Here is a 55,498-nt window from a genome sequence, read left to right on the forward strand (position 1 = left end):
AGAAAGCCCAGCATGGTCGCCATGTTGGGGCGAATCATGCCTGCACCCTTGCTGATGCCGGTAATGCTCACGCGCTTGCCGCCAATGTCCACGGCGCGGCTGAAGGCCTTGGGCAGGGTGTCGGTGGTCATGATGCCTTCGGCGGCCGTGCCCCAGTTGTCGGCCTTGGCTGCTGTGATGGCAGCTGGCAGGCCGGCGGCGATGCGATCCACGGGCAGCTCTTCCATGATCACGCCAGTGGAGAACGGCAGGATCTGCTCGGGCTTGAGCTGCAGCAGCGCAGCCAGATCCGCACAGGTGCGGCGCGCGCGCGCCAGTCCGTCAGCGCCGGTGCCGGCATTGGCATTGCCTGTGTTGATGACCATGGCACGGATGGCGCCGGACGTCTGGGCCAAGTGCTCGCGGCTGACCTGCACGGGCGCTGCGCAGAAACGGTTCTGCGTGAACACACCCGCCACCGAAGCGCCCTCGTCGAGCAGGAACACGGACAGGTCCTTGCGGTTGGCCTTGCGCACACCGGCTTCGGTGACGCCGATGCGAACGCCGTTGATCGCCAACAGGTCGGCGTGCACGGGAGCGGAGAGATTCACAGGCATTGAGGGGCTTCCTACAGTGAAAGAAAAACGCGCTCCATTATCGGAACAAACCGGGGCGGCACGTATTTCATCGACCTTAAAAAAGAAAACGGCACGGAGTGCATCCGTGCCGTTTTCCGTGTCTTGCGGCGTCTTACGACGCCGGCCGCATCACGACAGCTTGCCGTGGCACTGCTTGTACTTCTTGCCGCTGCCGCAGGGGCAGGGATCATTGCGGCCTACGCGAGCGCCTTCGGGCAACTCCAGCGGCTCGTCTTCGACGGAGCCACCGATGTCGCCATCCGAGGGAGCGCCATAGGTCATGTGCTCCAGGCTGTGGGCGCTGCGCTGCTCCATGGCCTCGGTGGCCTGCTCCACCTGTTCGCGCGACTGCACCTGCACGGTCATCAGCACGCGCGTGACTTCGGTCTTGACCTGGTCGATGAGCTGGCGGAACAGCTCGAAAGCCTCGCGCTTGTATTCCTGCTTGGGCTGCTTCTGGGCATAGCCACGCAGGTGGATGCCCTGGCGCAGATAGTCCAGCGCGGACAGGTGGTCACGCCAGTTGGTATCAAAGCTTTGCAGCAGCACGGCGCGCTGGAATTGAGTGAAGTTCTCGCGTCCGATCAGCTCGACCTTGGCCTCGAACACTTCACGGGCAGCCTGCAGCACCTTCTCGAGGATCTCCTCGTCAGTGATGGCATGCGCGGACTGCACTTGCGATTGCAGCGGCAGCTGGATGCGCCATTCGCTTTCCAGCGCCTTTTCCAGGCCGGCCAGATCCCATTGCTCTTCCATGGACTCGGCGGGCACGTACTGGCGCACCAGGTCGGACACCACGTCATCGCGCATCACCGTGATCATCTCGTGCAGGTCCGAGGCGTCGAGGATCTCGTTGCGCTGCTGGTAGATCACCTTGCGCTGGTCGTTGGACACGTCGTCGTATTCGAGCAGCTGCTTGCGGATGTCGAAGTTGCGGGCCTCGACCTTGCGCTGAGCGCCTTCGATGGAGCGGGTCACGATGCCGGCTTCGATGGCTTCGCCATCGGGCATCTTCAGGCGGTCCATGATGGCGCGCACACGGTCGCCCGCGAAGATGCGCATCAGCGCATCGTCCAGGCTCAGGTAAAAGCGCGAGGAGCCGGGGTCGCCCTGGCGGCCCGAACGGCCACGCAGCTGGTTGTCGATACGGCGAGATTCATGGCGCTCGGTGGCGATGATGCGCAGGCCACCCAGGGCCGAGACCTTGTCGTGCTCGATCTTCCAGTCAGCGCGCATCTGTTCGATGCGCTGCTGGCGTTCGGCTTCGGACAGGGATTCATCGGCCTCGACAGCCGCAACCTGCTTTTCGATGTTGCCGCCCAGCACGATGTCGGTACCACGACCGGCCATGTTGGTGGCGATGGTGATCATGCCGGGACGGCCGGCCTGGGCCACGATGTCGGCCTCGCGCTCGTGCTGCTTGGCGTTGAGCACCTGGTGGGGCAGGTTTTCCTTGTTGAGCAGCTCGTCGATGATTTCCGAGTTCTCGATCGAGGTCGTCCCCACCAGCACGGGCTGGCCGCGCTCATGGCATTCGCGGATGTCGCGGATCGCCGCCTCGTACTTCTCGCGCGTGGTCTTGTAGACGCGGTCGAGCTGGTCGTCGCGCTTGCTGGGACGGTTGGGCGGAATCACCACGGTTTCGAGGCCGTAGATTTCCTGGAATTCGTAGGCTTCGGTATCGGCCGTACCCGTCATGCCCGCCAGCTTGCCGTAGAGACGGAAGTAGTTCTGGAAGGTGATCGAGGCCATGGTCTGGTTCTCGGCCTGGATGGTCACGCCTTCCTTGGCCTCGACAGCCTGGTGCAGGCCATCGCTCCAGCGCCGGCCCGCCATCAGGCGGCCCGTGAACTCGTCGACGATGACGATCTCGCCGTTCTGCACCACGTAGTGCTGGTCACGGTGGTAGAGATTGTTGGCGCGCAGCGCCGCATACAGATGGTGGACCAGGGTAATGTTGGCCGGGTCGTAGAGCGAGGCGCCCTCGGCAATCATGCCGGCATGGCCCAGCAGGCGCTCGGCGGCTTCGTAGCCCTGGTCGGTCAGGAATACCTGGTGGCTCTTTTCGTCCACCGTGAAGTCGCCGGGCTTGGTCACGCCTTCGCCCGTGCGGGGATCGGCCTCGCCTTCCTGGCGCACCAGGTTGGGCACGATCTTGTTCATGGCCACGTACATGGCCGTGTGGTCCTCGGCCTGACCGCTGATGATCAGCGGTGTGCGGGCCTCATCGATCAGGATGGAGTCCACCTCGTCGACGATGGCGTAGTTGAGCACGCGCTGCACGCGGTCGCCCGACTCGTAGACCATGTTGTCGCGCAGGTAGTCGAAGCCGTATTCGTTGTTTGTGCCGTAGGTGATGTCGCTGTTGTAGGCGGCCTGCTTTTCCTCGCGCGGCATGTTGGGCAGGTTGATGCCCACCGACAGGCCGAGGAAGTTGTACAGCTTGGCCATCCAGGTGGCATCGCGGTTGGCCAGATAGTCGTTCACCGTCACCACGTGAACGCCATTGCCCGACAGTGCGTTCAGGTAGACCGGCAGCGTGGCGGTCAGCGTCTTGCCTTCGCCGGTGCGCATTTCCGCGATCTTGCCGTAGTGCAGTGCCATGCCGCCCAGCAACTGGACGTCGAAGTGGCGCATCTTCATGACACGCTTGGACCCTTCGCGCACCACGGCGAAGGCTTCGGGCAGCAGGTCGTCCAGCGACTCTCCCTTGGCCACACGCTCCTTGAATTCCTGCGTCTTTGCGCGCAGATCCTCGTCGCTGAGCTTCTCGTAGTCGGGCTCCATCGCATTGATGCGAACGACCGTCTTGCGGTATTGCTTGAGAAGCCGATCGTTTCGGCTGCCGAATAGTTTGGTGAGGAAGTTGGTGGCCATGCGAAAAAGACACACCGCCACCCGCTGAAGCGGACTGCGGTGTGCCTGGAATCCCTAGATTGTTGGATTTCAGATGGGGCCGCTCCACCTGCCTGCAAGTACCCTGCTGGAGAACACATGCGGCCGGGCTGAAGCGAGAACCGAACAATTGATTCTAACTGTCTCTGTCCAACCCTCTTCCAGGCAGGCCGACGCATGCGACCGCAGAGCCCTGAACCCGAATTCCCGGACCCGCGCCGCCCTGCAGATGCTGCTATAACGAGGGTCCCGGCTGGCGCATGCCTACGCTGCCTGACCAGCCTTCAAGCCCATGACCTTCACACGCCGCAACCACGCCGTCACCGCCCTGCACGCTGTCGAGAACTCGCCGACACTGGCCCGGCTCGCCCAGCTCACACGCGACTCCAGCAATCGCCTGACGGCCATCCTGCCCCTGGTGCCGCCGCTGCTGCGCGACAGCCTGCAGGCAGGCCCCATCGAGGGAAGCACCTGGTGCCTGCTGGTGCGCAACAACGCGGCAGCGGCCAAGATACGCCAGCTGCTGCCGGCCATGGCCGCCCACTTGCGCACCAAGGGCTGGGATGTGGCCGAGATCCGCCTCAAGGTCCAGGCCTGACCGGCCACTGAAGAGCGGCTGCTGAAATCGGGGCACGGAAATGAAAAAAGGCCTCCTGAGGAGACCTTTTGGTGCGGTTGTCGGATTCTAAAAATCATGCAAGTCATTGATTTTTAAAAACAAATAACACATCCAAAAATCAGGGATACACCAGGGGATACAAATTCCCCAGCGACTTTGCAACGGCCAACCTGCAGGCCCCGCGCTGGCCACCTCCGCCAACGCAAGAGCCCGCCACAGTGGGCGGGCCAACTCCAAGTTCCTCCCCTGCCTGCCCGTCCATCGCCGCCGGACGGCTCATCACCTGGCCTTTGTTAGTTCACGGTGTTCCAGGTGTTCCCGGTGTTCCATCCTTAAAAATCAATAGGTTATGGCGGAACACTAGGAACACCCAGCGTGTTCCGGTGTTCCACAAACCCAGCAATCAGAATATCAATCCAGCTTTTCATACTGTATTTGATAAATGCGCTCTTTACGGGCGTGAATTCTCTTGCTCTTAGATGACTTGCCATCCTTTCCAGGTAATGGCATTGTTCCTGCACCTTGCAATACACGAATGGCCGAGCCGAAATCAAAGCCTTTGAGCGCCTCGCGCAGACCATCGGCAGTAAACCAATACTCCATTCCCTGCCCGTCATGCGCCCACCAACCCGCACGGTTCTGCACGCGCTGCTCCTTCTCGTCGTAGGCGCCGTTGGCATCCGAAAAGCGACTATCCCCATGGCGTTCGATGAAACTTCGCACCGCCTGCAGCACCTGCCCCTGCTCGGCGTTGCCTGAAGTTTCACCGCGCTGCGCAAGCCAAGCGGCAAAGCCGACTTGCGCCGCGCTGGTGGCTTCGCCTTCTTTCCACCCGGTGATGCCGTAGGCAGTGGCCAGCTCCCCGGCCAACGCCAGCACAGCCAGGCGGGCAGCAGCTCGGGCGGGCTGGCCATCGCCTGCACTGGCGCTGGTGCTGGTCATCAGCTCGGCCTTGATGGCCTCCAAACTTGCGGCCATGTCCTGCGTGTCGCGCGTGAGCTTCTCCAGGAAGGCCCGGCCCGCTGTACCGTGATGCTGGCGGCTGGCGCGCTTGATGGCATCGGAGAACGCCGGGCCGCTGGCGTGGCCGTGCAGCAAGTCCCATGCGCCATGCCGGCGTTGCACTGGTATATCCAGCAGGCGCACGGCTTGGCCAGCCTTGATGCGCTGGCCCGCGTCCTGCATGCTGGTGGCGATACTGCGCTCACCTGTGGACAGCACTGAGCTGCGCCAGCGGGTGACGGTGCGGGCGGCTCCGCTGCGGCTGGCACGGGCTTTCCCTCGGCCATTGCCCAGCATGTAGACCACCTCGCCTACATCACGGGGGTCACATTCACTAATTTCATCCAGTGCCAGCAGGCCATCGCCGAATAGGGCGGCGGTTCCCTCCAGGCCGTTGGCCGTGGCCCGCCAACTGCGGCGGTAGCTCTCGCCACCCCAGACGCTGCACGCGGCCTGCAGAGCCGTGGTCTTGCCGGTCGAGCTGTCGCCCACCAGGTGCAACCCTCCAGACTCCATGCCCACCAGCGCCAGCAAAGGGCCAGCGAAGGCACTGCACAGCGGCAGCACCAACATGGGATTGCCCACGGCAGAGGCTGCGATAGACGCCTGCCAGCCGGGCAGTGTGCCGCGCTGGGTGTACTCATCAACGTGCAGCCCCTGGGCCTGAAAGGTCACGCGCGCGGCCCTGGGACCAATGACGCCATCGGGCAGGGCAAACGCCTTGAAGTCGCCACCTGCCCAGCCCGTTTGCGTAGCAGCCTCCATCTGCCGCACTGGTGTCTGGTTTTGCAGGTACACGGCCAGCGATTGGCGGCCGGCCTGGCTGGGGTCGATGTATACGCCCATGGACAGCAGCACGCCGCGCAGGTCTGCCCCGTCGCCCTTGAGCATCTCCATCGGCATGGCCCACTGTCGCCAGTGGCCGCGCGTATCTCGAAAGCGCAGCAGGCGCCCGAAGTTGTTGCCCGCACTGTCGAAGGTGACGGCCTCGATGTGCAAAGGGCCGCTGATGCGCTGCTGCGTCAGCGTAGGCGGCGCATTGCCTCGACCCGGCTTTGCCCCGAAGTGCCACACGCCCGGACGGTAGCGCGTGCCGTCTGCGGCCTGGTACTCATCGTCCAGCACAACGAAGCGCGGGCGCTCGGTCTCGCCGGGGATGGGGTTGTTGACGCTGGCCCTGATGCCTGGCGCTGCTGGTGGGAGCGGCCGCACCTTCACATGACACCCGACACGCTCCCACAAATCGGCCAGGCTCTGCACAGCCGCGGCCTGCGGCTTCCTGCTGTTCATCAGCATGTAGTCACCTCAGTGGCACGCACGTCCAGCACCAGCGCACCAGCCTTGACAAGCAGTGGGCCAGCGTCGATGGTTATGGGGGCAGGGTCTGTCCTGGCGCACGCCTTGCGCAGCGCGGCCAGCGCCTGGGCATCGGGCTTCCGGGCCTGCTTGAGCGCGGGCTCTGCCTGAAAGTGGAGCGGGTGCGGCCAGCACGGAGTGCGCCTGGTCAGTGCAATACGCACCAGCCGCGCACGGTTACAAGCCAGCGCTACGGCTGCGGTGCTGTGGTCAGTGGTTTTCATGGGGCAAGCCCTCCAGAACCTCGGCAAAGCACGCGCGCACCGCGCCAGTGCCAGCCAGGGAAAACAGGTCGTTGAAGTCGGTCGCCTTGCGCGGGCGGTGAGCAGGGAACTGCGGAGCCACCACCAGGCGGCCCACAGCCAGCGCGGCGGCGCGCGCTGCTGCCATGCCGGGGTTGCCCTCGGTGGTGTGGTCATCGTCAGCCGCCAGGATGATGGGCATAGTCGGGAACTTGCGGCGCAGGGCCTGGGCGACGGGGGCCAGGTTGCCGGCGCTGAATGCGGCGGCCACGGCCAGGCCAGTCGCGGCGCGAATGCTGTGCATCGTTGCCATGCCCTCGCCCAGCACCAGTGCCATGCCGGGTCGGCCTACCGCGTGATAACAGCCATGAACACGGCCACCGGACATGAACCGCTTGCGGCCATCAGGCGCAATGGTCTGCAGGCTGTGCAGGATGCCCGATGTGTCCCGCATGGGCACCAGCAGCGCGGCACCCTCGGCACGCAGGCCAAACGGTTGGATGCCCTTGGCGGTCAGGTAGGGGTGCTGCATCACCGGCAAAGCTGTTTCCCACCTTGCGCATGCCTCTGAGTGGGCCTGCTGCTGGCGCTGCAGGGTCGCGGCATCACGCTGAACCTTCGCGTCACGCACGCGCTGGCGCATGGTGTCGCGCTCGGCCTGGGACATGGCGATGTCTGCTTTGCTGCACCAGACCTGGGTCAGCCCGCTGCGCCAGCAACCGAACACGCCAGCCGGCAGGCCGTCTGCATGCAGCACATACCAGCCCGCACTGTCGCTGCGCTTTCCGGTAGTGCTAAACCTATGCAGTTGGCCATCGGCGTGGATGGTGTCAGGCGGCAGGACACCAGCGGCCTCCATGGCTTGGGAAAATTGCCCGGCAATCATTGCCCCATCTCCAGCACGCGGCGCAGTTCTTCCGTAGCGCGGTCATCCTCACCACTCAGCACAGACATTGCCACGCTGTTCAGTTCAATGATGCGCAACACCATGGAGCGGAGGAAAAGGTATTCAGGTTCGGTGGGCAGATGGCTTCTCAGATGAACGCTGATGGACTCAATTTCCTCGACGCAGGACAGCGCCAGTTCATCGCGCTCCGCCCTCTGCCACGGGGCAATGGCCACAGCGCTCATAAAGCACCGCCCTTCTTGATAGCAGCCAGCATGTCTTCATAGCTGCTCTCCGTCAGGTTCGCCACGTCCATTGCCACAAATGCCGCCATGTTTGCCAGGCGTCGGATACGTGTATTGCTCGCGGCCTCGGCTTCAATAGTTTTGGAAATCTCGACAACCCATTCAAGGGCTTCTGCCGCAGTGCGAAGGGGGTCAATTACGTCCTCGGGATGCAGTCCGCCAAACATCCGCCTGCAGGCCGAAAGGTCCTGCTGACAGGTATCAGACAACGGTGGCGGCAGTGCCGATAACGGCCGTCCAAGTGCAATGCAGTCGATGGCATCGCGCGGCTGCACGTCAGGCTGTTTTTGGCAAGGCTGCGCCCCCACTGCCTCGCTGGCAGCGTTTTTCTTGGTCGTCATGGTTCAACCCTCCAGGGTGGCGGACAGGTTGCGCAGGGCGGACAGGGCTTGAATGGCCTTGCGGCGGGCGCCGGGCAGATTGGCCTGGGGCTGGCGCAGATAGAACACAGCCATGTTCAGCGCGTTGTGCGCCTCGGCATGCAGTTGTATGGGATCAGTGGTGCCTCGGACAGGCATGGGAGGCGCAGCGCGGCGGCTGGCAAGGGAAGTGGTAGGCATGGTCTTGGCTCCTTCTGGAGTGTCAAGGACCACCCTTTGCGGTTTCAAACGCAGCGGGTGGACGGGATGTTGAAACCACGTCAGAAGCCGTGTGGGCGCCCTTACGGGTAGCCCCATCCCGCCCGTAACCATGCGGTTGGCGCACGCGCACCAACCCTCAGAATTCTGGCGTGACAAAGCCCCGCTTAAAGGTGGGGGCTGCAACCGCTCCTGTGTGGTGGTTTCAAACACCGGGCCTTTCGGCTTACAGCCACTGTAGCACGGCAGGCTGCGGCAATGGAAGGGACGGCGCATCACCTCACCCCCTTCTCTGCCAGGGATTGGCGACCCATGTCAGTTAGGCGGTAGCGGCCCGGCTGAGTAAGCAGGCCGTCGCCGTCCACCACGGTGATGCGCTCCATCTCGATGGCGTCATGACCGAAGCGCCGGCGCAGTTGGCGGATGATTTCCGGGCCGTTGGCTGCACCGGCAATCCGGTCAATGGCCTCGCGGGCAATCCAGTTTCCCGAATCAACCAGGGCACGAACCACACGGGTCTGACGTGGCGTCAGGCTGCGGGAGCTGATACGATGAGTGCCGTTACTAGGGGCGCTCAGTTCTGCATTGCGGGGCTGGGCGTTTTCTTTTGGGCTCATGCCTGAACCCTCCATGCATGGCGGATGCGCGCGGCGACGTAGAAGATGGCGAGCAGCATCATTCATGCCCCCCAGCAAAAGCCCGTAGCTTGGCGTCGGCCAGGTGCTCGGCAGTCTGGGCGGCGCGCGCAGCCTGTGCATCGAGCGCGGCGCGCATGACCCGGGAGGCCTGGGCGGCGCGCACTGCCTGGGCGTCGAGAGCGGCGCGTGCGTAATCGTTGCCAAGCTCACGGCCTGCCATCGGTGTGGTGCTGCGGGAGACTCCTGGCTCTGCGGAGTCAATGATGGCGAAGGCGCTCATGCGGCCACCTGCAGGCGAGGCGTGCGCTTGGCCTTCTGGGCTTCAATCCAGATGTTCAGCTCACCATCGTCGAAGAACACGGCGCTTTGGCGATGGTCACCCATCTTGATGGGGCGGGGAAAGCTGGGGTCGAGCTTCACCAGGCGCTCGATGCTGGAACGGCTTTGACCGATGAGAGTGGCGGCAGTAGATTTCTTGATAAGAGGCATGTTCTTGCGTCCTTGCGCTTTGTGAGACATGCCGCGAATGTCTGCGGAGGGGGCCGCGTCTACCACCTCGCGCGCGTTCGCGCCTGCTATCGCGCGTTGGAGCCTGCCCGCGCCCTCCTTACTCGGTCGCGCAGGCTGTCCCTTGAAAGCTCCTGGGGCTTGTCGTTCGCATCTCGCCACTGGATACGGCCATCCTCCGTCACGCCCACAAGTGGCGGCCGCGGCGTTGGCCCTACAGCCCACGCCCGCATCAACACGAAAACCTGCGCTGCATCGCCGGCACAGACCTGCATGGCCTTCTCCACCAGCGGGGCCAGCAAGTCCCGCCGCTGGCGCTTCATTGGCAGCACGTCCACCTCAGCAGTGGGCAAGCCCTCCATGGCGTCCGCATCTTCTGGCCCCAGTCCTCTCGCCACCCCTGGCAGCGGCTCCCACTCCATCACATACCGCGCCAGCTCGGCAGCGTTGTGTCTCGCCTTGGCCTCGTCCTTTTGCCCTGTCGCCTGCGCCAGCTCGGCCACCCATTCCTCCGTGAAGGCGCCGCGCTCGCAGCGTTCGTACACCACACCCCCAGCGGACTCATCAAACTCCAGGAGCTGCCGGGCTGTGAACGGAAAAGGTAAAAGCGGGCGCTGCCCCGGCAGGCCATACACGCCAGGCTCGCCCTGCTTCGGCTCAGGGTCGCTCAGTCCGGTGCAGGCCGCCAACTCCTGCGGCAACGCCAGCCGCACCGCTTCTTCATCCAGCGCCAGCCAAAGCCCATCACGCCGGAACACATAGCGCACTGCGCCGCCTTCGCCCAAGCTCTCCCCGCTCTGCATGCTCATGCCCAGCAGGGCTCGCAGGTCTTCCCGCTGATAAGTCTTTGTCACCACACTGCCTCAGTGCAACACCTGTAGAGAATGCCCCGGCAGGCGGGCAGGCTCCCCGCTTTTCATCTGGCCGGACTATCCGGGGCAAAAACATCGCGCACCTACACCTGGGCGTTGGGGGCTGACTGACTGCGCTGCTGTTGAAAGATGCCAAGGTACGCAGGCGGTACGCACGGAATCTAGGCTTCGCCCGCGTACCAAGCAGAGGGCGCGTGCTGCGAACCGACAACGCTGCCGTACGACCATGAGTGCACTCCAGTCATGCAACCTGCGGGAAAAATACCGAGCATGCGGCGCACAGCCGAGATGGGGCGCTGGCTCATCGCCGCCAGGCAAGCCGTGCAACATAGCACTTTAGAAAGCCTCGCCACTGTACTTTCGATGGTACAGAAAACGCGCCCCTGGACCTTCGTATGTTCTCCGACAGTTCAATCGGAAGCCTGAGCCTTGCGCTGCCTAGCCGAAGGAAAAGTGGCCTCGGCCGTGACCCCTTCGGGTGCCTACCAAGGGCTCGCAAGCGCCTGAGATGAGCTGCCGCCGCTAGTTAAGTTCAAGGGATTGCCGGATTCGCAGCGCTTTGCAAAAACACGCGGAGTCAAGCGCGGCATCCCTCACATTCAGGCAGTAAGACGGGGGAACCAAGCTCGAATAACTCGAGTAACGACGGCGAGCATCGTCGACTAACTGTCGTTGCTGCAAATGGCTTGACCTTAATGTGCCTCGAGCTGCAGCCTCTTCACCCAAAGGTTGGTAGTCAAGTTGGGCATGACATACCACTGGCCTTCGACCGCGCTACGCACCATAGGCTCGAAAGAAGGGTCCGCGTACATCATTCTTAGATGTCCCGAGAACTCGTCTCGCCGTCCGGCAACTTCAACCTGGACATCCACACTGACCGTGGTAATGCTAGCAGTTACGTCACGGATACCGCTGATAGACCAATGCAGCACGCGTATCCCCTTTAGTTCCTGGCGAAGTTGCCCCGCGCGGTGGGCCCTTGAGCGCTGAGGATAGTCAACGTGAAGCGCAGCCAGCGCTCCGTAGTTGGCCTTTTCCAGAAACTGCAAGTACTTTGCGGCGACCGTTTCAGGCAGCGTATCGTCGGCCAGTTCCGCGCATGATTTGTCGATAGCCAAGCTGGTGCGCTCAGGTCTGGGCTGCCATGCATCCAACGCCGCCTTGAGGTCTGCTGTTTGGCGCATGGATTTTGCAATCTCTTGGAAGCTGGCCGGCCGCTGCTCCTCTTCTGCGCGGGCAAGCCGCTTTGCTTCGTCTTTGATGCTGACAAAGTAGTCAGTGGTGGCCTGGAGCAGGTTGAGTGCCTTGGCTGCGACGATGGGATAGCCGTAGTTCGGGTTTAGCCCATGGACGACGCCATGTCTAAAGGGGGCGTCAATGGGATCCTCGCTCAGCTTGCGCCGAGTGGCTCCAAGCACCTTCAACGCTTCCGCCAACCCGCCTGTGCCGCTAGTCTGAGTATCGAAGACGTCCGCGTCCGCGCCGCCAGAAAACGGATGCTTGCCAGAACTTGTTGTGCAGATTCCGTCGATGATGACGAGAATGAGAGGAACGGCACTGAGCCAATCTTCCGTCTTACACCGCTCGATGGCGCGCTCGTAGATTGCGACCCAAGGCTGAAACTGGGGCAGATGAAATCTGTAGCCTAACACCTGTAGAGTCTGCTCATCGAGGTGGTGCTGCGTGAGGATCTGCTCTCCCTGCTCCACGCTGCAATTCTCCAATTCTATGAGGACCTTCGATGACATGCGGTCGTAATTCGCCCAACCGAGCGGCACGTAACGCTCGGAGAATAGCGCGATGCTCATCTTTATCTTCTCCACGGCCGCCAATTGGGACTCCACTTGGCGCCAGCTTTCTCGCACTTGGGGGCTGAAGAAGCCGAAGGCCTTGGCTACTAGGCGCATGGCCGACAGTTGATCAGATATGTGTTCGTAGGGGGTCTTTGGTGACATATTTTTAACCGATTGTCAACGAGCGGCGCTGTCAAGGCAACAGCCGCGCCGTTCGGTGCAGTGACTGTTAGCGCCGCAAGCGCTGGTCGCCATTCGTTCTCGAGTCAAAATTACCCTCAATACTTCCGCGAACCTACGAAAAACAAGCCAAGGGCGCGGCAAGTGGCGTCCACGAGAAAATGCAGCAGCTCACGCTGCATCAATCTTCACTCAGCAATGTCTACAAGACACCTATTTCCAGCCAACGAACGCTCGTAACATGTTGATCTAATTGGTTTGAAAATTCAAAAAACCAGTTTCTACGGAGGGTCCCTAGCATCAATGTACTGGATGAATTCTGTGCAAAGCGCTTTCGATAACTCGAACGCACAGTAGCTTGCCGGCAAGCAGTCACACGCGATTGCTTTGGGTGTGCCCCCTCACCATTTTGACGGTCTCCGTTCACAGACTGAAGGCGTCGCACAGGCGACACAAAGCGTTCCCTCATGCAAGACCCAGTGAAGCCAGCATCATGTGATGTGCTAGGCCAGTAGGATGCTCCAACTCCGTGCGCAAGCTATAGTGCGGGAAGAATGCGCTCGCCAGGCTGATCCAGTTGCAGCGTTGCAAGCAACTTATGTAAATGGCGGATTTCCGTTTTAATTTAATAGTCTATTTTCATACTAAAACACGCCAAGACGCTAAGCTGTGATTTATCTTAAGGAGAGGCTACTACTCAGAACAATCCACAATATGTGATTTTCCTACAGTTTTCTTTGCAATTAATCCCGATAAAATGGGGAGATGATATGAAGGTTTTTTTAAGTTGGTCTGGTCAGCGCAGCAAAGAGATTGCAAATCTACTTAGTGATTGGCTATGTTGTGTTATTCAGGCATCTCGCCCATGGATTTCGACACGCGATCTAGATAGAGGAACGCTTTGGTTTGGAGAAATTAACGATCAATTAAAAGATACAACCGTCGGAATTATATGCTTAACTCAAGAGAATAAAGGCCGTCCCTGGATACTTTTTGAGGCTGGGGCACTGGCAAAAGGTCTTTCCACATCCAGAGTATGCACTCTTCTGATTGATTTGGAACCAAAAGACATTGAAGATCCACTAGCTCAATTCAATCATACCTTTCCTACACGTGAAAGCGTGCTGGGTCTTGTAAAGACTTTAAATAGTGCACTCGCATCAGGCGGGCTAGACACACGAATTCTTGAACAAGTATTTGATACATACTGGCCACAATTTGAAGACAGATTTTCAAAGATTCTTAAAAGCACAGAGACGCAGGCTCCGTCAAAACCACGCGCCAAAGAAGATGTTTGGAGTGAGATTCTTGAAAATACAAGAGTACTGAACTCCAGAATTAGAAGGCTCGAATATGAAAGCGAACGATACAACATAAGAAACCCGGATATACAAACAAGCATGGCACAAGAGGAAGCCATATTAATGCTCAAGTCTGGCGCCCCCATAAATTTAGTCATGGACCGCTTCAGAGGCCGCCTGCCATTCAGTATGCTCAAAGAACTGATTTCAAACCACGAGGCTGGAAATTCAGCAAAAGAATCTAGCCCAAAATAGAACCAAATGATATTAAGTCAGTAATTTAATTTCCCATCCTATGACACCATCTGCGAAATTCAATGCATTGCTTGCAAGTATAACCGTGGCACTAATGTTCGTTCTTATTGCATATGTAGCGCCTGAAGCAACGAAATATAGCGGATTCTTTCCATTTGCGCTTCCAATTGCAGCACTGATTGGCTCTGCCGGACTATATCGTCTATTGTCAATTGGCATTAGGTGGTTGATGGAACGGTGGGATTGGCTTTACGGAGTAATTCTTGGCGAGCACTACATTCACGGCACGTGGATCGGTTGGTTCTATGGACATTCCAATGAGCGCCGCTACATGATCGAGCACTTCGTTCAAGATTTGGACGGGTTCGTAGTGACAGGGCGATCCTTCACTGGAACGATGAAGGAGCATGGCTACTGGGAGAGCGAGTCAACAATGCTCGACGTAAAAAAGGGCAGGTTGGTTTTCACATATAGGTTCGATGTACTCACCCAAGAAAATTCTTTGGTTGGTATTCATTCTTCTCTATTCGAGCGCTTGTCAGCGCGTCATGCACCAACTGGATACTCTGGTTTAGCCCACGATCTGAACGACCATGTTCGAATTGCGGTGCATTCCCAGAAATTATCCAGCAAACTGATTCCCTGGGCGGAGGCGCTTGCTGTAGCAGAAAAGCGTTTCGGGGACGATATAGCTTAACCAGATGCTCGAAACGGTATTCCTTGGCAAGCTGCAGCTCTCAACATAATCACCAACCATCGGCATTTCGCCCCGAGGACATCTACGCAATTTGACGACGCCGCCTTTCAAGCACGGGGCGGCGGCACGTCGATGCACCCATCACCTGGTCAGATGGCACTCCGTGATGACCTCCACGCCAGGTGGATGCCGAGGTGGCTACAGCTGCCTTAGGGTTTAGCTCAAAGTAGCATAGGGCTAGGGCTTTCGCCACGATTCCCGTGGAAAAACCAGTGTGAAGTGTCGTTTCACGCGGCTAGCACGCCAAGACCGCTACATATTCATTAGCAATAAGCACAGCATGCACTAGGCGGAACACTTGGAACACCATGACTTCTTATGGTGTTCCAAAAAAGGAAGGAAAAAATAATAATCAAATCAACAACTTACCTTATATGGAACACCGGAACACTCGGAACACCACAAAAATACAAATCGCGCGCGACAAAAGAAACAAAATGTTTCAGTATTGATCTTCTTCCAGCTGCTTCACGCAGCACGCACACCAGCAAGGTCTGCCGCCATGGCGTCCAGCCTGTCGGCCCACCACTGCATCAGTTCACGGCGCTGGGACAGGTACTGCGCTTTGTTGTAGACGCCCTCAGTGCCTCTGACCTTGTGGGCCAAGGCGCTATCCACGATGCGCCACTCCTTGCCAGCCTCGTTGGCCGCCGTACTGAAGAGGTGGCGCATGCCGTGGGGTGTCTGCCGCCCCTTGTAGCCCATGCGGGAAAGGGCCTGATTGAACGTCATGTTGCTGATGGGCGTGTCCATGCTGGCGCGGCCCGGGAACAGGAGCGGGCTCTTTCCGGCGTACTGCTTCAGTTCATGCAACAGCTTGACGGCCTGGCCTGGCAGCGGGAACACGAACTCGCGGCGCTCCTTCTTCCGGCTGGCCGCCACAGTCCATAGCCCCGCCTCAAGGTCGAACTCATCCCATGGAGCTTCACGCAGCTCGGACGGGCGCACGGCCAGCAGCGCCAGCAACTGCAACCCGATGGACAGAGAGCGCGAAGGATGGGCGCGCATCGCACGAATCAGGCCGGGAACCTCTGCTTGGGATACATGGGCAAAGTTCTCATTGCGGCTGGGCGCGATGAACTTGTGCAGGTTGTCGATGGGGTTGAACTGTGAGCGGTCGGTCACCTGGGCCAGGGCGTAGATGTCGCGGCAGTAGGCCCGTGCCTTTGCGATGGTTTCGAGAATGCCCTTTTCCTCCATCCGCTTGAACAGGGCAAACCATTCGCTGGCGGGGATGGCTGTGTAGTCCCGTGCTCCCATGCTGGGCAGAACGTGGTTTTCAATCATGGCCTTGGCGCGGTCGTAGGTGTCACCTGTCCAGCTCTTGGCGTCCTTCTTGACCTTAAGCCACTCCGCTGCCAGTTGGGCGAATGTCTCGCGTGGCTCCACACCTTCCAGCGCAGGCGGGCTTTTCACCTGTGGCAGCGGAACTCCCTCATCCTTGGACTGCTTGAGCCACTGGCGGGCCTTCTCGCGCGCCTGCTGGCCGGTGAGCTGATGCGTACCCTTGCCGTATCCACCAATCCCCAGCCAAGCCCACTTCCCTTCTGGCGTCTTGTACCTGAGCTGCCAATCCTTCGTGCCGCTCGGCTTCACTCGCAGGTACACGCCATCGCCGTGCCGCTCACGGTACATGGTGGCGCCCGGCTCAAGGCTCTCTATCACCGTATCCGGCATGGGCCTTCGCTTGATTTCTTCTCGCTTCATGCCTTGTATCCCTGAGTTAGAAAAACCAGGAGATTTTGCAGGGATACACGAGGGGATACAAGAAAAGTCGCGCTGTGTAGCTGCATGCATGGGCATGTACAGGCATGCTTACACGGCTAAACCTTTGTCAGAAAACAAAAAACCCGTATGTTTGAGCATACGGGTTCATGTTTTTGGTGCCGGTTGTCGGATTCGAACTGACGACCTACCGCTTACAAGGCGGGTGCTCTACCAACTGAGCTAAACCGGCGAAGCACGCATTCTAGCGCAGAAAAATGCTGCCTCAGACTTTCCCGATGGGGCCAAGCACGCTTGCGGGAGCAACGGCATGCGCGCCGATGCGAAAAACCTACTTGACCAGCTTCAGCGAAGGCCGCGTGCCCGAAGGCGGCGGCGTGCGCGGTGGCTCTTCGTCATCACCTTCGCTGTGGATGCTCACCAGCTGCACCACGCGCTCGTCGGATGCAGGCTCGGCCGGCACCTCAGCGGCGGCGTCCTGTGGCACAGGCTCATCGGACGCCTGCCCGGGCGAAACATCGTTGTCGGCTTCGGCCTCGGGCTCCGGCGCCGGGAAAGCCATGCCTTGCCCGGTCTCGCGTGCGTAGATGGCCATCACCTGCTCCACGGGCACCATGATTTCGCGGGGCTTGCCGCCAAAGCGGGCCGTGAAGCTGATGAAATCATTGCCCATCTGCAGGCCGCTGGTGGCGTCGTAGCTGACGTTGAGCACGATCTCGCCGTCGCGCACGAACTCGCGCGGCACCTGCACATTGCGGTCCACACGCACGGCGATGTGGGGCGTGAAGCCGTTGTCGGTGCACCACTCGTACAGTGCCCGGATCAGGTAGGGGCGGGTGGAAGTTGCTTCGGGGGCAGTCATGACGATCCCAGGAAATGAGTGGTCTGAGTAGTCGGAACACGAAAACGGGCAGGATGGCGACCGGTTGACCGCCTTCCCTGCCCGCGCAATCAGTCGTCAACCGATGCGAATTACTTGCGCATCACCTTCTCGGAAGGCGTCAGCGCTTCGATGTAGGCAGGGCGCGAGAAGATGCGCTCGGCGTACTTGAGCAGCGGGGCGGCGTTCTTGGACACCTCGATGCCGTAGTAGTCCAGGCGCCACAGCAGCGGGGCGATGGCCACGTCCAGCATGGAGAAGTTCTCGCCCAGCATGTACTTGTTCTTGAGGAACACGGGAGCCAGCTGCGTCAGGCGGTCGCGGATGTGGGCGCGGGCCTTCTCGATGGCCTTTTCGTTGCCCTTGACGTTGCGCTCCTCGAGCGTGCTCACGTGGACGAACAGTTCCTTTTCGAAATTCAGCAGGAACAGGCGCACGCGGGCGCGGTCCACCGGGTCGCCGGGCATCAGCTGGGGATGCGGGAAGCGCTCGTCGATGTACTCGTTGATGATGTTCGATTCGTACAGGATCAGGTCGCGCTCGACCAGGATGGGCACCTGGCCGTACGGATTCATCACGCTGATGTCTTCAGGCTTGCTGAACAGGTCCACATCGCGGATCTCGAAGTCCATGCCTTTTTCGAACAGGACGAAGCGGCAACGGTGTGAAAAGGGGCAGGTCGTTCCCGAATAAAGCACCATCATGGTGGAGGCTCCTAAAAATCAAAAAGAGTGGGTCGCTCGCGGCGCCCACTCTGCACACAGTTCAGCCGCAGCAATTGCTTGCACGGCCTTCTGCAGTCACGGTTTTATTTGACGTCTTTCCAGAACGCGGCGTTGAGGCGCCATGCGATGAAGATGAAGACCGCCAGGAAAAGCAGCACACCCACGCCAATGCGGGTGCGGCTGTTCTGTGCCGGCTCACCCATCCATTGCAGGTAGTTCACCAGATCGCCAACTGCCTGATCGTACTGCACTGCGCTCATGCTGCCAGGAGAGACCTGCTCCCACCCCTTGAAAACCTGGGTCTTCACACCGTGCTCCTCGGCTTCTTCGAAGATAGCGCGGCGCTCGCCCTGCAGTTGCCACAGCGCATGGGGCATGCCCACGCTGGGGAAGGCCAGATTGTTCCAGCCCGTGGCCTTGGTGTCGTCGCGGTAGAAGGTGCGCAGGAAGGTGTAGAGGTAGTCGGCGCCCGTGCCGTTGTGGCCGGCACGCGAACGTGCGATCACCGTCAGGTCCGGAGGATTGGCGCCGAACCACTCCTTGGCTTCCTTGGGGTTGATGGCCGCCTTCATGGTCTCGCCGACCTTATCGGTGGTGAAAAGCAGGTTGTCCTTGATTTCCTGCTCGGTCAGCCCGATGTCCTGCAGCCGGTTGAAGCGCATGAATGCGGCCGAGTGGCAGCTCAGGCAGTAGTTGACGAACAGCTTGGCGCCGTTTTGCAGCGATGCCGTGTCATTCGTCTTGCCCGGGGCCTTGTCCCAGGCGATGCCGCCTTCGGCAGCCTGTGCACCGGTCACGATGCCCAGGGCCGCGATCAACGTGAGAATCAGTTTCTTCATTGTTGTTCTCTCCAGCTTCAGTGCGGCTTGAACGTCACACGATCGGGAACGGGTTTTGTCTTGCCCAGACGGCTCCACCAGGGCATCAGCAGGAAGAAGCCGAAGTAGAACAGCGTTCCGACCTGGGACACGCGCTCGCCGATGGGCGAAGGCGGCTGCACGCCGAGATAGGCCAGGATCACGAAGTTGATCACGAAGATGCCGTAGAGATACTTGTGCCAGCTCGGGCGGTAGCGGATGGACTTGACCGGGCTGCAATCGAGCCAGGGCAGCGCGAACAGGATGATCACGGCACCGCCCATCACCACCACACCCCAGAACTTGGCATCGATGGACAGCATCATGGCGATGACGCCCAGGGCCACGATGGCGACCACGCCCTTGACGGCGGCCGGCAGGCGCGACTTGAGCACGCCAAAGCCCGCACCCAGCACCACGCAGGCGATGAGCACGTACATCATCTCGCTGGTGATGGCACGCAGCATCGAGTAGAACGGCGTGAAGTACCAGACCGGCGCAATGTGCGAAGGCGTCTTCAGCGGATCGGCCGGGATGAAGTTGTTGTACTCCAGGAAGTAGCCGCCGAACTCGGGCGCGAAGAACACCACGGCCGAGAACAGGAACAGGAACACCGTCACGCCGAAGATGTCGTGCACCGTGTAGTAGGGATGGAAGGGAATGCCGTCCAGCGGATGGCCCTTGGCGTCCTTGGGCGCGTTGGGGCCCTTGATCTCGATGCCATCCGGGTTGTTGGAGCCCACATCGTGCAGCGCCAGCAAGTGGGCCACGACCAAGCCCAGCAGCACCAGGGGCACGGCGATCACGTGGAAGCTGAAGAAGCGGTTGAGCGTGGCATCGCCCACCACGTAGTCGCCACGGATCAGCAGCGCCAGGTCAGGGCCGATGAAGGGAATCGCCGAGAACAGGTTCACGATCACCTGGGCGCCCCAGTACGACATCTGGCCCCAGGGCAGCAGGTAGCCCATGAAGGCCTCGGCCATCAGCACCAGGAAGATGGCGCAGCCGAAGATCCAGACCAGTTCGCGCGGCTTGCGGTACGAACCGTACAGAAGACCGCGGAACATGTGCAGATAGACCACGACGAAGAAGGCCGACGCACCCGTGGAGTGCATGTAGCGGATCAGCCAGCCCCAGGGCACATCGCGCATGATGTACTCCACCGAGGCGAACGCCTTTTCGGCGTCGGGCTTGTAGTGCATCACCAGGAAGATGCCGGTGACGATCTGGATCACCAGCACCAGCAGCGCCAGCGAGCCGAAGATGTACCAGAAGTTGAAATTCTTCGGAGCGTAGTACTCCGACATGTGCACGCGATAGGCGTCGAAAGCCGTGGGAAAACGGTTCTCGAACCAGTTCGTGAGCTTGGCGCCGGCGGGCGCATTCGGATCGATGTCCTTGAATTCGTGGGCCATTGTTCTTGTCTCCCTCAAGCCTTGTCTTCACCAATGAGGAGCTTGGTCTCCGACAGGTACATGTGCGGCGGCACCTGCAGGTTGTCGGGAGCCGGCTTGTTCTTGAAGACACGGCCAGCCATGTCGAAGGTCGAGCCATGGCAGGGGCACAGGAAGCCGCCCTTCCAGTCGCTGGGCAGCGAGGGCTGGGCGCCCGGCTGGAACTTGTCGGAAGGCGAGCAGCCCAGATGCGTGCAGATGCCGACGACGACCAGCACTTCGGGCTTGATCGAGCGGGCCTCGTTCATCGCATAGGGCGGCGTGAACTCTTCAGGGTGGCGCTTGGATTGGGGATCGGCCAACTGGCTGTCCAGTTCGGGCAGCTCCTTGATCTGGTCAGGCGTGCGCTTGATGATCCAGACGGGCTTGCCGCGCCACTCGACCGTGAGCTTCTCGCCGTCCTTGAGGGCGGAGATATCGACCTCCACTGCAGCCCCGGCGGCTTTGGCCTTCTCGGATGGCTGGAAGGTGCTCACGAACGGGACGGCTGTCGCCACGCCGCCCACCGCACCAGCGCACGCCGACGTGATGATCCACGTCCGCTTGCTGGAGTCGATTGGAGTGTCACTCATGGGGTTCCTCGAACTACGTCGCTTGAGTTGGGGTCAACAATAAATTGTAGCGGGGCGAGTATGGTTATTCCATGCTGCTTGTGCCGTTGACAGGCTCCAAAGCCGCGCAATACTGCGCTATCTCAAACTCTTTCCAGATGGAGCCAGCCATGGGCATGATGCAGGAATTTCGTGAGTTCGCAGTTAAGGGAAACGTGGTAGATCTCGCCGTGGGCGTCATCATTGGTGGAGCGTTTGGCAAAATCGTTGATTCCGTGGTAAACGACCTGATCATGCCGGTCGTGGGCCTGGTTTTCGGCAAGCTGGACTTCTCCAATCTGTTCGTCGTGCTGGGCAGCGTACCCCCCGGAACGGCGATGACGCTCGATGCGCTCAAGAAGGCCGGCGTCCCCGTATTTGCCTATGGAAACTTCATCACGGTGGCAGTGAACTTCATCATCCTGGCCTTCATCATTTTCATGATGGTCAAGCAGATCAACCGCCTGCGCCGCGAGGCACCAGCAGCCCCCGCTCCCGCGCCCGTCACCCCCGAAGACATCGTGCTGCTGCGCGAGATTCGCGACAGCCTCAAGCGCTGAAATCCGTGTTTTGACGCAAATCAAAACGCCCGTGGCATGGTTGCCACGGGCGTTTTCCATTACTGCAGATTCCCGATGCTTGGGCTAGCCATTCAAGCCGCCAATTTGCGCGCCATTCGCACGGCCTCAATCAGGCTTCCGGCCTCTGCAACACCCTGCCCCGCAATATCGAAAGCCGTGCCGTGGTCCGGACTGGTGCGTACCAGCGGCAGCCCCAATGTGACATTCACGCCTTTTTCCACGCCCAGGTACTTCACGGGAATCAGTCCCTGGTCGTGGTACATGGCCAGCACCGCGTCGAACTCGCCGGGATGGCCGGGAGCATTGCGGGCGCGCATGAACACCGTATCGGGCGCAAAAGGTCCGTGGGCGTCCAGGCCCTCGGCGCGCGCCTGGGCGATGGCCGGGGCAATGATCTCCACCTCCTCGCTGCCGAACAGGCCGCCCTCGCCCGCATGCGGGTTCAGCCCTGCCACACCGATCCGCGGCGGGCGGCCCAGGCTGCGAGACAGGGCCTCATGCGTGATGCGCAAGGTCTGCAGCAGGTTGTCCTTCGTTACCGCATCGATCGCCTTGCGCAGCGAGGTATGGATGCTGACCAGCACCGTGCGCAGCTCATCGTTGGCCAGCATCATGCGCACCGGCATGCGGTCCAGGCCCACACCCGCATGCTGCGCAGCCTCGAACTGCAGCAGCTCGGTATGACCAGGAAAGTCCACGCCTGCAGCATGCAGCGCCTCCTTGTGCAGAGGCGCCGTCACAAGAGCCGCGATTTCGCCTCGCAAGGCAGCCCGTGCGGCCCAGACCACGCAGCGCGCAGCCGCGTCACCGGCGCTGGCACTCACCTGGCCCCAGGGCGCAGGACCGGGCAGCCCGGGCAGCTCCAGCAAAGGGATGCAATGGGGCGGCACCTGCCACAGTTGCTCAGCCGACTCGATGACGGCCACGGGCATGGGAATGGCGTTGTCGCCATCGCGCGCACGCGCCGCCACGGCGGCTGCCCGGCGCAGCGTCTGCAACTCGCCGACGACGAAGCAGCCGCGCATCTGCTCGGGCGCGTCCATGAACGCCTTGGCAATGGTCTCGGGTCCCACCCCGGCAGAGTCGCCCTGGGTGATGGCCATCAAGGCCGTGGACTGTGTGGAATCAGGCATTTTCAGTATCCGGATCAGGCAAGCCGGGCATTCGCGCCGCGCTTGCAGCAAAAGGCCTCGCCCCCTGGGCGGGCCAATAGTGGGCCACTAACAGGCCAGCATCAGGCCGGATTGTCGATCTCGATGAAACAGTGCTCCAGCCCCAGCTCCAATGCCACCTGGCCCGCCAGGGCCGGCGCGCCGTAGCGCTCCGTGGCATGGTGGCCTGCCGCCAGGAAGGCCACGCCCGTCTCGCGCGCCAGGTGCGCCTGCGGCTCGGAAATCTCGCCCGTGATGAAGGCATCGGCCCCAGCGGCAATCGCGGCCTCGAAGAAACCTTGCGCGCCGCCCGTGCACCAGGCAATGCGGCGAATGGGGTGATTGGGGCGCAGGCGCTCTCCCCCCACGCAGACAGGCGTGCGCCCCAGCGCCTGCTCCACATGCCTGCCCAACGCAGCCGCATCGGCAAAATCCGCTGCCGCCATCCAGCCCAGGTTCTGCTCGCCAAACGTAGCCTGGCCCTCAAGCCCCAGCTGCACGCCCAACTGCGCGTTGTTGCCCCATTGCGGATGGGCATCCAGCGGCAGATGGTAGGCAAAGAGATTGATGTCGTGGGCCAGCAGCAGGCGGATGCGCTCCTTGAGCCAGCCCGTGATGCGGCCATCCATGCCGCGCCAGAACAGGCCGTGGTGCACGAAGATGGCATCGGCCTGCGCCTCGATGGCCGCCTCGATCAGCGCGCGGCTGGCCGTCACCCCGCTGACGATGCGGCGGATCTCGCCGCGCCCCTCCACCTGCAGGCCGTTGGGACCATAGTCTTTGAAGCGCTCGGGCTGCAGCAAACCGTCGAAGTGGGCCAGGAGTTCTTGTCGCGTGGTGCTCATGAAAGGATTGTCAGCGATCCATGCGGCGCCCAGGAAAAAGGGCAGCCATGCTGCCCTTCATTCCACTGCCAAGCTCAGCCGCGCCTGGGTTGCCAACCACGGCAGGCAAGGGGCCAGAAGCCGATGGCCGCGCCCAGGATGCCCATGGCCGCCACATAGTGGGCCGGCGCCATCACATCCACCTGTTGCCACACGGACACCAGCATGGGCGTCATGCCGCCGAACACCGCATAGGCCATGTTGTAGGCAAAGGACAGGCCCGTGAAACGCACCTCGGCCGGGAAGGCGCGCACGCCCACCACCGGCAGCAGCGCAATGCTGCCCACGAAAAAGCCCACCAGCGCATAGCTCCACACCAGCGAGGACGCCGTGCCCGGCAGGTTCAGATAGAACGCATATGCCGTCACCGTCATGCCCAGCCAGCCCGTGACCATGGCCACACGCGTGCCCATCCGGTCGGACAGCCAGCCCCAGAACACGCAGCCCAGCGTCAGCGTCACCGTGGCCACGGCATTGGCCTTCATGGCCAGGGCCGCGTCGATGTGGAAGACCTTTTGCAGATAGGCCGGAGTGAACAGCACCACCACCACGATGGCCGTGGACAGCACCCAGGTCATCAGCGCCACCAGCACGCAGGCCTGGCGGTGGTCGCGCACGATGGTCTTGAGCGGCAGTTCGCGGTCGGCCTGCTTGCGCGCCATCAGCTCCTGGAAAATGGGTGTCTCGTGCAGGAACTTGCGCAGATAGACCGACACCAGGCCGAACACGCCGCCCAGGATGAAGGGCATGCGCCAGGCCCAGTCGTGGATCTCCTCGGCGCTGTAGGTGCTGTTGAGCCAGACACCGATGATGGAGCCCAGGAAAATGCCGCCCGTGATGCCCGAAGTCAGCGAGCCGATGGCAAAGCCATAGTGGCGCGCCGGCGCATGCTCGGCCACGAAGACCCAGGCGCCCGGCATCTCGCCACCAATGGCCGCGCCCTGCAGCACGCGCATGGCCAGCAGCAAAATCGGCGCGGCAATGCCGATGGAGGCATAGGTGGGCAGCAGGCCGATCACCAGCGTGGGCACGGCCATCAGGAAGATGGACAGCGTGAACATCTTCTTGCGGCCCAGGATGTCGCCAAAGTGCGCAATCAGAATGCCGCCGATGGGCCGGGCCAGGTAGCCCGCCGCAAAAATGCCCAGCGTCTGCAGCTGGCGCAGCCAGTCCGGCATCTCGGCCGGGAAGAACAGCTTGCCGATGACATTGGCGAAGAAAACGAAAACGACGAAGTCGTAGAACTCCAGGGTGCCGCCCAGGGCCGACAGGCCCAGGGTCTTGTAGTCCTGTCGGTTGAGAGGACGTGCGGTCGCAACAGCGGGGGCCATGCCCGGCTGCGCTTGGTCAAGCGTAGTCATGGTTTTTTTCCAGGGATCGAACAGCAGGACGGCGCGGTGGATGCCACGGCAACGGATGGGCGTGCGGCGGCAGATCGTTCTGCAAGACTTCGGGATCGGAGGACTTGGCTCTCTCTTGGGGCCGGCTTGTGAGCCGGCGCAACAGCGAACGCGGCGTGGCGCAGTCGTCGGGGGATTCTAGGGTTTGTACTGTAGCTGTGTGGGGAGCGCGGCTTTGGTGCTCGCCCGCCGGCCCACCGCCCCGCTCACGACATGCCTCACAATGGGGCCTTGTCCTCCCGCACAGAACACCACACTTCATGAAACGCACCTGGCTGCTGTTTTCGCAGGCGGTCACCATCCTGGTGGCTGCCTACTTCGTCGTTGCCACCCTGCAGCCGGACTGGCTGCGCCGCGGCGCCGTGCGCAGCAACGCGGGCATTGCGTTGCTGGAGGCGCCGGCCACGCCCGTCGGAGAAGTCAGCCCGGGCAGCTTTGCACCTGCGGCCAAGAAGGCAGCGCCGGCCGTGGTGAGCATCAACACCAGCAAGGCGGTACGGCATCCGCGCAGCAACGATCCGTGGTTCCAGTTCTTCTTCGGCGACCAGGGCACGCAGGAGCAGGCAGGCCTGGGCAGCGGCGTGATCATCAGCACCGACGGCTACATCCTGACCAACAACCATGTGGTCGAGGGCGCCGATGACATCGAGGTCACGCTGACGGATAGCCGCCAGGCCAAGGCCCAGGTGATCGGTACCGATCCCGAGACCGACCTGGCCGTGCTCAAGATCGCCCTGGACAAGCTGCCCGTCATCGTTCTGGGCAATTCCGACCAGATCGACGTGGGCGACCGCGTGCTGGCCATCGGCAACCCCTTCGGCGTGGGCCAGACGGTGACCAGCGGCATCGTCAGTGCCCTGGGCCGCAGCCAGCTGGGCATCAATACCTTCGAGAACTTCATCCAGACCGATGCGGCCATCAACCCCGGCAATTCGGGCGGCGCGCTGGTGGATGCCAGCGGCAATCTGCTGGGCATCAATACCGCCATCTATTCGCGCTCGGGCGGCAGCATGGGCATCGGCTTTGCGATTCCCGTGTCCACGGCCAAGCTGGTGCTGGACGGCATCGTCAAGGACGGCCGCGTGGTGCGCGGCTGGATCGGCGTGGAGCCCAATGAGCTGTCGCCGGAGCTGGCAGAGACCTTTGGCGTGAAGGCCGACTCCGGCGTGATCATCACCGGCGTGCTGCAGGCAGGCCCCGCTGCCCAGGCCGGCATGCGCCCGGGCGATGTGATCGTGCAGGTGGGCGACAAGCCCATCCGCAATGTGTCCGAGCTGCTGACCGCCGTGGCCGCGCTCAAGCCCGGCGAGGCCGCGAAATTCGATGTGCGCCGGGGCGAAGGCCCCGTGGAGCTGCAGATCACCCCGGGCCTGCGCCCTTCGCAGTCGGCACAGCGCATGCAGCGCCGCTGACCCGGCCCCCCGCCCCAACGAAAAAAGCGCCTGTTCACAGGCGCTTTTTCCATTGCAGGGCCGGTGCTGAGCTACAGCTTGTGCAGGCGCTGGGCCGCGCGCCATTGCGCGCCGGGCGCCACATGCACGGGCGCATCGATGGCGGCGGCCTCCACGCACAGCATCTGCCGCCACCCCTGCGGCGGCATGTCGGGCAGACGTTCACACAGCGCGGGGCCGGGGTTCCAGACCACGGTCTCGGTCCAGGCGGCATCCTGCGAGATCCGCAAGCCGCCGCCAGGTGCGGCCAGCTCCATGGCGTTCCCGGGCCGGGGGTAGACGCGATCGAGCTCTTCGCCAAAGCGCACGTCACCGTGCTGCGTGGGATGGGTGTCGGCCACGGCATCCCAGTAAGGCAGGCCGTCAAGGCCTTGCAGCCGGCATTGCTCCACGTCCGCCACGCGCAGGTAGCTGTGCAAGGCGGCAGTGAAAGCCAAAGGCGTGTCGCCCCGGTTGTGCACTACCAGCTCCACGTCAAGCCGGCCGGGCAACAGCGTCACCTCCAGCCAGGTCTCGAAGGAATACGGCCAGACGGCGCGCGTCTGCGGCGTGTCGGCCAGCCTGAGCCGCAGGAACAAGCCATCGCCGGCAAGAACCTCGGCCTGTGCTGCATCAGCCTGCCACGGCAGGGTGCGCGCAAAGCCGTGCTTGACCAGCGGGCCGCGTTGGTTGAATTGGGGAAAGCAGACCGGAATACCGCCGCGTATGGGTGTGTGGCCGTCATGGGCCGCCAGGGGACTCAGGAACAGTTGCTCCTCGCCACCTGCCTGCCAGGAAAGCAGTTGCGCCCCCTGCAAGGCCACCAGGACAGCATCGCCGCAGGCCAGGCGCAGGCGGATGGCGGGCAGGCCCTGCCATGCATCAGCGCAGGCGCCGGGAGCTTGCGCGGCCGCAGGTAAAGCTGTTACTGCGGGAAAGGAAGATGTAACTTTCATGCTTGAATATAGCCTTTCCCCCGCCCAGCCTTCCTCTGTCATGCAACGCTCCCACGCTCCCTCTCCTCTTGTCCTGCGACTCGGCATGCTCGCCCTGGCCGTCTCCTTGGCTTCCTGCGGCGGAGGCGGTGGTGGTGACAGCAGCGCTGGCGGCGGCACCGGGGGCGATGGCGGCGGCACCGGCCAGCCCGGAGTGACCTCGGTCACCGTGCAATGGACGGCCCCGGCCGCCAGGGATGTGGTGACTGCAGGCTCGGCACTGACCCTGCGCGCAGGTGTTCTCGCAGATGGCGTGAATGCCGCCGATGGAACCGTGGTGAGCTTCAGCGCAGCCACAGGCGTCAGCACCTCGGCGCTGACCAGCTCCGGCGTGGCAACTGCCTCCCTGACCGGCGCCACGCCGGGCCGCCAGCAGGTGCAGGCCAGCGCCACCGTGGCAGGCCGCACGGGCAGCGCTTCGCAGACCTTCTATCTGCGCCCGGCTCCTGCGCCGCTGCGGGTGCTGGTGCCTGCGTATTTCTATCCCACGGGCGCGGGGGCCACGGCCTGGAATGCGCTGGCAGCCAGCGCCCAGGCAAATCCGAACGTGCAGATGACGGCCATCCTGAACCCGGCCAACGGCATTTTCAGTGGCCCGGATGCGAACATCACGCGCGCCGCAACCGCTTTTGCCAACGCGGGCGGGCAGTTGGTGGGCTATGTGAGCTCCAGCTATGGCACGGGCACGCGATCGCTGGCCAGCATCCAGGCCAATATCGACAACTATTTCACGCACTACGGCGCGGGTCTGGTCAAGGGTTTCTTCATTGACGAGATGGCGGCCACCACCAACCGGCTGGACTTCTACCGCAGCATCTACCAGTACATCAAGGCCAAGAATCCCAACCTGATCGTGATCGGCAACCCGGGCCTCGTGCCCGTGGCCGGTTATGCCGATGTGGCCGATGTGCTGACCACGTTCGAGGGCAAGGGCTCCACCTACGCCACCTACGATCCGCGCACGACGAGTTTTGACTGGCTGTACGGGCTGCCCAACAGCCACCAGGCCTCGCTGGTGCACAACGTGTCGGGCTGCGCGGCCATGCAGACGGCCGTGCAGTCGGCCGCCTCGGCCCGCTACCAGGCGGGATGGATCTATGTGACCCAGCTGGAGTTCGAGCCCAGTACCGGCGTGGGCAACCCCTGGGCCGGGCTGCCGAATTACTGGGATGCCTTTGTGCAGACCGTGCGCGCCACCAATGCCGGGCAGGCCATGCCCGCCTGCTCGTAAAGAAAGCCTGAATCCCTGGCGCTGAATGCAGCGCGGGCGCCTGTGAAGCACAGGCGCCCGCAAATACAGGGAAGGCGCATGCCGTTCAGGCCCTGAGCTCGTCGGCGCGGGCCTGCGCCGCGGCGAAGTCAAGGTCGCCCGAGTAGATGGCGCGACCGCAGATCACGCCCTCGATGCCTTCGTCCTCGACCTTGCACAGCGCCTCGATGTCGGCCATGCCTGCCAGGCCGCCCGAGGCGATGACGGGGATCTTCAGCGATTGGGCAAGATTGACGGTGGCATCGATGTTGATGCCCGTGAGCATGCCGTCGCGGCCGATGTCGGTGTAGATGATGGACTCCACACCCCAGTCCTCGAAGCGCTTGGCCACCGAATGCACGTCCTGGCCCGTGAGCTTGCTCCAGCCGTCGATGGCGACCTTGCCGTCCTTGGCGTCGAGTCCGACGATCACATGGCCGCCGAAGGCGCTGCAGGCATCCTGCAGAAAGCCGGGATTCTTCACGGCAGCGGTGCCGATGATCACGTAGCTGATGCCGGCATCTATGTATTTCTCGATGGTGTCCAGATCGCGGATGCCTCCGCCGAGCTGCACCGGAATCCGGCCGTCCACCTCTTTGAGGATGGCCTTGATGGCCGCAAGGTTCTTGGGCTGGCCCGCAAACGCGCCATTGAGGTCCACCAGGTGCAGGCGGCGCGCGCCGGCGTCGAGCCAGCGGCGGGCGATGATGGCCGGGTCTTCGCCGAACGTGGTCGACTGGTCCATATCACCCTGGATGAGGCGTACGCAGTGGCCGTCCTTGAGGTCGATGGCAGGAATGAGCAGCATGATGGTTTGCGAGCAATGAAGGCCTGGGATTCAGCGGCCGGTGCGGGGAAGAAAAGGGGATTCAGGGCTTCCAGCCCAGAAAGTTGCGGAACAGGGCCAGGCCCTGGTCAGCGCTTTTTTCGGGGTGAAACTGCGTGGCGAAAATATTATCGCGCGCGATGGCGCAGGCAAAGCGCCCGCCGTAGTCGGCCTGCGCAGCGCAATGCTGCGGCTGCTGCACCACGGCATAGAAACTGTGCACGAAGTAGTAGAAGCTGTCTTCGGGAATTCCACGCCACAGCGGGTGGGCATGGCCGGCGTTGTGCGTCTGGTGCACGCGGTTCCAGCCCATCTGCGGAACCTTGAAGCGGCTGCCATCGGCCTGGGTGCGGCCCGCCAGATCGAACTTGCGCACGTTGCCGGGGATGAGGCCCAGGCCGGGCACGTCACCTTCGTCGCTGTGGTCCAGCAGCATCTGCATGCCCACGCAGACGCCGAACAGGGGCTTGTTGGCAGCGGCATGCAGCACGGCTTCCTGCAGGCCGGATTCGCGCAGCTCGCGCATGCAGTCGGGCATGGCGCCCTGGCCCGGCAGCACGACGCGGTCGGCGGCCAGGACCACCTCGGGATCGGAGGTCACAACGACCTGCCAGCCGGAATCGGCGGCGGCCGTGCGCACGGCCTGTGAAACCGAGCGCAGATTGCCCATGCCGTAATCGACGACGGCGACGGTGTTGTCAGTCAAACTCATAGCGTGTGGCGCGTGTTCTGTCGGATTTTCGGCGGGATTGCCCGGTCAGATCAAGTTCTGGCCGATGCCAATCGCTTCTCTTTACAGAGCGCCCTTGGTCGAGGGGATGACGCCGGCCATGCGCTCGTCATGCTCCAGCGCAAAGCGCAGGGCGCGTGCGAAGGCCTTGAAGATGGTCTCGCACTGGTGGTGGGCATTGAAGCCCTTGAGGTTGTCGATGTGCAGGGTCACGCCCGCATGGTTGACGAAGCCCTGGAAGAATTCGTAGACCAGCTGGGTGTCGAGCTGACCGATGCTGCCGGCCGTGAATTTCACGTCCATGTGCAGCCCGGGACGGCCCGAGAAATCGATGACCACGCGGCTCAGGGCCTCGTCCAGCGGCACATAGGCGTGGCCGTAGCGGCGGATGCCCTTCTTGTCGCCCACGGCCTTGGCAAAGGCCTGGCCCAGGGTGATGCCGATGTCCTCCACCGTGTGGTGGCCGTCGATGTGCAGGTCGCCCTCGCACTCGATGTCCAGGTCGATCAGGCCGTGGCGCGCGATCTGGTCGAGCATGTGGTCCAGAAAGCCGATGCCCGAGTGCAGGCTGGCCTTGCCCGTGCCGTCCAGGTTGATGGCGACCTTGATCCGGGTCTCGGCGGTGTTGCGCTGCACTTCGGCGGTGCGTGCGGGGACTGCATTGCTCATAGGGATTCCTTCAGGGCCGCCAGCATCTGGGCGTTTTCTTCGTGGGTGCCCACGGTCAGGCGCAGGCAATTGGCCAGCAGCGGGTGCATGGCACTGACGTTCTTCACCAGCACGCCCCGGGCCTTCATCTCGGCCTGGGCACGCGCGGCATCGCGCACGCGCAGCAAAACCATGTTGGCCTCGGATGGCCAGATCTTTTCCACACCCGGCAGCGCGGTCAGCGCGTCGATCAGCGGCTGGCGCTCGGCGCGGATGGCCACGGCCTGCTGCGCATACAGCGCCTCGTGCTCCAGCGCGAAGATGGCCGTCTCGCAGTTGAGCACGCTGATGTTGTAGGGCGGGCGCACCTTGTCGATCTCGCCGACGATGGCGGCCGGGCCGATCAGATAGCCCAGGCGCGCGCCGGCCAGGCCGAACTTGCTGAGCGTGCGCATCAGCAGCACATGGGCGTTGCGGGCCGGGTCGGCGCGCATGTTCTCTGCCCAGCTGCGGCGGGCGAAGGGCTGGTAGGCCTCGTCCATGACGACCAGGCCGCCGATGGCGCCGACCGCGTCGATCACGGCCTGCACATCGGCCTCGGCCCAGAGCGTGGCCGTGGGATTGTTGGGGTAGGCGATATAGGTGATGGCGGGGCGGTGCTCGGCAATGGCGGCGCGCATGGCGGGCACGTCCAGCTCGAAGTCGGCCGTCAGGTCGACCCCCACAAAGTCCAGGCCCTGCAGCCTGGCGCTCATGGGATACATGACGAAGCCCGGCATGGGCGCCAGCATGGTGGCGCGGCCCTCGGCGTGGGGCTGGGCACAGGCCAGGGCCAGCAGCGTGATGATCTCGTCCGAGCCATTGCCCAGCAGTACGGCGCTGCCGGCCGGCGCCTGCGCGTAGCGGGCCAGCATGTCCTTAAGCACTTCCTGGCGCTCGCCAGGGTAGCGGTTGATCTCCAGCCGGCCCAGGCGCTCGCCCAGCGCGGCCTGCAGCTCGGGTGGCAGTCGGAAGGGGTTCTCCATCGTGTCCATCTTGAGCAGGCCTTGCGAGGGCTGCACATGGTAGGCATGCATGGAGCGGACATCGGCGCGGATGCGCTCCAGGGCCAGGGCCTGAACCTGCGGAATGGAAGCTGTCATGGCATGCACACTTTCACGAGTCAGTGGGGGAAGAAATCCATCAGCGAAGCCGCTCAGGCCTGCTGCTGCGGCGGCACCTGGTGCAGCGGGTGCACCATGGCGACGCCGCCAAACTGGGCGCCGTGCGGCAGGTGCAGGGTCAGCATCTGCTCGCAGCCGCTGTGCTGGGCGCAGGCCACGGCCAGGCAGTCGCCAAAGGCCAACTGGTGGCGCGATTGCACGGCCCAGGCGGTCTCCAGCGTGGCGGCATCGGTCTTCCAGGGCGTCCAGGTCTGGTAGCGGCGGATGGCGGCGCGCGCATCGCCCTGCGGCAAAGGCTGGGTGGCCGTGGTGACCTGTTCATAGAACTCGCACAGCGACTGGCTGCCGGTGCGCCCGCTGCGCGTGCGCCACAGCAGGTCCAGCCACTGCAGCACGGCGGCATGCAAGGCGCCCTGCCCCGTGTCTTCGGCAGCGACCAGAACGGAGGTATCGACGAAGACGGTGTTCATGCCTGGCCCTCGCGGCGCAGCGCGACACTGCGCTGGGCGGGCTGCGTGGATGACGGCTGGCCGCCGTCCCAGCCGCGTTCGTCGGTGCGCCAGGCCAGGTAGGCGCGCTCGTAGGCGTCCTCGCGGCGCTGCATCTCGGCCATGAAGTCGCCCACCATGCGCGAGACGCTGGTGCCGCGGCGCGCGGCCTCGATGCGGGCCCATTCGAGCACGCTGTCTTCGACGGTGATGGTGAGGTTCTTCACAGAGTGCAAGTCTACACGAAATTCGTGCTCCACTGATTTCGTGTCAATTCTTGACGCACTTGCTCTAGCGCTCAGGCAGCAAAAAGCGCCGCCCCTTTCGGTGACGACGCCTTCATCCAGCAGGAAGCGAGTGTCTACTTCAGGCGCATTTCGGCCGCACGCGCATGGCCTTGCAGGCCTTCGCCATGCGCCAGCACCGAGGCGATGCGGCCCAGGGTCTGGGCGCCCTGCTCGCTGACCTCGATGAGGCTGGATCGCTTCTGGAAGTCATAGACCCCCAGCGGCGAGGAAAAGCGCGCCGTGCCGCTGGTGGGCAGCACATGGTTGGGGCCGGCGCAGTAGTCGCCCAGGCTCTCGCTGGTGTAGGCCCCCAGGAAGATGGCGCCTGCATGGCGCAGCAGCGGCTCCCACTGGTGGGGATCGTTGCTGGAGACTTCCAGGTGCTCGGGCGCGATGCGGTTGCTGATGGCGCAGGCCTCCTGCATGTCGCGCGTGAGGATGAGGGCACCCCGGTCGCTCAGGCTCTTGGCGATGATGGCGCGCCGCGGCATCTCGGGCAGCAGGCGGTCGATCTCGCGCTGGACGGCGGCGATGTAGTCGGCATCGGGGCACAGCAGGATGCTCTGCGCCAGCTCGTCATGCTCGGCCTGGCTGAACAGGTCCATGGCCACCCAGTCGGGCGGCGTGCTGCCGTCGGCCAGCACCAGGATTTCACTGGGGCCGGCAATCATGTCGATGCCCACGGTGCCGAACACCCGCTTCTTGGCGCTGGCCACATAGGCATTGCCGGGGCCGGTGATCTTGTCCACCTTGGGGATGGTGGCCGTGCCGTAGGCCAGGGCCGCCACGGCCTGGGCACCGCCGATGGTGAAGCCGCGCGTGACGCCGGCCACATAGGCGGCGGCCAGCACCAGGGCGTTCTTCTCGCCGCGCGGCGTGGGCACGACCATGATGATTTCCTGCACACCAGCCACATGGGCGGGAATGGCATTCATCAGCACGCTGGACGGATAGGCGGCCTTGCCGCCGGGCACATAGATGCCCACGCGGTCCAGCGGCGTGACCTTCTGGCCCAGCAACGTGCCATCGGCGTCGCGGTAGCTCCAGCTTTCGCCGCTGGCGCGCTTTTGTGCCTCGTGGTAGGTGCGCACGCGCTGGGCAGCGGCCGTCAGCGCATCGCGCTGCTCGTCGCCCAGGCTGTCGAAGGCGGCCTTGAGCTCGGCCTGCGTCAGCTCCAGCGCTGCCATGCCGTCCACCTGCAATCCGTCGAAGCGCGCCGTGTACTCCAGCACGGCCGCATCGCCACGCTTTTGCACATCGGCCAGGATGTCGGCCACGCGCTGCTCGATGGCCGCGTCCGTGTCTGCCGACCAATGCAGGCGCTGCGCAAAATCGTGTTCGAAGTTGGCGTCAAGCGTGGACAGGCGGGCGGGAGCGGCTTGGTATTCCATGGTGCAGAGGGCTTCAGTCTTGGGGAATGGCCGATGCGAAGGCATCGATGATCTTGCGCAGAGGGGCCTGCTTGAGCTTGAGCGAGGCCTGGTTGACCACCAGGCGCGAGCTGATCTCCATGATGGGCTCGACCTCGACCAGGTCATTGGCCCTGAGCGTGTTGCCGGTGGACACCAGGTCGACGATGGCGTCGGCCATGCCGGTCAGCGGGGCCAGTTCCATGGAGCCGTAGAGCTTGACCATGTCCACGTGCACGCCCTTGGTGGCGAAGAAGTTGCGCGCGATCTCGGGATACTTGGTGGCGATGCGCAGACGGGCGCCCTGCTTGACGGCCAGCGCGTAGTCGAAGCCGTTGCGCACGGCGACGCTGACGCGGCAGCGCGCGATCTTCAGGTCCAGGGGCTGGTACAGGCCCTGGGCGCCATGCTCGATCAGCGAGTCCAGGCCGGCCACGCCGAGGTCGGCGCCGCCGTACTGCACGTAGACCGGCACGTCGGAGGCGCGCACCAGCACCACGCGCACGTGGCTCTGGTTGGTCTCGAAGATCAGCTTGCGCGACTTTTCAATGTCTTCGGTGACCGAGATGCCAGCAGCGGCCAGCAGCGGCACGGTTTCGTCGTAGATGCGGCCCTTGGACAGGGCAATCGTGATGGTCATTGGGAAACTCTTTCGATGTCGGCACCCAGGCCGCGCAGCTTGTCTTCCATGCGATCGTAGCCGCGGTCCAGATGATAGATGCGATCGACCAGGGTCTCGCCCTTGGCCACGAGGCCGGCGATGACCAGGCTGGCCGAAGCGCGCAGGTCGGTGGCCATGACGGCCGCGCCCGACAGCGACTGGCTGCCGGTGATGGTGGCCACGCGTCCGTCGGTGGTGATCTGCGCGCCCAGGCGCAGCATCTCGTCGACGTGCATGAAGCGGTTCTCGAAGATGGTCTCGGTGACCATGCTGCAGCCTTCGGCCACCAGGTTCAGCGCCATGAACTGCGCCTGCATGTCGGTGGGAAAGCCCGGGTACTCGGTGGTGCGGAAACTCTGGGCCTTGAGCTTGCCGGCAGCGCGCACGCGGATGCCGCCCTCCTCGGCGGACACTTCGGCCCCAGCGTCCTTGAGCTTGTCGATGACCGCGCCCAGGTGGTCGGCACGGCCATTGCGCAGCAGCGCCTCGCCGCCCGTGGCCGCCACGGCGCACAAGAAGGTGCCGGCCTCGATGCGGTCGGCCACCACCTGGTGCTCGCAGCCGCTCAGCCGCTCCACGCCCTGGATGACGATGCGGCTGGTGCCGTGCCCTTCGATCCTTGCGCCCATCTTGATGAGCATTTCGGCCAGGTCGCCGATCTCGGGCTCCATGGCGGCGTTTTCCAGCACCGTCTCGCCTTCGGCCAGCACGGCGGCCATCAGGAAGTTCTCGGTGCCCGTGACCGTCACCATGTCGGTGGTGATGCGGGCGCCCTGCAGGCGCTTGAGATGCCCGGGCAGGCACGCGTGCATGTAGCCGTTCTCGACAACGATCTCGGCACCCATGGCCTGCAGGCCCTTGATGTGCTGGTCCACGGGGCGCGAGCCGATGGCGCAGCCGCCGGGCAGCGACACGCGGGCCTGGCCGAATCGGGCCAGCAGCGGGCCCAGGGCCAGGACCGAGGCGCGCATGGTCTTGACCAGTTCGTAGGGTGCCTCGGGGTTGGACAGCGAGCCGGCGTGGATGCGCACGGTGCCGCTGTCATCGTGCTCGGCGCCGACACCCATGTTGCGGATGAGCTTGAGCATGGTGGCCACGTCCTGCAGGCGCGGCACATTGCGCAGGGTGACGGGCTCGGACGACAGCAGCGCGGCGCACAGCTCGGGCAGGGCGGCATTCTTGGCGCCGGAGACCGTCACCTCGCCATGCAGCGCTCGGCCACCGCGAATCAGGAGTTTGTCCATGGCTGACAGACTTGAATCTGGAAATCGGGAAAAAGGAGATGCCGCACGGGCCGTATCGACCAGTTGCGGCAGAAAGTCTGAGGCGTCGTGACCGGGCTGTGCGCTCAGGCCTGGCCGGCCTGGGCAGCCCACTCGGCGGGCGTGTAGGTCTTCATGGACAGCGCATGGACCTCGTCGGTATGCATGCGCTGGCCCAGCGTGGCGTAGACCAGGCGCTGGCGCTGCAGCAGGCGCTGGCCCTCGAATTGGGCCGAGACGATGGTGGCAAACCAGTGCCGTCCGTCGCCTTCCAGCGCAATGTGTTCGCAAGGCAGGCCGGTGGCGATCAGTTCCTTGAGTTGGTCTGCAGTCATGGGGAAGCTTTCCTGCCATGCATCGCGGCATGGCCTTGGTTGGCGGCGGCGCCGGGCGCCGGCCGCCTGTTCATGGGTGGGTTCGAAAATGCCGGCACAGCGCCCGCCGCAGCCTGAGGAAAAACCTCAGCCGCGGATCTTGTAGCCGATGCGCAGCAGATGCACGGCCAGGGCACTCACCGCCAGCCAGGCAGAGCCGACGATGGCCAGGCTGACCCAGGGCGATACGTCGCTCTGGCCGAAGAAGCCGTAGCGGAAACCGTCGATCATGTAGAAGAACGGGTTCAGATGGCTGACTTTTTGCCAAAAAGGCGGCAGGGACTGGATCGAATAGAACACGCCCGACAGGAACGTCATGGGCATGATCAGGAAGTTCTGGAAGGCCGCCATCTGGTCGAACTTGTCAGCCCACAGGCCGGCGATCACACCCAGCGTGCCCAGCAGCGCCGCGCCCAGCAGGCCGAAGACCAGAATCCACAGCGGCGCCGTGAATTCGGGAATGGCGAAGTACAGCGTGACGACGAACACGCCCGCGCCCACCAGCAGCCCGCGCAGCACCGACGCTCCCACATAGGCCCCGAACCAGGCCCAGTGCGACAGCGGCGTGAGCAGCACGAAGACCATGGAGCCCATGATCTTGCTCTGCACCAGGCTGGAGGAGCTGTTGGCGAAGGCGTTCTGCAGCACGCTCATCATCACCAGGCCAGGGATCAGGAAGGCCGTGTAGCTGATGCGGTCATACACCAGCACCCGGCCTTCGAGCACATGGCCGAAGATCAGCAGATAGAGCACGGCCGTGAGCACGGGTGCGGCCACGGTCTGGAAGCTGACCTTCCAAAAACGCAGCACTTCCTTCTTGAGCAGAGTCTGCCAGCCGTTCATGCCGAAGCTCCCTGCGAAGTCTGTCCCTGCTCATTCATCACATGGATGAAGACGTCCTCCAGATCGGCGCGGCGGATTTCCACGTCCTCGGGCACGACGGAGCCCTCGCGCAGCGCGGCGAGCAGGCGCTCCACATCGCTGGCGTCGTTGGCGGGTATCTGCACGATGCGGCCGGTCACCCGCGCCCGTGCGGCCAGGGCCGGCGGCAACGCGGTATCGGTCTTGAACTGCAGCACGTTGGAGGAGGCGGACTTGAGCAGATCCGACATGGTCGAGAGCTTGACGATGTTGCCCTGCTTGAGCATGGCCACGCGGCTGCACAGCGCCTCGGCCTCTTCCAGGTAGTGGGTGGTGAGCAGCACGGTATGGCCTTCGCGGTTCAGGCGTGCGATGAAGTGCCACAGCGTCTGGCGCAGCTCCACGTCCACGCCGGCCGTGGGCTCGTCGAGCACGATGATGGGCGGCTTGTGCACCAGCGCCTGGGCCACCAGCACGCGGCGCTTCATGCCGCCGGACAGCTGGCGCATGTTGGAGTTGGCCTTGTCGGTCAGCCCCAGGCTGTGCAGCAGCTCGTCGATCCAGTCGTCATTGTTCTTGACGCCGAAATAGCCGGACTGAAAGCGCAGCGCCTCGCGCACATTGAAGAAGGGATCGAAGACCAGCTCCTGCGGCACGATGCCCAGCTTGCGCCGGGCAGCCGAGTAGTCGGCATGCACGTCGCTGCCCTGGACCAGCACGCGGCCGCTGGTGGCGCGTGACAGGCCGGCCAGGATGCTGATCATCGTGGTCTTGCCAGCGCCATTGGGACCGAGCAGGCCGAAGAACTCGCCCTCCTCGATGTCCAGACTCACGTGGTTGAGCGCCTGAAAGGCCCCCTTGGGGGTCTGGTAGGTCTTGGAGATGGATTGGAATGAGACGGCAGACATGCGAGGCGCGATTCTAGGCCCTTGCAGCCAAACCTGCCTTGCAGGGCTCTTTGCAGCGGCGCGCTGCGCCGGCTCAGGAGGGGGAGGATGCGGCCGTGTCGGCCAGCAGCCCGTCGACGCCATACAGCGCCGCCATGGACTGCAGGCCCTGCGGCAGGCCCACGACCACCAATTGCTTGTCTGCCGCCTTCGCGGTGCGGCGGCAGGCCAGCAGCACGGCCAGTGCGGACGAGTCGAAGACCTCGACACCGCTGGCATCGACACGCACCTGGGCGCCATCGAAGGCCTGCACCTGGGGCCGCAGCTGCACGAGACAGCTGCGCGCCTGGCGGTAGGTCAGTTCACGGGGGAGCTGCAGCATGGCGCGTGCGTCCGCGGCTGTCAGCCCTTGGAGGGCGGCGTGGCCGGCATCTTGCTGCGCGTGGCCAGGGTCTCGATCAGGCCGTCGATGCCGCGGGCATTGATTTCCTGGCTGAACTGGTTGCGGTAGGTTTCCACCAGCCACACGCCCAGCACGTTCAGGTTGTAGATCTTCCAGCCGTCGCCGGACTTCTCGAGCCGGTAGTCCAGCTGCACGGGCTCGCCGCGGCCCAGCACTTCGGTGCGCACCAGCACATCGGTGTCGCCGGCTGCCGCGCGCAGGGGCTTGACGTTGATGGTCTGGTTGCTGACCTGCGTCAGCGCGCCCGAATAGGTGCGGATCAGCAGGGCCTTGAACTCGGTCTCCAGCTTCTCGCGCTGCGCAGGCGTGGCCTGGCGCCAGGCCGGCCCCACCGAGGCGGAGGTCATGCGGCGGAAATTCACATACGGCATGACCTTGTCATTGACCAGCGCATTGACCTTGGAGACATCGCCCTCGCGCAGCGAGGGGTCCTTCTTGATGGTTTCCAGCACGTCGGTGGAGACACGCTTGATCAGCGCATCGGGGGTCTCGCCGGCTGCGCGGGCCGGCAGTGCCGCGCCAAGGGTTCCCATGGCCAGCATGGCTGCAGCGGCAGCGCTCCAGGCACGTCGATTGATCATCACTCTTCCTTTCCCAGCAGGGCCTCATGCCCCTGACCGGGTTGATATTGCACATTTTTCCGGCCGCGCCATGTCAGGCAGCGGCCGTTTTTCATCTCGGGATGTTACGAACTGCTTACTTCGCGCCGTCTTCGGGCGGCAGCTTGCCGGCATCGTCGTCGTAATCCTCGATGCGACCGTCATCACCCGACTTGCCACGCCGCAGGTTCAGGTAGACATCGCGCGTCAGGCTGTAGCGGTCGAGCGCGACGGAGTCCAGCGTGTCGGAGGCATTGAGCAGGCGGGCACGTGTATCCACCAGTCGCAGCACATACAGGCTGTTGCGAACCGGGATGTCGTTGATCGCCGACATGGGGTTGCCCCAGGCATCCACCGGAAGAGCCGCAGTGTCACGCACCGTGGACGGGCCCAGCAGCGGCAGCACCAGGTACGGCCCGGTGGGCACGCCCCAGCGACCCAGGGTCTGGCCGAAGTCCTGCTTTTGGCGCTCGATGCCGGCCTCGCTGGCGATGTCGAGCAAGCCGCCCAGGCCGAAGACCGTATTCACCGAGAACCGCACGACGGAGTTGTAGGCGCCTTCGGCCTGGCCCTGCAGCGCGTTGTTCACGAAGGACCAGACATCGCTGAGGTTGGAGAAGAAATTGCTCACGCCATCGCGGGCCAGACGCGGAGTGACGTCGCGGTAGGCCGTGGCCACCGGCTTCAGGACGGCACGGTCCAGGCCGTCGTTGAACGAGTAGACGCTGCGGTTGAACGGCTCGAACGGGTCCTGGGGATTGCGGGCCTCGCCCGGCGCGGTGGCGCAGCCGGCGAGCAGCGAAGCGGCGGCCAATGTGCCCAGCATGGCTGTGCGCTGCCAGGATGCTGCCTGGACTGCAGGGCGACCCGCGGTCGCCTGTTCATGGTTGGTTGTCATTCTTTGCCTCCTGCACCGGAGCTGCCACCCTGCTCGGCCTTGCCGTAGAGGAACTGTCCGATCAGATTTTCCAGCACAACGGCCGACTGGGTTGCGACGACGCGGTCGCCATCCTTGAGGTTGTGGTCATCTGCGCCGGCTTCGATGCCGATGTACTGGTCGCCGAGCAGGCCGCTGGTCAGGATCTTCAGGGAACTGTCCTTGGGAAACGCGTAGCGGTTTTCCATGGCCATGGTCACGCTGGCCTGAAAGACCTGATCGTCGAAGGTGATGGATTCCACGCGGCCCACGACGACGCCCGCGCTGCGCACGGCCGCCTTGGGCTTGAGTCCGCCGATGTTGTCGAAGCGCGCGGTCAGCGTGTAGGTTTTCTGGAAGCTCAGGCTCAGCAGGTTGGCCGACTGCAGCGCCAGGAACACCAGCGCCGCAGCGCCGATCAGCACGAACAGTCCGACCCAGACATCACTCTTGGATTGCTGCATGGTTTGTTTTTCCTTGTTTTGCGGGGGTGGCTTCGGTGCCGGGTCAAAGGCTGAACATCGTGGCCGTGAGCAGGAAGTCCAGCCCCAGCACGGCCAGCGAGGCCATCACCACCGTGCGCGTGGTCGCGCGGGACACGCCTTCGGGCGTGGGCTTGGCTGCATAGCCCTGCAGCAGCGCGATGAAGGTCACCGCCACGCCGAACACCAGGCTCTTGAGAACGCCGTTGCCCAGGTCATACCACCAGTCCACGCCGTTTTGCATCTGGCCCCAGAAGGCACCGCCATCGACGCCGATCATGACCACGCCCACCAGCCAGCCGCCGATCACGCCGACGGCGCTGAAGACAGCGGCCAGCAGCGGCATGGCGATCAGGCCGGCCACGAAGCGCGGCGCCAGGATGCGGCGCACGGGGTCCACGGCCATCATTTCCATGGCCGACAACTGCTCGCCGGCCTTCATGAGGCCGATCTCGGCCGTCAGCGCCGTGCCGGCACGGCCGGCAAACAGCAGCGCCGTGACGACGGGGCCGAGCTCGCGCACCAGGGAGAGCGCCACCAGCAGGCCCAGCGCCTCGGCCGAGCCGTAGCGCTGCAGGGTGTAGTAGCCCTGCAGGCCCAGCACGAAACCGACAAACAGGCCGGACACGCCGATGATGGCCAGCGAATAGTTGCCCAGGAAATGGATCTGGTCGCCAATCAGCCGCGGCCTGCCCAGCGCCGGCCCCATCAGCGCGAGCAGGCGGCCGAACAGGCGGGTGCCCATGCCCAGCTGGGTCAATTGGTGGCGCACTGCCGCGCCGATGCGAGCGGGATGCAGCCGGTTCATGCGCGCCTCCGGCCGTTGGCCTTGACCGGGCTTTCAGGCGTGCCGAAATCCTCTTCGGCACTCACGCCGGGGTAATGGAAGGGTACGGGGCCGGTGGCGCGTGCGTGTATGAACTGCTGCACCAGCGGATCGGGATTGGCCTTGACTTCCTCGGGCGAGCCCTGGGCGGCGACACCGCCGTTGCCCAGGATGACCACATGGTCGGCCACATGGAAGGTTTCCTCCACGTCATGGGACACCAGGATGGAGGTCAGGCCCATGGCGTCGTTGAGTTCTCGGATCAGTTGGGCAGCGGTGCCCAGGGAAATGGGGTCCAGCCCGGCGAAGGGCTCGTCGTACATGACCAGTTCGGGGTCCAGTGCAATGGCCCGCGCCAGCGCCACGCGGCGGGCCATGCCGCCCGATATCTCGCTGGGCATGAGGTCGCGCGCACCGCGCAGACCCACGGCATGCAGCTTCATGAGCACGATGTCGCGGACCAGTTCGTCGGGAAGGTCGGTGTGCTCGCGCAGCGGGAAGGCCACGTTGTCGAACACGCTCATGTCGGTGAACAGGGCGCCGAACTGGAACAGCATGCCCATGCGCCGGCGCGCAGCGTACAGGCCCGCGGCGTCCATGGTGGTGACGTCCTTGCCATCGAACAGCACCTGCCCCTGCTGGGCATGCTGCTGGCCGCCGATCAGGCGCAGCACGGTGGTCTTGCCCCCGCCCGATGCGCCCATCAGGGCCGTGACTTTGCCGCGCGGCACCTGCAGCGACAGGTCGCGCAGGATCACACGCTCGCCATAGCCGAAGGTGACGTTGCGCAACTCCACGAAAGAGGCGGTTGGGATCATGCTGTGGTGCGGTCGATAAATGTTCGCAGGCAAGCCCGCTATTGTGCAGACAGGTGCCGCTGCTTGCTCACCACCGCCCGAGATAAACATACATCCGTGTATGTTTCTCAAAAAGTCATGGCAGAAACCGCCATAAAAAAAAGAGCATGCTTTGCTTGCTACACAAGCGTTGCACGCTCTCTGGACCTGGGGAAAATCCGGATTGGACAGATGTTTTTTTACAACATGTTCTGCAGGAATGCCTGGGTCCGCGTGTGCTGCGGCGCCGCAAAGAATGCTTCCGCAGGGCCTTGCTCGACGATCTCCCCCTTGTCCATGAAGATCACGCGATTGGCCACTTCACGGGCAAAGCCCATCTCGTGGGTCACGACCAGCATGGTCATGTGCTCCTGCGCCAGCTCGCGCATGGTGCGCAGCACCTCGCCGGTCAGCTCGGGGTCCAGCGCGGAGGTGGGCTCGTCGAACAGCAGGATGTCGGGCTCCATGGCCAGGGCCCGGGCAATGGCCACGCGCTGCTTTTGCCCGCCCGACAGACGGTTGGGATAGGCATCGCGCTTTTCCAGCAGGCCCACCTTGTGCAGCAGCGCCTCGGCCTTGGGCACGATCTGCTCGCGCCTGAGGCCCTTGACGATGATGGGCGCCTCGATGACGTTCTCCAGCACCGTGAGGTGCGGGAACAGGTTGAAGGACTGGAACACCATGCCCATCTTGCGGCCGATCTGGCGGATCTGCGCCTCGGGCACGTAGTGGGCACGGCCGTCCGCGCCGCTGTCCACCAGCACCTCGCCCTCGACGGCGACACGGCCGCTGTCAATGGTTTCCAGGTGGTTGAGGCAGCGCAAAAAGGTGCTCTTGCCCGATCCCGAGGGACCTATGATGGCCACCACCTCGCCACGCGCCAGCTCCAGCGAAACGCCGCGCAGCACCGGCACGCCGCCAAAGCCCTTGCAGATGTTCTGCGCCGAGATCATGGTCTCGGGCGCGCTATCACGCGTCGTATTTGGCATGGCGTTTTTCTAGGTATTGGAAGATCCAGGTCAACACGAGAGTCATGACCAGATAGAAGCCTGCGGCCACCACGAAGGGCGTGATGGTGAAATCGCGCTGCACGATGCCGCGCGCCGCGCGCAGCAGGTCATTCAGGGCCAGCACGTAGATGAGCGAGGTGTCCTTGACCAGGGTGATGGTCTCGTTGCTCACGGGCGGGATGATGCGCGCCCACATCTGCGGCAGGATGATGCGGCGCATGGTCTGGCCGTAGCTCATGCCCAGCACCTTGGCGCCCTCGTACTGGCCGCGGTCCACGGACTGGATGCCCGCGCGGAAGATTTCGGCGAAGTAGGCGGCGTAGTTCAGCGCGAAGGCGACGACGGCGGCCGGGAAATCGGGCAGGCGCACACCGATCACGGGCACGAAGGGCAGCGCGAAGTAGATGAACAGCATCTGCAGCATCAGCGGCGTGCCGCGCATCAGCCAGATGTATCCGCCGACCAGCCGGCTCAGGGCGGGAAAGCGGGAGATGCGCATCAGCGCCAGCGACAGTCCCAGGGGAATGGACAGCGCCAGGGTGATGACGAAGAGCTTGAGGGTGACCAGGGCGCCGGCGGACAGCGGCCCCATGAGCGAGATTACATATTCCATCGAATGGCCTCAGTGCGGTGCGCGGCCCCGCCGGCATCGGCAGGATCCGGGCAGCCACGGGCGCGTGCGTCCCAGAACGCAAAAGACCGGCAATGCCAGGCTGGCCTTGCCGGTCGCATGGTGTGCCGGATTTACTTGATGATGTCCTTGCCGAACCACTTGGAGGCGATTTCGGCGGCCTTGCCGTCCTTCTTCATCTCGGCCAGCGCGGCTTCGAGCTTGCCCAGAACTTCGGTGTCTTCCTTGCGCAGGCCCACGCCGTAGTCCTCGGTGCCGAAGTTGTCCTCGAGCACCAGGTACTCGCCAGCCTTCTTGGCCACGTGGAAGCGCCCCACGACCTCGTCGACCACGACGGCGTCCAGGCGGCCGGCCGACAGGTCCATCAGCGCGGTGATGTTGTCGCCGAAGGTCTTCAGGTCCTTGAAGCTGGCGGCCACGGCGGCGTCCTTCTTGATGGCGTCCACGGCCGAGCTGCCATCCTGCGCGCCCACGACCTTGCCGGCCAGGCCGGCCTTGTCCTTGATGTCGGAGTCGGCGCGCACGATGATGATCTGGTGGTTCTCCATGTAGGGCGCGGTGAAGGCGATGTTCTTCTTGCGCTCTTCGGTGATGGTCAGGCCGTTCCACAGCGCGTCGACGCGCTTGCCGACCAGCTCGGCCTCCTTGGCGCTCCAGTCGATGGGCTTGAAGTCCACCTCCACGTTCATGCGCTTGGCGGCTTCACGCGCCATGTCGATGTCGAAGCCGACGATCTCGTTCTTGTCGTCACGAAAGCCCATGGGCGGGAAGTTGTCGTCCAGGCCGATCACCAACTTGGTCATGGCTGCCGGCACGGGGGCGGCAACCGGCGCGGCGGCGGTCGATGCGGACTCGTTCTTGCCGCAGGCTGCCAGCAGTGCAGACAGGGCCACCATGGCCAAGAGGGTGCGTTTTTTCATGGCTTAAAGCTTTGGAGTGGAAAAAGCGAAAGGCGGCGGCCGCTGCACGCAAGGTGCGCAATCGTTGTAATGAATGGTTCCTTGGCGGAACCTTTGTCTCGGTTGGGTGCCGGCGCCGAATCCCGTATTGTCGCGCAGACCGGCGCCCCCCGCCAACACGCTGGATCAAGACCGTGCAAATCGGCAAAGGGCGAGAGATGCCTGCCGGTCACTGCAGCATGAAGGTCTTGTACTCGAGCCGGTTGAGTTCGCGCGAGAGCATGAACAGGCCCACGCACAGCGTCACCAGCATGGCCAGGCAAAAGCCGTAGCCATAGAACGCGGCGCCCAGCGCCAGCGAAATGCCCGTGAAGGCGATGTTCAGCACCACCAGCAGCAGGCACAGCATGAAGACGATGCGCCGCTCGTCCAGATAGAAGAACACGTTGAGCACGGCCATCACGCCCACCTGCAGCCCGGCGCCGACCACCTGCACATGCAGCAGCGGCAGGTACAGCTGGGAGATGCCCAGCAACTGCAGGATGGCCGGTCCGGCCACCAGGGTGACGAGAACGGCCAGCGTCTGCACCTTGGCGATCTCGCCCAGGCCCGCCTGGATGGCGTAGACCATTTCGTTGCGCATGGACTCGATGTACTCGAGCGATCCGCCGCCGCGCACGGCATCGAAGAACTTGTCGTAGTACTCGACGAAGTCGGTCTCGATGCGCACCAGAAAGACCGCCATGCCCGGAATGATGGACAGGTAGGACAGGAACACCGGCAGGTCGTAGATCAGCGAGGCCCTGAGCCCGCCGATGATCTGCTGCGAGGTCGGCGGGTAGTACCAGAACATGAACTTGTCGATCCAGATGCCCAGGTTGTAGAGCACGCCGATGGCGATCAGCGCCGGAAAGATCAGCGAGCGCTGCGTGAAGTCGAAGGCGATCCAGCGCTTTTGCAGCGGAAAGCTGCGCAGCACGATCATCCACATGCCGGCCAGCAGCAGCACGTGGCCGATCACGAAGCTGGCCAGCAGCCCTTCCAGCCCCCAGTAGCGCAGCGGCAGCGCCAGCAGCACGATGAGCAGGTAGGTGGCGCCGAACAGCCCGGCAATGGCCCGGTAGTGCTTGAGGCCCGACAGCAGCACGGTCATGACCCAGACCACGCACATCAGCGTGAAGCCCGCCAGCATCAGCACGCGGTACAGCAGGCCCTGGCCCGGCAGCACCACGAAAAGCGCCAGCGTGCCCAGCGCGCTGGCAGTGGCCACCACGACCAGCAGCAGGCCATGCAGGTTGGGCAGGATGCTCTCGTCCTTCTTGAGGAACAGCTGGTCCGAGACAAAGCGCGTGAATGCCAGCTGCGCCGCCCCGGTCAGGATCAGGCTGCTGGCCACCAGGTAGGTGACCGAGGTCTGGAACTGCGTGACCAGCAGCGGCGGCGCCACCACGCTGACGCTGAACACCCCCACCAGCAGGATGCCGATGATGGAGAACACCCACGGCCCCGAGCCGATGACGCCCGCATAGGCGTAGGCCTGGAGCACGCTGGTCAGCGTGTTCTTGCGCAGCAGGTGGCGCAGTTCGAATCCAATGCCGGCCATCAGTGTTTTTCCTCGGACTGTTGCAGCGCCCTGTCATAGACCTGCCTGTAGCGCTCGAACAGCAGCCGGTCGGAGTAGTAGCGCTCCACGCGCGCAATCCCGGCCGCGCTGGCGGCCTGCCATTGCCCGGGCGATGCCAGCAGCTCCAGGCAGGCATCGGCCAGTGCCTCGAGGTTGGCAATGCCGACCACGCGCCCGCACGAGCCCAGGGCCTGGTCCTCGGGCCCCAGCCCGTCGATGAGCTGGCGGCACGAGCCCACGTCGGTGCTGACGACGGGCACGCCGGCGGCCTGTGCTTCGAGAATCACCAGGGGCAGCGCCTCGCTGATGGACGACAGCACGACCACGCCCACCTTGGGCAGCAACTCCTCCACCTTCTGCATGCCCAGAAAGCGTACGTTGGCCTGCAGGCCCAGGCTGTCCACGAGGTTCTGGCATTCATCGGCATAGGCCGGGTCTTCGGCCGTGGGGCCGGCCACCCAGGCCTGGGCCTGGGGCATCCGGTTGACCACGCGGCGCATGGCGCGGATGAAGGTCTTGATGTCCTTGATGGGCACCACGCGGCCGATCAGGCACAGCACGGGCGGCGTCCCAGCCGGCCGCTGGGCGCGCAGCGGCGCAAAGCGCTCTATGCGGATGCCGTTGGGAATGCTGACCGTGCGCTCTGCCGCCGCGCCATCGGCCACTTGGCGCAGGCGGTTGTTCTCGTACAGCGCAATGATGGGGTCGGCCGCGCCATAGCAAAAGCGCCCCATCCAGTCGAAAAACCGTATCCACATCTGCCGGAAGAACGACACCTCCATGGGGTCGCGCTGGAAGATGTTGCGGTTGTCGCGTATCCAGGTGCTCTGCAACAGGTCGATCTGCCGCTCCTTGGTATAGATGCCATGCTCGGACAGCACCAGCGGCAGGCCGCGCGAATGGTGCAGCAGCCCCCCCAGAAACCCCGCATAGCCCGTGGAGACCGTATGCAGCACGCGCACCGGGATCAGCCCGTGGGCGATGCGCGCCATCAGCCACAGCGGCTGCAGCATGATGCGCACGGTCCAGAAGAAGTCCACGAACGATGGATCGGTGCAGTGGCGCCGGTAGCTGTCGCGGATCAGGTCCCAGGCGAATTCGCTGTGCAGGAAATCCTCCAGCGGCAGGCTGCCGCCGGGCTGCAGTTCCAGCGCAATCGAGCGCATGGCCGCCAGCACCTTGGCCCGGCTTTCGGCAGTGCCGTCATGCGCCTCCAGCGCTTGCAGGAACTCCCGGGCCTTGGCCAGGGCTTCGGGATGGCCGCGCGAGGGCGCGGGCTGGATGTTGGAGTGCAGGGCGTCAAAGAGGAAATGCTGCTCGAAGTGCACCACGTTGGGCGGCAGCGCGTAGCGGAAATCGCCATAGTCCTCGCGCCGGCTTCCCAGGAAGACGATGGCGAAGCGGTGCTCGGGATAGGCCTGCAGGATCTGGTTGACCCAGCTGGACACGCCGCCGCTGACATAGGGAAACGTGCCCTCCAGCAGCAGCGCGATGTCCGCACTGGCCGCCGTGGGGAACTGGCTCGCACGGCTCATGAGGCACTCCAGTAGCGGATGCTGGGCTTCAGGCGCGGCAGGGCATGCTCGATGTCCAGCGATCGCATCAGCGCCTGCGCCTTGGCGAACTCGCGCCGCTCGAACAGCAGCTCGGCCTGGTAGGGCACGACGCGCGCGGGCTCCATGCCCAGCGCCAGCGAGCGCTCGTAGCAGGCCAGCGACTCCACCTGCCTGCCCTGCAGATGCAACAGCCGGCCACGGCGCAACAGCAGCAGCGCGTTGTCGGGCCGCTGGGCCAGCACCAGGTCGCAGTAGTGCAGGGATTGCTGGATGGCGTGGTCACGCACATCGCCCTGCGCCACGCCCTGGTAGACCAGCTCCGCATACAGGTCGGTGAGCGCCCGAGCCGCCTGCAGGCCGCGCGGCCCGCAGGGCGCATCGCCCTCGGACTGGCGGGCGTGCTCGAACAGCTGAAGCTCCTGGTGGATGGTCTTGCTGATCTCGCGCTCCTTGGCGTCCAGCATGCTGTAGGCCAGCAGGCGCAGGTCCTCGCTGGAATCGCCCAGCGCCGTGCGCAGCATGGGCGAGGCAATGCGCCCCGGCACGCTGCCCAGCGCCACCATGGCCCGCATGCGCGAGGCGACGGGCACATTGGGATTGGCCAGGAAGGACTGCAGGCCCGCCTGGCGGCGGCTGGTTCCGGACTGCTGGTGCGGGTCGAAATCGGGCAGGGGCATCACCGGAAAGCGCTGGCCACCGCGCGGGCCGCGCTGCGTGTGCAGCGCAATGGTGGCCACGACGGCGCCCAGGATGCCGGCCACCGGCACGGCATAGGCAAACAGCCCCATCAGCGCCACCAGGGCCAGGCGCTGGCGCACCGACCTGGCCGAGGTGGCCAGGAACGGCGCCAGGCACAGCGCCAGCAGGCCGCTGGCCAATCCATGGGCCATGAGATAGCCCAGCAGGGCGGCGTCCGACTGGCTGCGCAGCAGCCACAGGCTGCTCCAGGAGGCGATTTCCGCGGCCAGCGCGCCCAGGGCCAGCTTGAGGTTAAGCATGGCCCTGCCCCATCTGGTGCAGCCGCTCCAGCACGCTGATGGCCGAGCAGCGGTCCAGCAAGATGGTGCGCGGGAAGATGCCCGCATCGGCCAGCGAGGCCACGCCGCGCTGGGCCAGCCAGGCCTCGATGCGGTTCAGGTAGCCCTCGGCCGTGGCGTTGGTGCCCAGCGGCATGAAGATGGCCAGCAGTTGCCGGCCATCGCGCTCCTGCAGCCAGGAGCGGTCCAGCATGCGCTCCAGCCGCATGATCTGCTGGGCCATCTGCGCCTGGACGGCCGATGGCGACAGCTCCAGCGCCACCACCACGCTGCTCAGGCGCGCGCTGCGGTTCACATGCTCCATGCGCTGCACCTCGAAGGCGAAGTGCGGCGGGCAGTCGGGATAGGCCTGCAGCAGCGGTGCGGCCAGGCTGTTGGCGGCCACGCTGTCGGTGTAGTAGCCCAGCAGCAGGTTGATGGTCTGCAGCGCTTCTTCCTGCAGTGCGAAGAAAGGCATTTCCTCGACCAGCAGCAGGCCGTAGATCTCGCCCTCCAGGTCCAGCATGGGCGCCACGACGATGTACTGCGTCTGCTGGCCTTGCGCCATGCTTTGCGAGATATGGCACAGCACATGGCTGTCCAGCGCCTGGCGCACCAGCGGGTCATGGACATGGATGGGTCGCTCGCCGCCCAGCTGGGCAATGGGCGTGGGGTCCAGCACATCGTTGCGCACGGGCACCAGGCTGGCCACGCTGATCTGGCTGAAGCGCGCCAGCAGGTTGAGCAGGCTTTGCGCATCGCCCTCGGCGCCGCTGAGGCCGCTGAGCACGTTGATGGCGTCGCGCATGGACACGGGACGGCCTATGAGCTCCTGCTCGAGGCGGTCATGCGACAGGCGCAGAAGGTAATGCTGGCGGATCAGTTGCTCGGTGCGCTGGTCCATGTAGTTCTGCGCCGTGCGCGCACGGCGTATGCGCGCGCGCCACAGGCTGGAGATCTCGCCCACGACCATGACCAGGATCAGGCCGCCCAGGAAATACTGTTCGGGAAACAGCGACAGATCCCGCTGGTTGACGCCCAGCCATGCCAGCAGCAGCACACCGGACGCCGACAGGCCGGCAACGGGCCCGTAGCGCAGGGCCACGACCACGGGCGCCAGCCAGGCCCAGGGAAACTCCGCCTCCACCCACAGGGGGTTGGCGGGGTTGGCCCACATGCCGACCAACAGGGCCAGCAACGGCAAAAGCAGCGTCTCTCCCACCACCACCCAGGGCTTGGCGCTTGTCTGCACAAGCAGGCCCAGGGGCGAACCCCTGAATTCCGCGGCAATGCCGGCTCGGCGCGGTGCATCGGGATGCGGTGCCGCCTTGGGCGTGGTGGCTTGGTCTGGCATGGAAAATCGTTCCTCGATGCGCTTATCGGGCGTTGGCCAGGCCCGTGCCCAGCAGATTGCGGATCAGCTTCTGGCCCACGGCGGCCAGGGCCTCGCGGCTCCAGCCGCTTTGCGCGCCCGCGCCGCTCCACACGGTGGCGCCGGTGCCCACGTCCACGATCTCCAGCGTCACGCCCACGGCCGGTTCGCCATCCACTCCGACCTTGTAGCGCCATTCGTCCACCGCGCCCGTCAGCGCATAGCGCACGCCTTCGCCGCGCGCCCAGGCCAGGGCGTCCTCGCGGCGCTTGGCGTCGCGGCCGTCGAACAGCGTCTCCTGCAGCGCATCGCCCGTGTAGCGCTTGACCTGGCCCACGCCGCGCGCATTGATCAGCGCCGTGGCGATGGCGGCGGCGCGGTTGCCGGCCATGGGTGTCTCGGTGTGGTTCTCGAAGGGCAGCACGGCCCAGCTGGCGTTCGTCTCCAGCGCGGGCGCCGTGCCCCGGTCGATGGTCGAGCAGGCAGACAGCAGGCCGACAAGGGCCATACCCGTGAGCACGCGAAGGCGGGAGGCAAAAGAAGTGCGGTGTGTCATGGAAAGGCTCCTTGAAGTCTTCGGATCAGTAGTGGAGGCGGTAGGTGAGCAACAGCTCGCGGGTATTGCCCACGGTGTTGATGCCCGACTTGGACAGGTTCAGGCCCAGCGCGAGGTGGTCCGCGCCGAACAGGCTGGTGGCCAGGCCCATGCCCAGCTCGTAGCCCGCGCCGTTGATGCTGTGGTGCGTCAGGGCCAGGCTGGCATAGGGCCGCAGCGCGCGCGTGTATTGCTGCTCGTAGCCCGTGTTGAACATCATCTGCAGGCCCGAGAAGCGGAAGCTGCGCGGCAACAGATAGTCGATGGTGGGATCGTTGAACGCAGGCAGGTAGCCCAGGATGGCCGCATTCCTGCCCTGCAGCAGCGCCGGGTCGGTGCGGCTGTAGCGGTGCCAGGAGGTGAAGGCGCCGAACTGCAGGGTGGGTGCCTCGCTGCGATAGGTGTGCAGGTATTGCAGCATCGCATGGTTGCCGGAGCCCACGCGGACGCCGCTTTGCACGCGGTAGCGCTCCGATGCCAGCTCCAGCGTGATCTGGTCCAGGCGCGAGAGCTGGTAGCTGCTGCCCAGCGACACGCGGTCCTTCATGCCGCCCATGCGCATGGCCAGCGTTTCCTGCGTGGCCAGGTGCCGGCCCAGCGATGCCTGCAGGCTCCAGCGGCTGTCCACGTTGTAGGTCTGCGTGAACTGCATCGGCGTGTAGCTCTCCAGGCTTTCGCGCCGGCCCAGCATGAACTCGCTGGAGGCCGACTGCGTCTTGCGCGTCAGGCGCAGGCCGATGCCCCGCTCCTGGGAGGGTCCGCGCACCAGGGTGCTTTTGTTGACCGTGCGGCGCACGTCCTCAGCATCCAGGTCCAGCGCCCAGCGGGGGTTGAGACCCACATGCCAGCGCAGCCGCGAGACCTGCTCGTCGATGGCGTCCATGCGGCGATTGCGCAACTGCAGGCCGCCGTAGTCGCTGAAGGCCAGCAACTGCTCGGTCAGCCCCAGGTGAAGGGGATCGTCGTCGGGCTGGTAGGCCATGCTCTCGAAGCCCGCGGTCTGCGCCAGCCGCACATCGCCCACCATGGCCGCCGCGTTGATGCGGTCGTAGCGCGGCAGTGCCTCGTCATGGCGCTGCAGCAGCTGCCCGGCCTGGGCCACATCCTTTTCCGCCAGGGCCACCGTGATCTCGGCCCACAGCGGTGCGCTGGCACTCTTGCTGCGGCTGCGCGCGTACTGCTGCCAAAGGTAGCCGCGCTCGGCCTGGTATTCGCCGCGCTCCTGCAGCCAGGCGATGGCCAGCTCGGCCGCAGCAGCGGAATGCTCGCGGCGCCCGCCTTCCAGGTCCATGCGCAGCAGCTCGCGCATCAGGGCGAATTCGGCATCGCCCTGGGTATGAAAGAGCATGAGCCGGCTGCGTGCCTGGCGCTGGACCTCGTCCAGGCCCTCGGCGGTCAGCCAGCGGCGGGCCGCATCGGCCGAAGGGCCCTGCTGCGCACGCGTGCGCGCCTTCTCGCGCTGCCACAGCTGCTGCCTCAGGTTCCAGGCCTGGTCCGCCTGCTGGTTCTGCTCCAGCGCGTCCGCGTACTGCATCATCCACAGGAAGTCGTCGGCATGCTCCGTGCGGTGCGGCTTCAGATACCGCTCCAGCGCAACGGCCGGGCGCGACAGCGTCATGTAGGCCGCCGCCAGGGCGCCGTGCATGTCGGCATCACGTGCCCACACGGGCTCGGCCGCCGCCAGCAGCAGCTTGAGGGCCGCCGCGTTCTGCGTGTCGATCAGCAGCCACATCAGGCCCTGGCGCAGCGGCGTGGAGCCGGGGTCCAGCGCCAGGCCCTTCTCGAAGGCTTCCATGGCCTTTTTCGGCTGCGCAGTGCGCTGGTAGTAGGCGCCCAGGATCTGGAAGAAGGTGGGCTGGCCCATCAGGCGCTTGAGCAAGGCCGGGTCGGCCATGATGCGCTCGACCTGGCGGCCGATCTGCGTCCAGTCCTCCTGGTCCTCCAGCAGGTAGAAGGCCTGTGTCAGATGGCGCACGTCCTGGAACTGCTCCCAGGCATGCAGGGACATCTGGGCCGCCTCGCGCCGGTCGGTGCGCTGCAGCAGGCGGATCACTTCGTCGTAGTCGCTGATGCCGGCGTGCGGCGTCTGCAGCAGGCGGCGGTAGGCCTTGAGCGTCAGCGCCTCCTGGCGCTGGTCCTGGGCCAGGTCGCCCAGCAGGCGCCAGTACTCGCCTTCGTCCTGCATGCCGGCCGGAACGCGCGTCTGTGCGTCTTCCAGCCAGCGCAGGCCCAGCGCCGGCTCGCCCTGCAGCAGCGCGAGCACGGCGGCGGGCATGACATGGGCCGGCGTGCGCTGCTCGGGATCGCTGAGCACGCGCTTCCATGCCTGCAGCGCCAGCGGCGGACGGCCTGCGCGCTCAGCCAGCTGGGCCAGCAGAATCTGCGACTGCGGCGTACTGCCGTGCTTTTGCAGATAGTCGATGGCCGCGCCCGGCTCGGCCTGGCGCTCATAGGCCTGGACCAGCGCCTGCAGCAGCGCGGCATCCTGGGGACGGCGGCTCAACTGGTGGCGCAGGCCGGCAATCAGGGCGCGGTCGTCGAACAGGCCCGGCGCCAGGCGCATCACCGTCTTCCAGGCATCTTCACGGCCCGTGTTCTGCGCAATGACCAGCCAGTTGTCCAGGGCCTGCTGCTGCTGCCCCATCCATTCGGACACCTGGGCCAGGCGCTCGCGCCAGGCCATGTCCTGCGGCGCCTGGCGCACCGCGGCCGTGGCCACGCGCCAGGCGTCCTCCAGATTGCGGTTCTCGAGGAACACCTCGTAGCCCAGCTGGTAGGTCTTGTCGTCAAAGGGCAGGCCCGGCGGCGGCTTGCGCGCGGGGTCGGCCGTGCGCAGCATGCGCCAGCCCGGGGCGGTCCAGGCCACGGGCTGCAGTGCCCAGGCGCCGTCGTCGGCCACTGCGGACGCTACGGCCGGGCCTGCTCCCGAAGCGCCTGCCACCTGCACCTGCCATTGCTGCAGCAGGGACAGCTGCAGCAGCCGCTTGGCATAGCGCTCGGCCTCGGCCCGGTTGCCGGCCGCGCGCGCCAGGCCGATGAGCCTTCGCAGCGTTTCCGGGTCGCTGCCCAACAGTTCTTCCTGCTGGCGCGCCAGCGCCAGCGCTTCGCTGGCACGGTTGCCGGACTGCAGCACCTGCAGGGCCTGCCAGAGGTAGGCGCGCGACTGCTGGACGTCCTCGGTCGTGGCGCTGGCCTGGCGCAGCAGCCGCGCCGATTCCTCGTACAGCGACATGCCCAGCGCCTGCCGCGCAGCGGACTCATAGACCTGCGCCTTGCGCGCGGGATCGGCCTGGCGCTCTGCCACGTCGTCGTAGATGCCCAGGGCCAGCGGTGCGTCCTTGAGTACCAGCGCCGAAGAGGCCAGGTACAGCGCCTGCTCCTGGGTCAGACCCGCCAGCGGGACCTCCTTGAGCGCCTGCATCACCTGGAGCGCCAGGGCATCGGCCTGCCCTCCGGCGCGATGGTCCTGCTTTTGCGCCTCCAGATAGTTCTGGTAGGCGGCCTGCCAGCGCTCCCAGGCCTGGACGGCGGCGCTGGGCAGCGCCTGCTTGGCTGCCTCTTCGCGCGCCAGCTTGATGGCTTTCAGGCGCTCCTCCTTGGCCTTGAGCAGGGCGCGCAGGTTTTCATTGCCCGGGTCGCTCTTGAGCAGGTTGCTCAGGTAGTTGTAGGACAGCTCGGAATCATCTCCGGTGACGGAGAGCCGGCGCTCCAGATCCTGCTTGGGAAACAGCATCCACAGGGCGCCACCGATCAGTACCGCCAGCAGCACGATCAGCCAGAAGGGAACCGTGACGGGGCGCTCAGAGCCCCCGGCATTGCGCTTGGAGTTCAACACTGTGATGGGTACTTCTGAAGGAACGGAGGTTGGAGCTGCCCGTATCGGCACCCGCCACGGCAATGAGGGGATTGGCGGCGTTCAGGGAACTCAGCGCACAGCCGGACGGCAGGTGCATGCGCAGCTCCAGCGGCACATGGCCCTGCAGGGTCAAGCGCACGCCGCCATCGGCCTGGGGCAGCCATTGCGTGAGCCGGGCATTGGCATCCACCAGATAGGGGCGCGCCGCGGAGGCGGCCGCGCCTGCGGCATCCTGCTGCACCAGGTATCCGGCGCCGCCGGCCAGGTGAAGGTAGTTTCCGTCCGTGCCCTTGGCATAGCCGGCGATGCCGCGGCTGGCAGCCATGGACGGCAGGGCCATGCCGGGCGGCATGCGCAGCGTGCGCAACTGGCCCGGGCCCCGCAGGCGCCAGCCCTGCGCGTCGCGGCCGATGGCGAATTCGTAGAAATCCTGCACCTTGCGGATGTACTCGGAGCTGTAGACCGGGTTCAGCCGCTGCGCCAGCGCCCACTGGTAG

General features: G+C 64.3%; 56 protein-coding genes, 1 tRNA gene and 1 pseudogene (2 of these 58 running past the window's edge). 7 read left to right on the plus strand and 51 right to left on the minus strand.

The window, feature by feature from the left end; all coding sequences use genetic code 11:
* Together argJ and secA are read right to left on the minus strand one after the other, a co-directional pair.
* A protein-coding gene (gene argJ, locus ACN20X_RS26080) for a bifunctional glutamate N-acetyltransferase/amino-acid acetyltransferase ArgJ (RefSeq protein WP_046986119.1) crosses the window boundary here: on the minus strand, positions 1-596 show its 5' end (the start). It extends 637 nt beyond the left edge of the window; 596 of the gene's 1,233 nt are visible here — the first part of the coding sequence; it begins with the start codon at positions 594-596; the stop codon falls past the left edge of the window.
* Positions 597-746: 150 nt separating this feature from the next.
* Positions 747-3,494 carry a preprotein translocase subunit SecA gene (gene secA / locus ACN20X_RS26085; protein WP_016451020.1) on the minus strand — a complete coding sequence of 916 codons (2,748 nt, stop codon included), beginning with the start codon at positions 3,492-3,494 and terminating at the stop codon, positions 747-749.
* Between the two features lie 310 nt (positions 3,495-3,804).
* Here secA and ACN20X_RS26090 point away from each other — a divergent pair, with 310 nt between their 5' ends.
* Positions 3,805-4,110, plus strand: coding sequence for a hypothetical protein (locus ACN20X_RS26090; protein ID WP_016445601.1), 306 nt, complete (start codon positions 3,805-3,807; stop codon positions 4,108-4,110).
* 432 nt (positions 4,111-4,542) lie between these two features.
* Here ACN20X_RS26090 and ACN20X_RS26095 read toward each other — a convergent pair whose 3' ends face one another.
* Entirely contained in the window at positions 4,543-6,429 is a 1,887-nt protein-coding gene (locus ACN20X_RS26095; RefSeq protein ID WP_473210022.1) for a DUF927 domain-containing protein, read from the minus strand.
* A 211-nt stretch (positions 6,430-6,640) separates the two neighbouring features.
* Between ACN20X_RS26095 and ACN20X_RS26100 the strand changes: the two are divergent.
* A pseudogene (locus ACN20X_RS26100) lies at positions 6,641-6,730 on the plus strand (hypothetical protein); the annotation flags it as partial.
* Here the strand turns inward: ACN20X_RS26100 and ACN20X_RS26105 are convergent.
* The 9 genes from ACN20X_RS26105 to ACN20X_RS26145 form a co-directional block, all read right to left on the minus strand.
* Positions 6,700-7,617, minus strand: coding sequence for a toprim domain-containing protein (locus ACN20X_RS26105; protein ID WP_473210023.1), 918 nt, complete (start codon positions 7,615-7,617; stop codon positions 6,700-6,702). The pseudogene ACN20X_RS26100 and the gene ACN20X_RS26105 sit on opposite strands and share 31 nt — an antisense overlap.
* Complete coding sequence (locus ACN20X_RS26110) at positions 7,614-7,862, minus strand: hypothetical protein (protein WP_473210024.1); 249 nt, start codon at positions 7,860-7,862, stop codon at positions 7,614-7,616. The genes ACN20X_RS26105 and ACN20X_RS26110 overlap by 4 nt, the downstream gene beginning before the upstream one ends.
* Entirely contained in the window at positions 7,859-8,263 is a 405-nt protein-coding gene (locus tag ACN20X_RS26115) for a hypothetical protein (protein WP_473210025.1), read from the minus strand. Before ACN20X_RS26115 ends, ACN20X_RS26110 begins: the two co-directional genes overlap by 4 nt.
* 3 nt (positions 8,264-8,266) lie before the next feature.
* Positions 8,267-8,482: a hypothetical protein gene (locus ACN20X_RS26120; protein ID WP_473210026.1), complete on the minus strand. Its 216-nt coding sequence runs from the start codon at positions 8,480-8,482 to the stop codon at positions 8,267-8,269.
* Positions 8,483-8,775: 293 nt separating this feature from the next.
* Positions 8,776-9,117: a hypothetical protein gene (locus ACN20X_RS26125; RefSeq protein WP_473210027.1), complete on the minus strand. Its 342-nt coding sequence runs from the start codon at positions 9,115-9,117 to the stop codon at positions 8,776-8,778.
* A gap of 58 nt (positions 9,118-9,175) precedes the next feature.
* Positions 9,176-9,418 (minus strand): hypothetical protein, encoded by a 243-nt coding sequence (locus ACN20X_RS26130; protein WP_473210028.1) that lies wholly within the window; start codon positions 9,416-9,418, stop codon positions 9,176-9,178.
* Positions 9,415-9,627: a helix-turn-helix transcriptional regulator gene (locus ACN20X_RS26135; protein WP_473210029.1), complete on the minus strand. Its 213-nt coding sequence runs from the start codon at positions 9,625-9,627 to the stop codon at positions 9,415-9,417. The genes ACN20X_RS26130 and ACN20X_RS26135 overlap by 4 nt, the downstream gene beginning before the upstream one ends.
* An 86-nt stretch (positions 9,628-9,713) precedes the next feature.
* Entirely contained in the window at positions 9,714-10,499 is a 786-nt protein-coding gene (locus ACN20X_RS26140; RefSeq protein ID WP_473210030.1) for a hypothetical protein, read from the minus strand.
* Between the two features lie 710 nt (positions 10,500-11,209).
* On the minus strand, positions 11,210-12,472 hold the full coding sequence (locus ACN20X_RS26145) for a hypothetical protein (protein WP_473210031.1): 1,263 nt from the start codon (positions 12,470-12,472) through the stop codon (positions 11,210-11,212).
* Between the two features lie 788 nt (positions 12,473-13,260).
* Between ACN20X_RS26145 and ACN20X_RS26150 the strand changes: the two genes are divergently transcribed.
* Complete coding sequence (locus ACN20X_RS26150) at positions 13,261-14,046, plus strand: toll-Interleukin receptor (RefSeq protein WP_473210032.1); 786 nt, start codon at positions 13,261-13,263, stop codon at positions 14,044-14,046.
* A gap of 40 nt (positions 14,047-14,086) precedes the next feature.
* Positions 14,087-14,743 carry a hypothetical protein gene (locus ACN20X_RS26155; RefSeq protein ID WP_473210033.1) on the plus strand — a complete coding sequence of 219 codons (657 nt, stop codon included), beginning with the start codon at positions 14,087-14,089 and terminating at the stop codon, positions 14,741-14,743.
* Positions 14,744-15,271: 528 nt separating this feature from the next.
* Here the strand turns inward: ACN20X_RS26155 and ACN20X_RS26160 are convergent.
* The 7 genes from ACN20X_RS26160 to petA form a co-directional block, all read right to left on the minus strand.
* Positions 15,272-16,510 carry a tyrosine-type recombinase/integrase gene (locus tag ACN20X_RS26160; protein ID WP_473210034.1) on the minus strand — a complete coding sequence of 413 codons (1,239 nt, stop codon included), beginning with the start codon at positions 16,508-16,510 and terminating at the stop codon, positions 15,272-15,274.
* Between the two features lie 174 nt (positions 16,511-16,684).
* Positions 16,685-16,760, minus strand: a tRNA-Thr gene (locus ACN20X_RS26165).
* 99 nt (positions 16,761-16,859) lie between these two features.
* On the minus strand, positions 16,860-17,390 hold the full coding sequence (locus ACN20X_RS26170; RefSeq protein ID WP_017405520.1) for a ClpXP protease specificity-enhancing factor: 531 nt from the start codon (positions 17,388-17,390) through the stop codon (positions 16,860-16,862).
* Between the two features lie 110 nt (positions 17,391-17,500).
* A complete protein-coding gene (locus ACN20X_RS26175) occupies positions 17,501-18,112 on the minus strand; it encodes a glutathione S-transferase N-terminal domain-containing protein (protein WP_012207298.1) in 612 nt (203 codons plus the stop codon).
* A gap of 104 nt (positions 18,113-18,216) precedes the next feature.
* Positions 18,217-18,972, minus strand: a complete 756-nt coding sequence (locus tag ACN20X_RS26180) for a cytochrome c1 (RefSeq protein WP_016445599.1) — start codon at positions 18,970-18,972, stop codon at positions 18,217-18,219.
* Between the two features lie 17 nt (positions 18,973-18,989).
* On the minus strand, positions 18,990-20,405 hold the full coding sequence (locus tag ACN20X_RS26185; RefSeq protein WP_016451018.1) for a cytochrome b: 1,416 nt from the start codon (positions 20,403-20,405) through the stop codon (positions 18,990-18,992).
* Between the two features lie 14 nt (positions 20,406-20,419).
* Complete coding sequence (gene petA, locus ACN20X_RS26190; protein ID WP_016445597.1) at positions 20,420-21,016, minus strand: ubiquinol-cytochrome c reductase iron-sulfur subunit; 597 nt, start codon at positions 21,014-21,016, stop codon at positions 20,420-20,422.
* A 149-nt stretch (positions 21,017-21,165) separates the two neighbouring features.
* Between petA and mscL the strand changes: the two genes are divergently transcribed.
* On the plus strand, positions 21,166-21,594 hold the full coding sequence (gene mscL, locus ACN20X_RS26195) for a large conductance mechanosensitive channel protein MscL (RefSeq protein WP_012207302.1): 429 nt from the start codon (positions 21,166-21,168) through the stop codon (positions 21,592-21,594).
* 92 nt (positions 21,595-21,686) lie between these two features.
* Here mscL and pdxA read toward each other — a convergent pair whose 3' ends face one another.
* The 3 genes from pdxA to ACN20X_RS26210 all read right to left on the minus strand — a co-directional run bounded on the left by pdxA (position 21,687) and on the right by ACN20X_RS26210 (position 25,011).
* A complete protein-coding gene (gene pdxA, locus ACN20X_RS26200) occupies positions 21,687-22,748 on the minus strand; it encodes a 4-hydroxythreonine-4-phosphate dehydrogenase PdxA (protein WP_432675311.1) in 1,062 nt (353 codons plus the stop codon).
* 101 nt (positions 22,749-22,849) lie between these two features.
* Positions 22,850-23,611 (minus strand): Nif3-like dinuclear metal center hexameric protein, encoded by a 762-nt coding sequence (locus ACN20X_RS26205; RefSeq protein ID WP_203400443.1) that lies wholly within the window; start codon positions 23,609-23,611, stop codon positions 22,850-22,852.
* 74 nt (positions 23,612-23,685) lie between these two features.
* The gene (locus ACN20X_RS26210) at positions 23,686-25,011 is read right to left on the minus strand and encodes an MFS transporter (protein WP_016445594.1); all 1,326 of its coding nucleotides are present in this window, start codon (positions 25,009-25,011) and stop codon (positions 23,686-23,688) included.
* 299 nt (positions 25,012-25,310) lie between these two features.
* On the opposite strand from ACN20X_RS26210, the gene ACN20X_RS26215 reads away from it, so the two are divergent.
* Positions 25,311-26,462: a S1C family serine protease gene (locus ACN20X_RS26215; protein WP_016451015.1), complete on the plus strand. Its 1,152-nt coding sequence runs from the start codon at positions 25,311-25,313 to the stop codon at positions 26,460-26,462.
* 71 nt (positions 26,463-26,533) lie between these two features.
* Here ACN20X_RS26215 and ACN20X_RS26220 read toward each other — a convergent pair whose 3' ends face one another.
* Complete coding sequence (locus tag ACN20X_RS26220; RefSeq protein WP_473210035.1) at positions 26,534-27,436, minus strand: D-hexose-6-phosphate mutarotase; 903 nt, start codon at positions 27,434-27,436, stop codon at positions 26,534-26,536.
* Between the two features lie 85 nt (positions 27,437-27,521).
* On the opposite strand from ACN20X_RS26220, the gene ACN20X_RS26225 reads away from it, so the two are divergent.
* Positions 27,522-28,706: a spherulation-specific family 4 protein gene (locus ACN20X_RS26225; RefSeq protein ID WP_016451013.1), complete on the plus strand. Its 1,185-nt coding sequence runs from the start codon at positions 27,522-27,524 to the stop codon at positions 28,704-28,706.
* Between the two features lie 85 nt (positions 28,707-28,791).
* Here the strand turns inward: ACN20X_RS26225 and hisA are convergent, their stop codons facing one another.
* From hisA to ACN20X_RS26365, 28 genes are all read right to left on the minus strand, one after another.
* Positions 28,792-29,532 carry a 1-(5-phosphoribosyl)-5-[(5-phosphoribosylamino)methylideneamino]imidazole-4-carboxamide isomerase gene (hisA, locus tag ACN20X_RS26230; RefSeq protein WP_432675307.1) on the minus strand — a complete coding sequence of 247 codons (741 nt, stop codon included), beginning with the start codon at positions 29,530-29,532 and terminating at the stop codon, positions 28,792-28,794.
* Between the two features lie 61 nt (positions 29,533-29,593).
* Entirely contained in the window at positions 29,594-30,262 is a 669-nt protein-coding gene (gene hisH / locus ACN20X_RS26235; RefSeq protein WP_017405475.1) for an imidazole glycerol phosphate synthase subunit HisH, read from the minus strand.
* Positions 30,263-30,343: 81 nt separating this feature from the next.
* Positions 30,344-30,949, minus strand: a complete 606-nt coding sequence (gene hisB, locus ACN20X_RS26240) for an imidazoleglycerol-phosphate dehydratase HisB (protein WP_016445588.1) — start codon at positions 30,947-30,949, stop codon at positions 30,344-30,346.
* The gene (gene hisC / locus ACN20X_RS26245) at positions 30,946-32,070 is read right to left on the minus strand and encodes a histidinol-phosphate transaminase (RefSeq protein WP_017405474.1); all 1,125 of its coding nucleotides are present in this window, start codon (positions 32,068-32,070) and stop codon (positions 30,946-30,948) included. Before hisC ends, hisB begins: the two co-directional genes overlap by 4 nt.
* A gap of 53 nt (positions 32,071-32,123) precedes the next feature.
* Positions 32,124-32,561, minus strand: coding sequence for a PIN domain-containing protein (locus tag ACN20X_RS26250; RefSeq protein ID WP_043790008.1), 438 nt, complete (start codon positions 32,559-32,561; stop codon positions 32,124-32,126).
* On the minus strand, positions 32,558-32,806 hold the full coding sequence (locus ACN20X_RS26255; RefSeq protein WP_016445585.1) for a DUF6364 family protein: 249 nt from the start codon (positions 32,804-32,806) through the stop codon (positions 32,558-32,560). The genes ACN20X_RS26250 and ACN20X_RS26255 overlap by 4 nt, the downstream gene beginning before the upstream one ends.
* A 134-nt stretch (positions 32,807-32,940) precedes the next feature.
* Positions 32,941-34,257 carry a histidinol dehydrogenase gene (gene hisD / locus ACN20X_RS26260; protein ID WP_034364866.1) on the minus strand — a complete coding sequence of 439 codons (1,317 nt, stop codon included), beginning with the start codon at positions 34,255-34,257 and terminating at the stop codon, positions 32,941-32,943.
* Between the two features lie 13 nt (positions 34,258-34,270).
* Positions 34,271-34,915 carry an ATP phosphoribosyltransferase gene (gene hisG, locus ACN20X_RS26265; RefSeq protein ID WP_017405470.1) on the minus strand — a complete coding sequence of 215 codons (645 nt, stop codon included), beginning with the start codon at positions 34,913-34,915 and terminating at the stop codon, positions 34,271-34,273.
* Entirely contained in the window at positions 34,912-36,180 is a 1,269-nt protein-coding gene (gene murA / locus ACN20X_RS26270) for a UDP-N-acetylglucosamine 1-carboxyvinyltransferase (RefSeq protein WP_016445582.1), read from the minus strand. The genes hisG and murA overlap by 4 nt, the downstream gene beginning before the upstream one ends.
* A 104-nt stretch (positions 36,181-36,284) precedes the next feature.
* The gene (locus ACN20X_RS26275; protein ID WP_012207326.1) at positions 36,285-36,533 is read right to left on the minus strand and encodes a BolA family protein; all 249 of its coding nucleotides are present in this window, start codon (positions 36,531-36,533) and stop codon (positions 36,285-36,287) included.
* Between the two features lie 126 nt (positions 36,534-36,659).
* The gene (locus tag ACN20X_RS26280) at positions 36,660-37,415 is read right to left on the minus strand and encodes an ABC transporter permease (RefSeq protein WP_016445581.1); all 756 of its coding nucleotides are present in this window, start codon (positions 37,413-37,415) and stop codon (positions 36,660-36,662) included.
* Positions 37,412-38,341: an ABC transporter ATP-binding protein gene (locus ACN20X_RS26285; protein WP_017405469.1), complete on the minus strand. Its 930-nt coding sequence runs from the start codon at positions 38,339-38,341 to the stop codon at positions 37,412-37,414. The genes ACN20X_RS26280 and ACN20X_RS26285 overlap by 4 nt, the downstream gene beginning before the upstream one ends.
* Positions 38,342-38,414: 73 nt before the next feature.
* Positions 38,415-38,702 carry an STAS domain-containing protein gene (locus tag ACN20X_RS26290; protein ID WP_016445580.1) on the minus strand — a complete coding sequence of 96 codons (288 nt, stop codon included), beginning with the start codon at positions 38,700-38,702 and terminating at the stop codon, positions 38,415-38,417.
* Positions 38,703-38,722: 20 nt separating this feature from the next.
* Positions 38,723-39,364, minus strand: a complete 642-nt coding sequence (locus tag ACN20X_RS26295) for an MlaC/ttg2D family ABC transporter substrate-binding protein (protein ID WP_016445579.1) — start codon at positions 39,362-39,364, stop codon at positions 38,723-38,725.
* Between the two features lie 115 nt (positions 39,365-39,479).
* Positions 39,480-40,280, minus strand: a complete 801-nt coding sequence (locus tag ACN20X_RS26300; RefSeq protein ID WP_026062402.1) for an MlaA family lipoprotein — start codon at positions 40,278-40,280, stop codon at positions 39,480-39,482.
* Positions 40,277-40,762, minus strand: coding sequence for an outer membrane lipid asymmetry maintenance protein MlaD (gene mlaD / locus ACN20X_RS26305; RefSeq protein WP_016445577.1), 486 nt, complete (start codon positions 40,760-40,762; stop codon positions 40,277-40,279). Before mlaD ends, ACN20X_RS26300 begins: the two co-directional genes overlap by 4 nt.
* Before the next feature lie 43 nt (positions 40,763-40,805).
* Positions 40,806-41,588, minus strand: a complete 783-nt coding sequence (gene mlaE / locus ACN20X_RS26310) for a lipid asymmetry maintenance ABC transporter permease subunit MlaE (RefSeq protein WP_016445576.1) — start codon at positions 41,586-41,588, stop codon at positions 40,806-40,808.
* Positions 41,585-42,424, minus strand: coding sequence for an ABC transporter ATP-binding protein (locus ACN20X_RS26315; protein ID WP_016445575.1), 840 nt, complete (start codon positions 42,422-42,424; stop codon positions 41,585-41,587). Before ACN20X_RS26315 ends, mlaE begins: the two co-directional genes overlap by 4 nt.
* Before the next feature lie 218 nt (positions 42,425-42,642).
* Positions 42,643-43,431 (minus strand): amino acid ABC transporter ATP-binding protein, encoded by a 789-nt coding sequence (locus ACN20X_RS26320; RefSeq protein WP_279494349.1) that lies wholly within the window; start codon positions 43,429-43,431, stop codon positions 42,643-42,645.
* Positions 43,412-44,065, minus strand: a complete 654-nt coding sequence (locus ACN20X_RS26325) for an amino acid ABC transporter permease (RefSeq protein WP_012207336.1) — start codon at positions 44,063-44,065, stop codon at positions 43,412-43,414. Before ACN20X_RS26325 ends, ACN20X_RS26320 begins: the two co-directional genes overlap by 20 nt.
* A 131-nt stretch (positions 44,066-44,196) precedes the next feature.
* The gene (locus ACN20X_RS26330) at positions 44,197-45,003 is read right to left on the minus strand and encodes an amino acid ABC transporter substrate-binding protein (RefSeq protein WP_016445573.1); all 807 of its coding nucleotides are present in this window, start codon (positions 45,001-45,003) and stop codon (positions 44,197-44,199) included.
* 208 nt (positions 45,004-45,211) lie between these two features.
* Complete coding sequence (gene pelG / locus ACN20X_RS26335; RefSeq protein WP_432675296.1) at positions 45,212-46,585, minus strand: exopolysaccharide Pel transporter PelG; 1,374 nt, start codon at positions 46,583-46,585, stop codon at positions 45,212-45,214.
* Positions 46,585-48,141: a GT4 family glycosyltransferase PelF gene (gene pelF / locus ACN20X_RS26340; protein ID WP_473210036.1), complete on the minus strand. Its 1,557-nt coding sequence runs from the start codon at positions 48,139-48,141 to the stop codon at positions 46,585-46,587. The genes pelG and pelF overlap by 1 nt, the downstream gene beginning before the upstream one ends.
* Positions 48,138-49,160: a hypothetical protein gene (locus ACN20X_RS26345; protein ID WP_016445570.1), complete on the minus strand. Its 1,023-nt coding sequence runs from the start codon at positions 49,158-49,160 to the stop codon at positions 48,138-48,140. Before ACN20X_RS26345 ends, pelF begins: the two co-directional genes overlap by 4 nt.
* Entirely contained in the window at positions 49,153-50,532 is a 1,380-nt protein-coding gene (locus tag ACN20X_RS26350; RefSeq protein WP_016445569.1) for a PelD GGDEF domain-containing protein, read from the minus strand. Before ACN20X_RS26350 ends, ACN20X_RS26345 begins: the two co-directional genes overlap by 8 nt.
* A gap of 22 nt (positions 50,533-50,554) precedes the next feature.
* Positions 50,555-51,106, minus strand: a complete 552-nt coding sequence (locus ACN20X_RS26355; protein WP_016445568.1) for a hypothetical protein — start codon at positions 51,104-51,106, stop codon at positions 50,555-50,557.
* A 25-nt stretch (positions 51,107-51,131) separates the two neighbouring features.
* Complete coding sequence (locus ACN20X_RS26360; protein WP_432675291.1) at positions 51,132-54,980, minus strand: tetratricopeptide repeat protein; 3,849 nt, start codon at positions 54,978-54,980, stop codon at positions 51,132-51,134.
* On the minus strand, positions 54,946-55,498 hold the 3' end of the coding sequence (locus ACN20X_RS26365) for a bifunctional glycoside hydrolase/polysaccharide deacetylase family protein (protein ID WP_392443430.1). Its footprint extends 2,267 nt past the window's final position; the window shows 553 of its 2,820 coding nt (coding positions 2,268-2,820); its start codon lies off the right edge, out of view; it ends in the stop codon at positions 54,946-54,948. The genes ACN20X_RS26360 and ACN20X_RS26365 overlap by 35 nt, the downstream gene beginning before the upstream one ends.

The sequence above is a fragment of the Delftia sp. PX-1 genome (assembly GCF_055797465.1).

Coding starts and splice junctions, on each gene's coding strand:
- ACN20X_RS26295 (WP_016445579.1), bottom strand. CDS start 39,364: ATGATCAATCGACGTGCCTGGAGCGCTGCCGCTGCAGCCATGCTGGCC.
- pelF (WP_473210036.1), bottom strand. CDS start 48,141: ATGAGCCGTGCGAGCCAGTTCCCCACGGCGGCCAGTGCGGACATCGCG.
- ACN20X_RS26215 (WP_016451015.1), top strand. CDS start 25,311: ATGAAACGCACCTGGCTGCTGTTTTCGCAGGCGGTCACCATCCTGGTG.
- ACN20X_RS26115 (WP_473210025.1), bottom strand. CDS start 8,263: ATGACGACCAAGAAAAACGCTGCCAGCGAGGCAGTGGGGGCGCAGCCT.
- ACN20X_RS26105 (WP_473210023.1), bottom strand. CDS start 7,617: ATGATTGCCGGGCAATTTTCCCAAGCCATGGAGGCCGCTGGTGTCCTG.
- ACN20X_RS26315 (WP_016445575.1), bottom strand. CDS start 42,424: ATGATCCCAACCGCCTCTTTCGTGGAGTTGCGCAACGTCACCTTCGGC.
- ACN20X_RS26280 (WP_016445581.1), bottom strand. CDS start 37,415: ATGAACGGCTGGCAGACTCTGCTCAAGAAGGAAGTGCTGCGTTTTTGG.
- mscL (WP_012207302.1), top strand. CDS start 21,166: ATGGGCATGATGCAGGAATTTCGTGAGTTCGCAGTTAAGGGAAACGTG.
- ACN20X_RS26170 (WP_017405520.1), bottom strand. CDS start 17,390: ATGACTGCCCCCGAAGCAACTTCCACCCGCCCCTACCTGATCCGGGCA.
- ACN20X_RS26350 (WP_016445569.1), bottom strand. CDS start 50,532: ATGCCAGACCAAGCCACCACGCCCAAGGCGGCACCGCATCCCGATGCA.
- ACN20X_RS26285 (WP_017405469.1), bottom strand. CDS start 38,341: ATGTCTGCCGTCTCATTCCAATCCATCTCCAAGACCTACCAGACCCCC.
- ACN20X_RS26275 (WP_012207326.1), bottom strand. CDS start 36,533: ATGACTGCAGACCAACTCAAGGAACTGATCGCCACCGGCCTGCCTTGC.
- pelG (WP_432675296.1), bottom strand. CDS start 46,585: ATGGCCGGCATTGGATTCGAACTGCGCCACCTGCTGCGCAAGAACACG.
- ACN20X_RS26175 (WP_012207298.1), bottom strand. CDS start 18,112: ATGATGGTGCTTTATTCGGGAACGACCTGCCCCTTTTCACACCGTTGC.
- ACN20X_RS26345 (WP_016445570.1), bottom strand. CDS start 49,160: ATGCTTAACCTCAAGCTGGCCCTGGGCGCGCTGGCCGCGGAAATCGCC.
- pdxA (WP_432675311.1), bottom strand. CDS start 22,748: ATGCCTGATTCCACACAGTCCACGGCCTTGATGGCCATCACCCAGGGC.
- hisH (WP_017405475.1), bottom strand. CDS start 30,262: ATGAGTTTGACTGACAACACCGTCGCCGTCGTCGATTACGGCATGGGC.
- hisD (WP_034364866.1), bottom strand. CDS start 34,257: ATGGAATACCAAGCCGCTCCCGCCCGCCTGTCCACGCTTGACGCCAAC.
- ACN20X_RS26300 (WP_026062402.1), bottom strand. CDS start 40,280: ATGACAACCAACCATGAACAGGCGACCGCGGGTCGCCCTGCAGTCCAG.
- secA (WP_016451020.1), bottom strand. CDS start 3,494: ATGGCCACCAACTTCCTCACCAAACTATTCGGCAGCCGAAACGATCGG.
- ACN20X_RS26120 (WP_473210026.1), bottom strand. CDS start 8,482: ATGCCTACCACTTCCCTTGCCAGCCGCCGCGCTGCGCCTCCCATGCCT.
- ACN20X_RS26130 (WP_473210028.1), bottom strand. CDS start 9,418: ATGAGCGCCTTCGCCATCATTGACTCCGCAGAGCCAGGAGTCTCCCGC.
- ACN20X_RS26150 (WP_473210032.1), top strand. CDS start 13,261: ATGAAGGTTTTTTTAAGTTGGTCTGGTCAGCGCAGCAAAGAGATTGCA.
- ACN20X_RS26125 (WP_473210027.1), bottom strand. CDS start 9,117: ATGAGCCCAAAAGAAAACGCCCAGCCCCGCAATGCAGAACTGAGCGCC.
- murA (WP_016445582.1), bottom strand. CDS start 36,180: ATGGACAAACTCCTGATTCGCGGTGGCCGAGCGCTGCATGGCGAGGTG.
- petA (WP_016445597.1), bottom strand. CDS start 21,016: ATGAGTGACACTCCAATCGACTCCAGCAAGCGGACGTGGATCATCACG.
- ACN20X_RS26110 (WP_473210024.1), bottom strand. CDS start 7,862: ATGAGCGCTGTGGCCATTGCCCCGTGGCAGAGGGCGGAGCGCGATGAA.
- hisG (WP_017405470.1), bottom strand. CDS start 34,915: ATGACCATCACGATTGCCCTGTCCAAGGGCCGCATCTACGACGAAACC.
- mlaD (WP_016445577.1), bottom strand. CDS start 40,762: ATGCAGCAATCCAAGAGTGATGTCTGGGTCGGACTGTTCGTGCTGATC.
- hisB (WP_016445588.1), bottom strand. CDS start 30,949: ATGAGCAATGCAGTCCCCGCACGCACCGCCGAAGTGCAGCGCAACACC.
- ACN20X_RS26160 (WP_473210034.1), bottom strand. CDS start 16,510: ATGAAGCGAGAAGAAATCAAGCGAAGGCCCATGCCGGATACGGTGATA.
- ACN20X_RS26250 (WP_043790008.1), bottom strand. CDS start 32,561: ATGAACACCGTCTTCGTCGATACCTCCGTTCTGGTCGCTGCCGAAGAC.
- ACN20X_RS26325 (WP_012207336.1), bottom strand. CDS start 44,065: ATGGAATATGTAATCTCGCTCATGGGGCCGCTGTCCGCCGGCGCCCTG.
- ACN20X_RS26320 (WP_279494349.1), bottom strand. CDS start 43,431: ATGCCAAATACGACGCGTGATAGCGCGCCCGAGACCATGATCTCGGCG.
- hisC (WP_017405474.1), bottom strand. CDS start 32,070: ATGACAGCTTCCATTCCGCAGGTTCAGGCCCTGGCCCTGGAGCGCATC.
- ACN20X_RS26185 (WP_016451018.1), bottom strand. CDS start 20,405: ATGGCCCACGAATTCAAGGACATCGATCCGAATGCGCCCGCCGGCGCC.
- ACN20X_RS26290 (WP_016445580.1), bottom strand. CDS start 38,702: ATGCTGCAGCTCCCCCGTGAACTGACCTACCGCCAGGCGCGCAGCTGT.
- mlaE (WP_016445576.1), bottom strand. CDS start 41,588: ATGAACCGGCTGCATCCCGCTCGCATCGGCGCGGCAGTGCGCCACCAA.
- ACN20X_RS26155 (WP_473210033.1), top strand. CDS start 14,087: ATGACACCATCTGCGAAATTCAATGCATTGCTTGCAAGTATAACCGTG.
- ACN20X_RS26145 (WP_473210031.1), bottom strand. CDS start 12,472: ATGTCACCAAAGACCCCCTACGAACACATATCTGATCAACTGTCGGCC.
- ACN20X_RS26090 (WP_016445601.1), top strand. CDS start 3,805: ATGACCTTCACACGCCGCAACCACGCCGTCACCGCCCTGCACGCTGTC.
- ACN20X_RS26330 (WP_016445573.1), bottom strand. CDS start 45,003: ATGAAAAAACGCACCCTCTTGGCCATGGTGGCCCTGTCTGCACTGCTG.
- ACN20X_RS26355 (WP_016445568.1), bottom strand. CDS start 51,106: ATGACACACCGCACTTCTTTTGCCTCCCGCCTTCGCGTGCTCACGGGT.
- ACN20X_RS26205 (WP_203400443.1), bottom strand. CDS start 23,611: ATGAGCACCACGCGACAAGAACTCCTGGCCCACTTCGACGGTTTGCTG.
- ACN20X_RS26210 (WP_016445594.1), bottom strand. CDS start 25,011: ATGACTACGCTTGACCAAGCGCAGCCGGGCATGGCCCCCGCTGTTGCG.
- hisA (WP_432675307.1), bottom strand. CDS start 29,532: ATGCTGCTCATTCCTGCCATCGACCTCAAGGACGGCCACTGCGTACGC.
- ACN20X_RS26220 (WP_473210035.1), bottom strand. CDS start 27,436: ATGAAAGTTACATCTTCCTTTCCCGCAGTAACAGCTTTACCTGCGGCC.
- ACN20X_RS26180 (WP_016445599.1), bottom strand. CDS start 18,972: ATGAAGAAACTGATTCTCACGTTGATCGCGGCCCTGGGCATCGTGACC.
- ACN20X_RS26135 (WP_473210029.1), bottom strand. CDS start 9,627: ATGCCTCTTATCAAGAAATCTACTGCCGCCACTCTCATCGGTCAAAGC.
- ACN20X_RS26225 (WP_016451013.1), top strand. CDS start 27,522: ATGCTCGCCCTGGCCGTCTCCTTGGCTTCCTGCGGCGGAGGCGGTGGT.
- ACN20X_RS26095 (WP_473210022.1), bottom strand. CDS start 6,429: ATGCTGATGAACAGCAGGAAGCCGCAGGCCGCGGCTGTGCAGAGCCTG.